This is a genomic window from Janthinobacterium fluminis (assembly GCF_028595325.1).
In the GTDB taxonomy this organism is placed as follows: domain Bacteria; phylum Pseudomonadota; class Gammaproteobacteria; order Burkholderiales; family Burkholderiaceae_D; genus Janthinobacterium; species Janthinobacterium fluminis.
Genome location: NZ_JAQQXR010000003.1, coordinates 115,344 through 171,270 on the forward strand (window position 1 = coordinate 115,344; position 55,927 = coordinate 171,270).

Annotated in this window: 53 protein-coding genes and 1 tRNA gene (2 of these 54 only partly in view); 18 read left to right on the forward strand and 36 right to left on the reverse strand. The window is 63.9% G+C overall.

What is annotated here, in order from left to right; translation table 11 throughout:
* Both argB and OIK44_RS09285 read left to right on the forward strand, forming a co-directional pair.
* Positions 1–548 carry the 3' portion of an acetylglutamate kinase gene (gene argB, locus OIK44_RS09280; protein WP_273670834.1) on the forward strand. The gene continues 346 nt to the left of window position 1, outside the view, so the window shows 548 of its 894 coding nt (coding positions 347–894); its start codon lies beyond the left edge, outside the window; the stop codon is at positions 546–548.
* A gap of 40 nt (positions 549–588) precedes the next feature.
* A tRNA-Thr gene (locus OIK44_RS09285) sits at positions 589–663 on the forward strand.
* A gap of 30 nt (positions 664–693) precedes the next feature.
* Here the strand turns inward: OIK44_RS09285 and OIK44_RS09290 are convergent.
* Positions 694–1,602 carry a TraB/GumN family protein gene (locus OIK44_RS09290; RefSeq protein WP_273670455.1) on the reverse strand — a complete coding sequence of 303 codons (909 nt, stop codon included), beginning with the start codon at positions 1,600–1,602 and terminating at the stop codon, positions 694–696.
* 54 nt (positions 1,603–1,656) lie between these two features.
* On the opposite strand from OIK44_RS09290, the gene OIK44_RS09295 reads away from it, so the two are divergent.
* From OIK44_RS09295 to pabB, 4 genes are read left to right on the forward strand one after another with little or no spacing between them, the layout of a single operon-like run.
* Positions 1,657–2,385 (forward strand): pyrimidine 5'-nucleotidase, encoded by a 729-nt coding sequence (locus tag OIK44_RS09295; protein ID WP_273670456.1) that lies wholly within the window; start codon positions 1,657–1,659, stop codon positions 2,383–2,385.
* A 30-nt stretch (positions 2,386–2,415) separates the two neighbouring features.
* Complete coding sequence (gene slmA, locus OIK44_RS09300) at positions 2,416–2,991, forward strand: nucleoid occlusion factor SlmA (protein WP_273670457.1); 576 nt, start codon at positions 2,416–2,418, stop codon at positions 2,989–2,991.
* Between the two features lies 1 nt (position 2,992).
* Positions 2,993–3,871 (forward strand): DMT family transporter, encoded by an 879-nt coding sequence (locus OIK44_RS09305; RefSeq protein WP_273670458.1) that lies wholly within the window; start codon positions 2,993–2,995, stop codon positions 3,869–3,871.
* Positions 3,868–5,688 (forward strand): aminodeoxychorismate synthase component I, encoded by a 1,821-nt coding sequence (gene pabB / locus OIK44_RS09310; protein WP_273670459.1) that lies wholly within the window; start codon positions 3,868–3,870, stop codon positions 5,686–5,688. The genes OIK44_RS09305 and pabB overlap by 4 nt, the downstream gene beginning before the upstream one ends.
* A gap of 4 nt (positions 5,689–5,692) precedes the next feature.
* Here the strand turns inward: pabB and OIK44_RS09315 are convergent, their stop codons facing one another.
* Both OIK44_RS09315 and OIK44_RS09320 read right to left on the reverse strand, forming a co-directional pair.
* On the reverse strand, positions 5,693–6,886 hold the full coding sequence (locus tag OIK44_RS09315) for an esterase/lipase family protein (protein WP_273670460.1): 1,194 nt from the start codon (positions 6,884–6,886) through the stop codon (positions 5,693–5,695).
* A 25-nt stretch (positions 6,887–6,911) separates the two neighbouring features.
* Complete coding sequence (locus OIK44_RS09320) at positions 6,912–7,475, reverse strand: glutathione peroxidase (protein WP_273670835.1); 564 nt, start codon at positions 7,473–7,475, stop codon at positions 6,912–6,914.
* A 282-nt stretch (positions 7,476–7,757) separates the two neighbouring features.
* Between OIK44_RS09320 and OIK44_RS09325 the strand changes: the two genes are divergently transcribed.
* The gene (locus OIK44_RS09325; protein WP_273670461.1) at positions 7,758–8,882 is read left to right on the forward strand and encodes an extracellular catalytic domain type 2 short-chain-length polyhydroxyalkanoate depolymerase; all 1,125 of its coding nucleotides are present in this window, start codon (positions 7,758–7,760) and stop codon (positions 8,880–8,882) included.
* On the opposite strand, the gene OIK44_RS09330 is transcribed toward OIK44_RS09325, so the two are convergent.
* The 5 genes from OIK44_RS09330 to OIK44_RS09350 all read right to left on the reverse strand — a co-directional run bounded on the left by OIK44_RS09330 (position 8,869) and on the right by OIK44_RS09350 (position 15,076).
* Positions 8,869–9,711, reverse strand: a complete 843-nt coding sequence (locus OIK44_RS09330; RefSeq protein WP_273670462.1) for a PPK2 family polyphosphate kinase — start codon at positions 9,709–9,711, stop codon at positions 8,869–8,871. The genes OIK44_RS09325 and OIK44_RS09330 overlap by 14 nt on opposite strands.
* 7 nt (positions 9,712–9,718) lie before the next feature.
* A complete protein-coding gene (locus tag OIK44_RS09335) occupies positions 9,719–10,135 on the reverse strand; it encodes a CoA-binding protein (RefSeq protein ID WP_273670463.1) in 417 nt (138 codons plus the stop codon).
* Positions 10,136–10,236: 101 nt separating this feature from the next.
* On the reverse strand, positions 10,237–11,451 hold the full coding sequence (locus tag OIK44_RS09340) for a maltoporin (protein ID WP_273670464.1): 1,215 nt from the start codon (positions 11,449–11,451) through the stop codon (positions 10,237–10,239).
* A gap of 500 nt (positions 11,452–11,951) precedes the next feature.
* Entirely contained in the window at positions 11,952–13,565 is a 1,614-nt protein-coding gene (locus tag OIK44_RS09345) for an NAD(P)-binding protein (protein WP_273670465.1), read from the reverse strand.
* On the reverse strand, positions 13,565–15,076 hold the full coding sequence (locus OIK44_RS09350; protein WP_273670466.1) for a polyamine aminopropyltransferase: 1,512 nt from the start codon (positions 15,074–15,076) through the stop codon (positions 13,565–13,567). Before OIK44_RS09350 ends, OIK44_RS09345 begins: the two co-directional genes overlap by 1 nt.
* Positions 15,077–15,142: 66 nt before the next feature.
* Here OIK44_RS09350 and OIK44_RS09355 point away from each other — a divergent pair, with 66 nt between their 5' ends.
* The 6 genes from OIK44_RS09355 (at position 15,143) to ggt (ending at position 20,461) form a co-directional block, all read left to right on the forward strand.
* Positions 15,143–15,529: a DUF350 domain-containing protein gene (locus OIK44_RS09355; RefSeq protein WP_273670467.1), complete on the forward strand. Its 387-nt coding sequence runs from the start codon at positions 15,143–15,145 to the stop codon at positions 15,527–15,529.
* 28 nt (positions 15,530–15,557) lie between these two features.
* Positions 15,558–16,577: an SPFH domain-containing protein gene (locus tag OIK44_RS09360; protein ID WP_273670468.1), complete on the forward strand. Its 1,020-nt coding sequence runs from the start codon at positions 15,558–15,560 to the stop codon at positions 16,575–16,577.
* Positions 16,578–16,587: 10 nt separating this feature from the next.
* Complete coding sequence (locus tag OIK44_RS09365; protein WP_273670469.1) at positions 16,588–18,060, forward strand: DUF4178 domain-containing protein; 1,473 nt, start codon at positions 16,588–16,590, stop codon at positions 18,058–18,060.
* Positions 18,053–18,226: a hypothetical protein gene (locus tag OIK44_RS09370; protein ID WP_273670470.1), complete on the forward strand. Its 174-nt coding sequence runs from the start codon at positions 18,053–18,055 to the stop codon at positions 18,224–18,226. The genes OIK44_RS09365 and OIK44_RS09370 overlap by 8 nt, the downstream gene beginning before the upstream one ends.
* Positions 18,223–18,606: an adenosylmethionine decarboxylase gene (speD, locus tag OIK44_RS09375; RefSeq protein ID WP_273670471.1), complete on the forward strand. Its 384-nt coding sequence runs from the start codon at positions 18,223–18,225 to the stop codon at positions 18,604–18,606. The genes OIK44_RS09370 and speD overlap by 4 nt, the downstream gene beginning before the upstream one ends.
* Positions 18,607–18,739: 133 nt before the next feature.
* On the forward strand, positions 18,740–20,461 hold the full coding sequence (ggt, locus tag OIK44_RS09380; protein WP_273670472.1) for a gamma-glutamyltransferase: 1,722 nt from the start codon (positions 18,740–18,742) through the stop codon (positions 20,459–20,461).
* Positions 20,462–20,525: 64 nt separating this feature from the next.
* Here ggt and OIK44_RS09385 read toward each other — a convergent pair whose 3' ends face one another.
* From OIK44_RS09385 to OIK44_RS09485, 21 genes are all read right to left on the reverse strand, one after another.
* Positions 20,526–20,948 carry a F0F1 ATP synthase subunit epsilon gene (locus OIK44_RS09385; RefSeq protein WP_273670473.1) on the reverse strand — a complete coding sequence of 141 codons (423 nt, stop codon included), beginning with the start codon at positions 20,946–20,948 and terminating at the stop codon, positions 20,526–20,528.
* 59 nt (positions 20,949–21,007) lie between these two features.
* Positions 21,008–22,408: a F0F1 ATP synthase subunit beta gene (gene atpD, locus OIK44_RS09390; RefSeq protein WP_273670474.1), complete on the reverse strand. Its 1,401-nt coding sequence runs from the start codon at positions 22,406–22,408 to the stop codon at positions 21,008–21,010.
* A 30-nt stretch (positions 22,409–22,438) separates the two neighbouring features.
* On the reverse strand, positions 22,439–23,314 hold the full coding sequence (gene atpG, locus OIK44_RS09395) for a F0F1 ATP synthase subunit gamma (RefSeq protein WP_273670475.1): 876 nt from the start codon (positions 23,312–23,314) through the stop codon (positions 22,439–22,441).
* 62 nt (positions 23,315–23,376) lie between these two features.
* On the reverse strand, positions 23,377–24,918 hold the full coding sequence (gene atpA / locus OIK44_RS09400; RefSeq protein ID WP_273670476.1) for a F0F1 ATP synthase subunit alpha: 1,542 nt from the start codon (positions 24,916–24,918) through the stop codon (positions 23,377–23,379).
* A gap of 75 nt (positions 24,919–24,993) precedes the next feature.
* Positions 24,994–25,539 (reverse strand): F0F1 ATP synthase subunit delta, encoded by a 546-nt coding sequence (locus tag OIK44_RS09405; RefSeq protein WP_273670477.1) that lies wholly within the window; start codon positions 25,537–25,539, stop codon positions 24,994–24,996.
* A gap of 2 nt (positions 25,540–25,541) precedes the next feature.
* Positions 25,542–26,012 carry a F0F1 ATP synthase subunit B gene (locus OIK44_RS09410; RefSeq protein ID WP_273670478.1) on the reverse strand — a complete coding sequence of 157 codons (471 nt, stop codon included), beginning with the start codon at positions 26,010–26,012 and terminating at the stop codon, positions 25,542–25,544.
* Between the two features lie 43 nt (positions 26,013–26,055).
* On the reverse strand, positions 26,056–26,337 hold the full coding sequence (gene atpE / locus OIK44_RS09415) for a F0F1 ATP synthase subunit C (RefSeq protein WP_273670479.1): 282 nt from the start codon (positions 26,335–26,337) through the stop codon (positions 26,056–26,058).
* A 58-nt stretch (positions 26,338–26,395) separates the two neighbouring features.
* Complete coding sequence (gene atpB / locus OIK44_RS09420; protein ID WP_273670480.1) at positions 26,396–27,202, reverse strand: F0F1 ATP synthase subunit A; 807 nt, start codon at positions 27,200–27,202, stop codon at positions 26,396–26,398.
* Positions 27,203–27,254: 52 nt separating this feature from the next.
* On the reverse strand, positions 27,255–27,623 hold the full coding sequence (locus OIK44_RS09425; protein WP_273670481.1) for an ATP synthase subunit I: 369 nt from the start codon (positions 27,621–27,623) through the stop codon (positions 27,255–27,257).
* Between the two features lie 248 nt (positions 27,624–27,871).
* Positions 27,872–28,759 carry a ParB/RepB/Spo0J family partition protein gene (locus tag OIK44_RS09430; RefSeq protein ID WP_273670482.1) on the reverse strand — a complete coding sequence of 296 codons (888 nt, stop codon included), beginning with the start codon at positions 28,757–28,759 and terminating at the stop codon, positions 27,872–27,874.
* Between the two features lie 43 nt (positions 28,760–28,802).
* Positions 28,803–29,573, reverse strand: a complete 771-nt coding sequence (locus tag OIK44_RS09435) for a ParA family protein (protein WP_273670483.1) — start codon at positions 29,571–29,573, stop codon at positions 28,803–28,805.
* Between the two features lie 111 nt (positions 29,574–29,684).
* Entirely contained in the window at positions 29,685–30,332 is a 648-nt protein-coding gene (rsmG, locus tag OIK44_RS09440; protein ID WP_273670484.1) for a 16S rRNA (guanine(527)-N(7))-methyltransferase RsmG, read from the reverse strand.
* On the reverse strand, positions 30,329–32,260 hold the full coding sequence (mnmG, locus tag OIK44_RS09445; RefSeq protein ID WP_273670485.1) for a tRNA uridine-5-carboxymethylaminomethyl(34) synthesis enzyme MnmG: 1,932 nt from the start codon (positions 32,258–32,260) through the stop codon (positions 30,329–30,331). Before mnmG ends, rsmG begins: the two co-directional genes overlap by 4 nt.
* Positions 32,261–32,521: 261 nt before the next feature.
* The gene (locus tag OIK44_RS09450; RefSeq protein ID WP_273670486.1) at positions 32,522–34,597 is read right to left on the reverse strand and encodes a 3-hydroxybutyrate oligomer hydrolase family protein; all 2,076 of its coding nucleotides are present in this window, start codon (positions 34,595–34,597) and stop codon (positions 32,522–32,524) included.
* 67 nt (positions 34,598–34,664) lie between these two features.
* Positions 34,665–35,645 carry a branched-chain amino acid ABC transporter permease gene (locus tag OIK44_RS09455; protein WP_273670487.1) on the reverse strand — a complete coding sequence of 327 codons (981 nt, stop codon included), beginning with the start codon at positions 35,643–35,645 and terminating at the stop codon, positions 34,665–34,667.
* 51 nt (positions 35,646–35,696) lie between these two features.
* On the reverse strand, positions 35,697–36,581 hold the full coding sequence (locus tag OIK44_RS09460; RefSeq protein ID WP_273670488.1) for a branched-chain amino acid ABC transporter permease: 885 nt from the start codon (positions 36,579–36,581) through the stop codon (positions 35,697–35,699).
* A gap of 160 nt (positions 36,582–36,741) precedes the next feature.
* On the reverse strand, positions 36,742–37,950 hold the full coding sequence (locus tag OIK44_RS09465; protein ID WP_273670489.1) for an ABC transporter substrate-binding protein: 1,209 nt from the start codon (positions 37,948–37,950) through the stop codon (positions 36,742–36,744).
* A gap of 45 nt (positions 37,951–37,995) precedes the next feature.
* Positions 37,996–38,703 (reverse strand): ABC transporter ATP-binding protein, encoded by a 708-nt coding sequence (locus OIK44_RS09470; protein WP_273670490.1) that lies wholly within the window; start codon positions 38,701–38,703, stop codon positions 37,996–37,998.
* Positions 38,703–39,473 carry an ABC transporter ATP-binding protein gene (locus OIK44_RS09475; RefSeq protein ID WP_273670491.1) on the reverse strand — a complete coding sequence of 257 codons (771 nt, stop codon included), beginning with the start codon at positions 39,471–39,473 and terminating at the stop codon, positions 38,703–38,705. Before OIK44_RS09475 ends, OIK44_RS09470 begins: the two co-directional genes overlap by 1 nt.
* Before the next feature lie 153 nt (positions 39,474–39,626).
* A complete protein-coding gene (locus tag OIK44_RS09480) occupies positions 39,627–41,252 on the reverse strand; it encodes a GMC family oxidoreductase (protein WP_273670492.1) in 1,626 nt (541 codons plus the stop codon).
* A gap of 50 nt (positions 41,253–41,302) precedes the next feature.
* On the reverse strand, positions 41,303–42,343 hold the full coding sequence (locus OIK44_RS09485; RefSeq protein ID WP_273670493.1) for an NAD(P)H-dependent flavin oxidoreductase: 1,041 nt from the start codon (positions 42,341–42,343) through the stop codon (positions 41,303–41,305).
* Positions 42,344–43,763: 1,420 nt separating this feature from the next.
* On the opposite strand from OIK44_RS09485, the gene OIK44_RS09490 reads away from it, so the two are divergent.
* A complete protein-coding gene (locus OIK44_RS09490) occupies positions 43,764–44,537 on the forward strand; it encodes a 5'-methylthioadenosine/adenosylhomocysteine nucleosidase (protein WP_273670494.1) in 774 nt (257 codons plus the stop codon).
* 106 nt (positions 44,538–44,643) lie between these two features.
* On the opposite strand, the gene putA is transcribed toward OIK44_RS09490, so the two are convergent.
* Positions 44,644–48,297 carry a trifunctional transcriptional regulator/proline dehydrogenase/L-glutamate gamma-semialdehyde dehydrogenase gene (gene putA, locus OIK44_RS09495; RefSeq protein WP_273670496.1) on the reverse strand — a complete coding sequence of 1,218 codons (3,654 nt, stop codon included), beginning with the start codon at positions 48,295–48,297 and terminating at the stop codon, positions 44,644–44,646.
* A gap of 213 nt (positions 48,298–48,510) precedes the next feature.
* Between putA and OIK44_RS09500 the strand changes: the two genes are divergently transcribed.
* Both OIK44_RS09500 and OIK44_RS09505 read left to right on the forward strand, forming a co-directional pair.
* On the forward strand, positions 48,511–48,966 hold the full coding sequence (locus OIK44_RS09500; protein ID WP_273670497.1) for an Lrp/AsnC ligand binding domain-containing protein: 456 nt from the start codon (positions 48,511–48,513) through the stop codon (positions 48,964–48,966).
* Positions 48,967–49,223: 257 nt separating this feature from the next.
* Positions 49,224–50,783 carry a methyl-accepting chemotaxis protein gene (locus OIK44_RS09505; protein WP_273670498.1) on the forward strand — a complete coding sequence of 520 codons (1,560 nt, stop codon included), beginning with the start codon at positions 49,224–49,226 and terminating at the stop codon, positions 50,781–50,783.
* 92 nt (positions 50,784–50,875) lie between these two features.
* On the opposite strand, the gene OIK44_RS09510 is transcribed toward OIK44_RS09505, so the two are convergent.
* Positions 50,876–51,856 (reverse strand): LysR family transcriptional regulator, encoded by a 981-nt coding sequence (locus tag OIK44_RS09510; protein WP_273670499.1) that lies wholly within the window; start codon positions 51,854–51,856, stop codon positions 50,876–50,878.
* A 187-nt stretch (positions 51,857–52,043) separates the two neighbouring features.
* Between OIK44_RS09510 and OIK44_RS09515 the strand changes: the two genes are divergently transcribed.
* Entirely contained in the window at positions 52,044–52,349 is a 306-nt protein-coding gene (locus tag OIK44_RS09515) for a hypothetical protein (protein WP_273670500.1), read from the forward strand.
* Between the two features lie 84 nt (positions 52,350–52,433).
* On the opposite strand, the gene OIK44_RS09520 is transcribed toward OIK44_RS09515, so the two are convergent.
* The 5 genes from OIK44_RS09520 to OIK44_RS09540 all read right to left on the reverse strand — a co-directional run bounded on the left by OIK44_RS09520 (position 52,434) and on the right by OIK44_RS09540 (position 55,620).
* On the reverse strand, positions 52,434–53,033 hold the full coding sequence (locus OIK44_RS09520) for a chalcone isomerase family protein (protein ID WP_273670501.1): 600 nt from the start codon (positions 53,031–53,033) through the stop codon (positions 52,434–52,436).
* Between the two features lie 126 nt (positions 53,034–53,159).
* Complete coding sequence (locus OIK44_RS09525) at positions 53,160–53,420, reverse strand: YfhL family 4Fe-4S dicluster ferredoxin (RefSeq protein ID WP_273670502.1); 261 nt, start codon at positions 53,418–53,420, stop codon at positions 53,160–53,162.
* A gap of 12 nt (positions 53,421–53,432) precedes the next feature.
* A complete protein-coding gene (coaD, locus tag OIK44_RS09530) occupies positions 53,433–53,930 on the reverse strand; it encodes a pantetheine-phosphate adenylyltransferase (RefSeq protein WP_273670503.1) in 498 nt (165 codons plus the stop codon).
* 65 nt (positions 53,931–53,995) lie between these two features.
* Positions 53,996–54,667, reverse strand: coding sequence for a 16S rRNA (guanine(966)-N(2))-methyltransferase RsmD (gene rsmD, locus OIK44_RS09535; protein ID WP_273670504.1), 672 nt, complete (start codon positions 54,665–54,667; stop codon positions 53,996–53,998).
* Positions 54,668–54,726: 59 nt separating this feature from the next.
* A complete protein-coding gene (locus OIK44_RS09540; protein ID WP_273670505.1) occupies positions 54,727–55,620 on the reverse strand; it encodes a DUF6279 family lipoprotein in 894 nt (297 codons plus the stop codon).
* 27 nt (positions 55,621–55,647) lie between these two features.
* Between OIK44_RS09540 and glmU the strand changes: the two genes are divergently transcribed.
* On the forward strand, positions 55,648–55,927 hold the 5' portion of the coding sequence (gene glmU, locus OIK44_RS09545) for a bifunctional UDP-N-acetylglucosamine diphosphorylase/glucosamine-1-phosphate N-acetyltransferase GlmU (protein ID WP_273670506.1). It continues 1,097 nt past the right edge of the window; the window shows 280 of its 1,377 coding nt (coding positions 1–280); it begins with the start codon at positions 55,648–55,650; its stop codon lies off the right edge, out of view.

The following is a 55,927-nucleotide window of genomic DNA, read 5'->3' on the forward strand; positions in this document are numbered from 1 at the left end:
TGCTGATTAACCATTACGGCGGCCAGGCCGTCGGCCTGACCGGCAAGGACGGCGGCTTGATCCGCGCGCGCCGCATGCAGATGCCCGACCGCGAAAAACCCGGCGAATTCCTCGACATCGGCTTCGTCGGCGAGATCGACGCGATCAATCCGGCCGTCGTCAAGGCGCTGCAGGACGACGCCTTCATTCCGATCATCTCGCCGATCGGCTTCGGCCAGGACGGCCAGGCTTACAACATCAACGCCGACGTCGTCGCCGGCAAGATCGCCGAAATCCTCAAGGCGGAAAAGCTGATCATGATGACCAACATCGCCGGCGTGCAGGACAAGCAGGGCAAGCTGGTGACCGACCTGTCGGCCCGCGAAATCGACGAGATGTTCGCCGACGGCACCATTTCGGGCGGCATGCTGCCTAAAATTTCATCGGCGCTGGACGCCGCCAAATCCGGCGTGAACACCGTGCACATCATCGACGGCCGCATCGAGCACTCATTATTGCTCGAAGTGTTGACCGAACAAGCATTTGGCACTATGATCCGTTCGCACTAAAGCAAACGCGGCGCACTTCACCAGGCGCCGCAGCAGCAGCGCCCTTGTAGCTCAGTGGTAGAGCACTCCCTTGGTAAGGGAGAGGCCACGTGTTCGATCCACGTCAAGGGCACCATCCGCAGTCCTCTGTTGTAAATCCACACACTCAGTACACTTGTTCGACCCGCAGGCCGCGCCGCTTCAGCAGGGCCGGGACGCTGTCCGCGCCCACCAGGTGCAGCACGCCGATGGCCGCCATGCTGTCGCGCTCGCGCGCCAGCAGCGCCGCGATGCCGTCGGCCAGCGCCGGGTTGCGCCCGTCGAGCAGCACCTTCTGCACGAATTGCCCGGCGAAGCTGGTGTCGGCGGCGGCCTGGCGCGCCAGCGCCGCGAAGGCGGCCGTGTCGGCCGTGCGCCAGGCCTGGGCGATCTGCCTGGCCTGGACGGCCTGCTCCTGGTCCTCGATGGCGGCGATGCCGTCTTCGAGGAAGCGGCCCTGTTCGGCCGCCGTCATGCGGTCGAACAGGGCCATCTGGCCGGCCATCGACTCCAGCTCCAGCACCGGGATCCGGCGCTCGCGCGCCTGGCGCGACAGGTAGGAGTCGACCGCCAGGCCGGCCTGGTAGCCCTGGGCGGCGAACTCGCTGACGGCCAGCACGCTGGCCAGCAGCCAGGGCTTCATCGGCGCCACCGACTCCGGCGCGATGCCGTACTGGCGCAGCAGCTTCGCCAGGCGCGGCCGGAAGGCCGGCGCGATGTCGGCCGCCGCCGGACCGGCGCCGGCCGCGTACAGGCCGTGGCGCCGCAGCGCCTGCGCGGCCGCGGCCGGGTCGCCGTTCGGGTCGACCTCCAGCGCCAGCACGCTGGCGCGCTCCAGCGCCGCCGTCACGCGCGGCTCCAGCGGATAGAAATCGGCGGCGCCGACGTGGATGGTGCCGAACAGGTACAGCGTGTGGCCGCCGCCCTCGACCTTGAACAGCGCGCCGCGGTTCGGCGCGCCCGCCGGGGCGGCGGCCTGGGCCGGCGCTTCGGCCCGGGCCGCCGGCGGCGCCGCCAGGAAGAAAAGACAGAACATCACTATAATCTGGCGTCGCATGTATTCCTTTGATCGTTTCGCGTAAAGACTCCCGTGCCAAATATTAACCGCTCCGCCCCGGTCTGGCTGTTCGACCTCGACAACACGCTGCACAACGCCTCGCATGCGATCTTCCCGGCGATCACGGCGAACATGAACGCCTACATCGCCCGGGTGCTGGGCGACGGCGGCACGCCGGCCAGCGACGCCGCCGTCAACGCCGCCCGCAGCGCCTACTGGCGGCGCTACGGCGCCACGCTGCTGGGCATGGTCAAGCACCACCAGGTTGCCGCCGCCGACTTCCTGCGGCAGACCCACGCGATGGACGACCTGGCCTCGATGATACGGGCCGAGCGCGGCCTGGCGCAGCTGCTGCGGCGCCTGCCGGGCCGCAAAATCCTGCTGACCAACGCGCCGCAGCGCTATTCGCGCGACGTCATGCGCCACCTCGGCCTGCAACGCCATTTCTCGCACCACGTCGCCATCGAGGCGATGCAGGTGCACCGCCAGCTGCGGCCGAAACCGTCCGGGCTGATGCTGCGGCGCCTGCTGCGCCGGCAGGGCCTGCGGGCCGGCCGCTGCATCCTCGTCGAAGACACGCTGGCCAATCTGCGCAGCGCCAAGGCGCTGGGCCTGCGCACGGTGTGGATCACGCAATACCTGCGCATGGCCGACCCGATCGGCATGGCCGGCCTGCCAAAAACGTTAAATCGCCCCGCTTATGTCGATGTCAAAGTAAAATCCGTCAGACATTTACCGGCCCGCATGCAGCGTCTGCGCTGAAGGCTTTCTTTTTAATCAAGACGAGATCACATGGCAAGCACACCGCCGGGCCAACGCAGGCTGCAAATTCTTCAGGCTCTGGCCGCAATGCTGGAACAACCGAAAGGCGAAAAAATCACCACCGCCGCGCTGGCCTCCCGGCTCGGCGTCTCGGAGGCGGCGCTGTACCGCCACTTCGCCAGCAAGGCCCAGATGTTCGAGGGCTTGATCGAATTCATCGAGGCCAGCGTGTTCGGCCTGATCAACCAGATCGCCGACAAACAGGCCGACGGCATCGCGCAGACCCGCGACATCCTCGGCATGCTGCTCAACTTCGCCGCCGGCAATCCGGGCATGACGCGGGTGCTGATCGGCGACGTGCTGGTCAACGAGGACGAGCGCCTGCAGCAGCGCATGAACCAGTTCCACGACCGCGTCGAACTGGCGCTGAAGCAGTCGCTGCGGCTGGCCGCCGCCGCAGGCCAGGCCCACGAAACGGAGGTGGCGGCGCGCGCCGCCATGCTGCTCAGCTTCATCATCGGGCGCTGGCACCGCTACGCCAAGAGCGGCTTCAAGCTCCACCCGGCGCAGGACGCCGCCCTGCAAATCGCCCTGCTGCTGAACTGAGATGCCGACCAAGCCCTTCCCCGTGCTGGCCTTCTGCGCGCTGCTGCTGGGCGGCGCCGCGATCGGCTTCGCCGGCATCATGATGCGCCTGTCCGACGTCAACCCGGTGGCCTCGGCGTTCTGGCGCATGGCGCTGGCGGCGCCGCTGCTGTGGGTATGGGCGCTGGCCAGCGCCGGCGGCGACCGCGCCGCCGGCCTGCGCACCGACTACAGCCGCGTGCTGCTGCTGGCCGGCTTCTTCTTCGCCGCCGACATGGGCGTCTGGCACGTCTCGCTGCACTTCACCAGCGTCGCCAACGCCACGCTGCTGCCGAACATGGCGCCGCTGTGCATCGCCGCCTGGCTGTGGTTCAAATACCAGGCCCGCTTCTCGCGCAGCTTCCTGCTCGGCATGGCGCTGGCGATGACGGGCGCCGTGCTGCTGGTCGGCCCCAGCGTCGGCCTGGGCGGCACGCGCCTGCTCGGCGACGGCCTGGGCCTGCTGGTGGCCGGCTTCTACGCCGCCTACCAATTGGCCGTCAAGGACGGCCGCGCCAGCTACTCGACGGCGCGCCTGATGGCCTGGAGCACCAGCATCACCGCCCTGTTCCTGCTGCCGTTCGCGCTGCTGATGCCGGGCGACTTCTGGCCGGCCGGCGCGGCCGGCTGGCTGCCGCTGCTGGGGCTGGCCCTGATCGCGCAGATCGGCGGCCAGACCGTCATCACCTACGCCTTCGCCCACCTGCCGTCCTCGCTGTCGTCGATCAGCCTGCTGATCCAGCCGCTGACGGCCGCCCTCGCCGCCTGGGCCATCTTCGGCGAGGCCATCGGCCCCGTGCAGATGGCCGGCGGCGCCGTCCTACTGCTCGGCATCTACCTGTCCAAACGCGGCACGGCATGAACAGCGAGTGCTTCGCCCTGCTCGACGACGCCGGCGCGGGCGATCCCGGCCGCGCCGGCTCGCGCCTCTACACCGGCCACCTCGCCACGCTGACGTGCGCGGACGGCGCCGGCTGGACGGCGCTGCTGGAACAGATGCAACAGGCGCTGCGCCAGGGCCGCCACGCCGTCGCCCTGTGCGCCTACGAACTGGGCGCCCATCTGATGGGCATGGCCGGGCGCGGCGCCGCCGCGCCGCTGGCCCAGGTGCTGGTCTTCGAACACTGCCGCCGCCTGTCGCAGCCCGAAGTGGCCGATTGGCTGGCGGCGCGCGCGCCGGCCGGCGCCGGCCCGGCGGGCATCGCCGCCGTCCGCGCCAGCGTCGACCGGCGGGCCTTCGACGCCGCGCTGGCGCGCATCCACGACTACATCGAGGCGGGCGACACCTACCAGGTCAACTACACCTACCGGCTGCGCTTCGACGCCTTCGGCTCGCCGCTGGCGCTGTATGCCAGGCTGCGGGCGCGCCAGCCGGTGCCCTACGGCGCGCTGGTGGCGCTGCCCGACGGCGGCGCCGTGCTGTCGCTGTCGCCGGAACTGTTCGTGCGCCACCAAGGCGGCCAGCTGACGGCGCGGCCGATGAAAGGCACCGCCCCGGCGGCCGCGCCGGATCGGCACGACGAAAACGCGCGCCGCGCCGCCGCGCTGGCGGCCGATCCGAAAAACCGCGCCGAGAACCTGATGATCGTCGACCTGCTGCGCAACGACATCGGCCGCGTCGCCGCCACCGGCACGGTCGCCGTGCCGGCCCTGTTCGAGGTGCGGCGCTACAGCGGCGTGCTGCAGATGACCTCGACCGTGCGCGCCACCCTGCGCGCCGGCGCCACGCTGGCCGACATCTTCCAGGCGCTCTACCCCTGCGGCTCGATCACCGGCGCGCCCAAGCGGCGCAGCATGGAAATCATCGACGAGCTGGAGGCGGACGCGCGCGGCCTCTACACCGGCGCCATCGGCTGGTTCGAGGCGCCGGCGGACGGCGCCGCCGTCGGCGACTTCTGCATGTCCGTGCCGATCCGCACGCTGGCCCTGCAAGCGCCGGCGCACGGCGTGCGCGCCGGCGAGCTGGGCGTCGGCGCCGGCATCGTCTACGACAGCGACAGCGCCGACGAATACGCCGAATGCCAGTTGAAGGCGCGCTTCCTGACCGGCCTGCCAAACGACTTCGAACTGTTTGAAACCCTGCACGCGACGCGCGACGGCTGCCGCCATATCGAGCGGCACCTGGCGCGGCTGGCCGCGTCGGCGCGCTACTTCGGATTCGACTGCGACCTGGCGCGGGCCGGCGCCGCGCTCGACGCGGCCTGCGCAAAGCTGGCGCCGGGCGCGCCGGCGCGCCTGCGCCTGGCGCTAGACGGCGGCGGCGCCTTCAGCGTGCAAAGCGGCGCGCTGGCGCCGCTGGCCGAACCGGTGCGCGTGCTGCTGGCCGGCGACGCGACGCGCGCCGACGAACTGTTCCTGCGCCACAAAACCAGCGTGCGCGCGCGCTACGACGCCGCCTGGCGCGAGGCCGAGGCGCAAGGCGCCTTCGACACACTGTTCTTCAACGAGCGCGGCGAACTGACCGAAGGCGGCCGCAGCAACGTCTTCGTCAAACTGGACGGACGCTGGCACACGCCGCCGCTGGCCTGCGGCGCCCTGCCCGGCGTCATGCGCGCCGTTCTGCTGGCCGATCCGGCGTGGGCCGCCAGCGAACGCGTCATCACCCGCGCGATGCTGCTGGCGGCGCAGGAAATCGTCGTCTGCAACGCCTTGCGCGGCCCGCTCAAAGCGCGCTTCTGACCCCCTACAACCAGGCCAGCAAGGCCCGGTACACGGCGGGCGAATCCAACAACCCCAAATGGCTGGTCCGGCGCACCACCAATTGCCGGGCGGGCGGGAAATCGAGCTGGCGGCGCGCCTCGGCGTGCCGCCCGAGCGCGCTCGCCAGCGGCACCAGACCGTCGCCGGCCAGGCGGTCGCCGAGGTCGCCCTCGGCCTTGCCCATCGTTGCGGCGACGGCGTAGCACTGCACGGCCGCCGGCAGGGGCAAGCCCTGCGGCAAGGGCGCGCCATGGGCGAAACGGTCCTTGCCGTTCCAATCCTCGTCGAGCACGCTACCGTGGCGCAAATCCGTGATGCCGGCGCTGCGGATCTTGCCCAGCCGTGAAAACGGCGCCGTGTACGGGCTCATATCGCTAATGACGTGGAACCAGTTGCCGCCCCGCTCCAACGGCGCGCCCTGGTGGGGCGAACCAAGAAAGACCATCTTGCTCAAATGCGCCAACCAACCGTGGCCGGCCTCGGCGCCATAGCGGCAGGCGCTGCGCGCCACCAGGCCGCCCATGCTGTGGCCGACGATCACCAATTCCCGCACCGGCACGGGCCAGTTATCGAGCAATTGCTGCAAGGCGGCCGCGAAAGCCCGGCCGTTGCTGGAAATATGCAAACCGCTGTTATAACGCAAATACACGGCCGTATAAGCGCGCTCGCGCTGCAGCGCCGCGCCGTGGTCGTGGCCGCCGCGCAACCACTGCGCATCATGCATGCACAAGCCATGCGCCAGCACCAGGATGCGCCCCGTGGCGGCGGGTATGGCCTGCTGCAGGGCGTCGCGCCGCAACACCAGCGTGGCGCCGCCGCGGCGGAACGCCATCGGCAACGCCAGCCCGTTGCCGGTCCTGGCCAGATAATCGCCGAGCACGCCATTCACGGCCGCCAGCAGCGCGTCGCGCCCGGCCCAGCCGCTGTGTTCGCCCAACCAGGGCTGCAGCCGCGCCAGCGCCGCGTCTATGCCGCCGCCGACGAGGCCGGTCACGCCGCGCACGCCGCGGTACACCAGCGACGTGGCCCGCGCCAGCGGCTTGGCCAGCGGCGTGCCGACCTGGCGCAACACGGTCAGATGCAGCGCCTCCGCCATCTCGGCCACGCCGGCGACGGCGCTGACGGTCAGGCGCGACAAGCCGAGCAAATCGGCCGCATACGACAGTTTTTTCGACATGCCACCCCCGCGTCGATGAAGACGACTACATCGCCAGCGCTTTTTCCACCGCGCCGACGAGCTTCTTATCGTCCGGCGTCACCTTGCTCGGGAAACTCTCCAGCACCTTGCCGTTGCGGTCGATCAAATACTTATGGAAATTCCAGGCCGGCGTCTTGCCGGTCGCCTTAATCAAATTCACATACAAGGGATTCGGCGTCGGCCCCGACACCACCGACTTGGCAAACATCGGGAACTTCACGCCATACGTGTTAAAGCAAAAATCGGCGATCTCCTTGCTGCTGCCCGGCTCCTGCTTGCCGAAATCGTTGGATGGAAAACCGAGCACGACCAAACCCTTGCCGGCGTACTTCGCATACAAAGCCTCCAGCCCCTCATACTGGCTCGTATAGCCGCAAAAACTGGCCGTATTCACCACCAGCACCACCTTACCGGCGTACTGGCACAAATCCTGCGGCGCCTCATCCTGCAGACGCTTAAACGACTGCTTCAAAATCGCCGGACAACTGGCCGACTCGGCGAAAGCCGGCGCCGCCGCCAGCAACGCCAGCGAGGACAAAACGAAAAACCGCGAAAAAGTCTTGGACATCATCATAGGCCGCGTGAAATAGTAAAAAATCATTCTAAGCCAAACACCGGCGACGCGTACGCCAATCGCGCTGCCGGGCGAGCCACAGAGCAACTTTGGGGTCAGGTCTAGACATGGCGGTTTTTGGCGCCGAAAACCGCCATGTCTAGACCTGACCCCAAAGTTGATGGAAATCATGCCGGACGGAAGCGGCGCCACGGCGGCCGCTTTCTTCGCTATGCTCATCGCTCCGGCCTGGCGCGCGGGCGCGCCCAGGGGTCGATTTTCCTTTTGGAGGTGGTCATGTTTATTGGACGACGCGCGGGTGGCAGGTCTGTTGTGCTGTTGGCGGCGGCGCTCGCCGCGGCCGGCTTGGTGCCGCTGCACGGCCAGGCCAAGGGGGCCGACGCTGTTGCCCTGCCCGCTTTTCAGGCGGATTTGCGGCAGACGTCGGTGTCGGGCTTGTCGTCCGGCGCGTTTATGGCCGGCCAGTTCGCCGTCGCTTTTTCCGGCACCGTCGCCGGCGCCGGTATTGTCGCCGGCGGACCTTATTATTGCTCCGGCTCGCCGGGCATGTTTCCGTACATTCCCTATCTGACGAATGCGATGAGCACTTGCATGAATCCGGCCCAGGCCGGGGTCGCGCCGCCCTCCGCCGCCACGCTGTGGAGCGCCGCCCAGGATTTCGCCCGCAACCGCGCCATCGACGACACGGCCAATGTGCAGCGCCAGCGCATTTATCTGTTCAGCGGCACCCAGGACAAGACGGTGACGCAGGCCGTCGTCGACCAGACGCAGTTGTTTTACCAGTTGGCCGGCGTGCCGGCAACGCAGTTGCGCTATGTGAACAATGTCGACGCCGGCCATGCCTTCATCACGGACAAGAATAGCGACCTGGCTTGCCCGACGACGGCCTCGCCGTATATCAACGATTGCGATCTCTTCCAGGCCAAAGATATTCTGCTCCACATGTATCCTGACTTGAAGCCGCCCGCGGCGCAGTTGAGCGGCACCTTCATCAAGTTCAACCAGCGCAGTTTTCTGCACAGCCCGTATTCGAGCATGAGCAACACGGCTTATGTCTATGTGCCGAAGTCGTGCAACACGCAGAGCTGCCGCGTGCACGTCGCCTTCCACGGCTGCCACCAGAGCGCCGCCAGCATAGGCGAGCGTTTTTACAAGGGCACCGGCTACAACGAGGTCGCCGACACCAACAATATCATCGTGCTCTATCCGCAGGTCGACGCCAGCCCGGTCTACCCTTACAACCCGAACGGCTGCTGGGATTTCTGGGGCTATACGAGCGTGAATCCCTTCATGCCGGATTTTTACAGGAAATCGGCCATGCAGATGGCGGCCGTCAAGGCCATGCTCGACCGCCTGGCCGCGCCGCGCAGCGCCGTGCACAGCGCCGCTAGACGACGCTGAGGGCCGTCAGTTTCGGGTCCGGCGGCGGGAAGGCCAGTTGCATGTCCTGCATCGTCTCCAGCAGCAGCGAGGCGACCACCAGGTTGCGCTGCGTCTTCGAGTCGGCCGGCACCACGTACCAGGGCGCATGGCCGCAGTCCGTTTCCTGTATCGCCAGCTCGTAGGCGCGCTGGTAGTCGTCCCATAATTTGCGCTGGGCCAGGTCGTTCGGGTCGAACTTCCACTGCCGGTCCGGGTCGTCGAGGCGTTCCTGCAGGCGCTCGCGCTGCTCTTCCTTGGAGATGTGCAGGAAGACCTTGACGATCACGGTGCCGGTTTCGGCCAGCATGCGCTCGAAGTCGCGGATCTGCGCGTAGCGGCGCTGGCTTTCCTTCTCGTCTATCCATTTCTGCACGCGGGTGATCAGCACGTCTTCGTAATGGCTGCGGTTGAAGATGGCGATCTCGCCGCGCGCCGGCACCTGCTGGTGCACGCGCCACAGGTAGTCGTGCGCCAGCTCGATGTCGCTCGGTCCCTTGAAGGCGACGGCGCGTATGCCCATCGGATTGATGTTGCTGAACATCGCCTGCACGGTGCCGTCCTTGCCGGAGGTGTCCATGCCCTGCAGCACCAGCAAGACTTTTTGCCGGCGCTGCGCGTACAGCATGCTCTGGAGTTCGGCGATCTGCGCCGTCAGCGCCAGCGTTTCCTCGCGGTCCAGCGCCTTGCACTCGGCCTTGCTGAGTTTTTCATTGCCGGACCGGGACGCGGCGCCCAGCAGCTTGAGGCCGGCGCCCGCGTCGCCGAGCTTCTGGTTCTTGTCGGCGCGGAATTGCTCGCGTGCTTTCATGGTGTCCTCAGCGGCTCAGCAAGGGCAGTTCAATTTTCGGGCAGCGGTCCATGACCACGTCCAGGCCGGCGGCGCGCGCCAGTTCGGCCGCCTCCTCGTTGACGATGTCAAGCTGCGTCCACAGGCAGCCGGCGCCGACGGCGATGGCGTCGCGGGCGATCGGCACGATGTCCTCGGCTTTGCGGAAGCAGTCGACGATGTCGATGCGCGCCGGCGCCACGGCGGCGGCGGCCTCGGCCAGCGTGGCGTGGCAGTGCTCGCCGAGCAGTTGCTGGCCGGCGCAGGCTGGATTGACGGGCAGGACGCGGTAGCCGTGCGCCTGCATATAGTCGGCGACCTGGTAACTGGCGCGCTGGGGGTTCGGTGACAGGCCGACCACGGCAATGGTGCGGCTGTTGTTGAGGATGCGGGCGATATCAGGCATGGGCATGGCTGTAGAGTGAAATCACTGCGACAGCGTAGCAGATTCCCGCCGGGTTCGGAAAACCGGCGGAAAACCGGCGGGGCGCACCCCGCCCGCCCGGCTTAGAACCAGGATTCGACTTGCAGGCCGTAGGACATGCCGTTGGTCTTGCCGCCGAACACGCCGGTGGACGACAGCGCACTGCCAGGCGTGGCCGCCCGTTGCGCCGCGTCGTTCCACTTGGCGTAGGTCACGAAGGCGCGCAGTTCGGGACGGGCCCAGAAACCCTTGCCTTGCGACAGGGCCGGCGCGAAGGTGATCTTGTTCAACTTCTGCTCGGCGCCGCCATTGGCGGGCTTGACGTTGTCGTGGCCGAAGTCGACGATCAGCTTGACGTTTTCATTGAGCGCGTAGACGGGACGCACGCCAACCGAGGTCCAGGTGGTCGTGCCGGCGTTGGCCTTGTCGCGCTGCCACAGGCCGACCAGCGAGCCGCTGAATTCCGGCGTGAATTGCCAGATCATATTGTCGAACACGCGCGTGCGCTTGATGTCGGACGTCGCGCCCGTGTCGGTGCCGCCCATTTTGATGCCGGAGCCGCTGCCGTACTGGACAGCCAGCGTGTTGTCGCCGCCCAGCAGCTTGTCTTGCTTGTGCACGACGGAGAACGACCAGCCGTTCGCCACTTTATCCGCCGCCTTGTCTTGCTGGTCGCCGCGGATCACGGTCGCGTCCAGTTTCAGGGTGCCGCCTGCGCTGACGGGAATGCCGTCGTAGATGAAGCTGTGGCGGGTCGCCGCGACGCGCTCGTTGATGTCGTTGCGGAACAGCGCGTAGCTGAACTTGCCCGGACCGGCCGCGATGCCGGCGATACCGCCGCCGACGCCGTCGCCGTGCAGGTATTTGAAGTCCAGCACGTGGATGTCCGGACGGTCGTAGAAGCGCTTGCCGATCCAGGCCGTGGCGCCGTTCAGGAAGGGCAGGTTTTTCGCCTCAACCATCATTTGCGCCAGCCGCAGCTTGTCTTTCTCGCCGACGTCGGACATCGGGCTGTAGATCGAGGCCATCACGGTGCCGACGAAGCTGGCGCCATTGCTCGATTTCGCCAGTTCTTTGGTGTAGGAAAACTCGCCGTACAGGTCGCACTCATTGCCGAAACGGTACTTCGGCACGCCTTCCAGGCCGTAGCAAGCCTGGCTGCCGCCCTTGTCGTTGCTGCCGACACCGGCCCGGAAGTAGCCGTGGAATTCGCCCTCGGCATCGCTGGCGTGGACCGTCGTGGCGCAGCAAGCCAGTGCGGCGGCCAGGGCTAAGGTTTTTTTGAAGAATTGTTGCATGTAGGGCTCCTGCGAATCTAAGTTGTAAAGTCCTGTGGACTGTTGTTAGTGACGGTCTTGCCAGCTGCCGCCACGGCAGCGCAGCGGCGGGCCGGGCCGCAGGTCTGCTGCGGCCAAGCCGGTCGATGGATGCCGTGCCGCCGGTCGGGAATACGGCGGGCTGGGCGCTGCTTGGCGCCGCTTAGGCGTTGCCGCAACAAGGCGCGGAAATCCTGCCCGTGGGTGCCCGGCGCCGGGCCGGGATCGGTGCAAAATTTCCCGCGTTCATTGTAAGCGAATTGATAAGACCACTTGCGCTTTGCACGCCATTGCGGCGCGCTGTCTGTTGCAATTACAACACATTGGCATGACTGTCCATTTTTTGCCAAACGGCGGGCTTGACACAGTGTCCTGGCCTGCGCGGGCGGCGCCGGCGCCGGCCGGCCGGGCCATCGGCGGGCGGCGCGGCCGCTTGCATACCAATTCCGCGGCGCGCGGCGGCCGGGGACGGCCCCTTGCGGCTAGCCCTTCAGCGCCAGTTGCGCCGCGCGGTAGCCCCACCACGCCGCCTCCTCGAAGACGGAAAAGCCGGACAGGTCGGCGTGCGCGAACAGGATCGCGCCGTCCGCCTCGCGCAGCGCCTTCAGCCCGGCGTTGCCGCGGAAGCCGGGCAGCGGCGCCGCCATCGCGTGGCCGCGCAGCGTGATGTCGACCCGCTCGACGCAGGCGGCGAAGTTGGCGCCGTATGCCGCCTTCAAGTCGACGCTGGCCAGCGCCAGCAATTCCTCGCCGCTGGCGCCGTTCATCCATTTGCGCGCCGCCTCCGGCGTGCGGTCCGACAGCGCCACATAGGCGCTGAACACGGTCCGCTCCGGCGGGCGCACGCGGATGTCCTGGTGCGTCGACACCACATAACCGAGCCCCGGCTCCTGGTACACCACGTTGTCCCACGCCAGCGGCGCGTGCGGCAGCTCGTCGGGAAAGCGCTTGAGCAGGAAGTTGGCGACCATCCAGGGCGCGTAGGCCGGCATGTGGCGCGCCGGATCGAAGCCATACGCGCCGATCGACTCCACCACGCGCGCCGCCACGTACAGCGGCATCGCGCAGATCGCCTTGCGCGCCCGCACCAGGTAGCTGTGCGGCCGGCCGTCGACCAGGCGGAAGCACAGCGCCTCGACACCGCCCGCCGTCCGCTTCAGCGACACCACCGTGCCGTCGCGGCGCCGCACGCCGGAGGCGCGCTCCATCGCCGTCGCCACCGGCTGCATGCCGCCCGGCCAGGTCAGCCAGGCGCCGTTGCCGGCGTTCGCCGCCTGCCCCCAGCGGCTGCAGTAATAGTGCAGGCCGGCCCAGGCCGACACCTTGTCGTAGCGCGTCCCGTAGTCGTCGCGGCAGCAGTAGTTCAAGTACCAGTGCAGCGTCGGCGAGCGGTAGCCGCCCTGCTCCAGCCAGGTCTTCAGCGTGATGCGGTCGAGCGCCAGCCACTCCGGGTCGTCCGACGACTCCACCGTCGGGAAGACGAACACGCGCTTGCCGTCGCGCCCGCGCAGCCCGCGCAGGCGCTGCACTTCGGCGAAAAAGCGCCGGTGCTCGGCCAGTTCCTCCTCCGCCACGCCCTCGGTGGGGATGAAGCCGTCCTGCCAGACGCCGTTGAACAGCAGCCGCTCCTCCGGGCCGTGCAGGACGAAGCGCTCGTCGTAGTAGGGCCGTTCGGCCATGGCGTCGCGCTGGATGACGCCGATGTCGGCGAGGATTTCGCGCACGTGGAACGATTCCGGCGACGGCAGCGGCAGGTAGTGGCCGCCGGTCGGAAAGGCCAGGTCGCCGAACTGGCCGCCGGCCGCGTTGCCATACGGCTGCGGGCCGTCGACCATCAGGAAGTCGCTATGCCCGTCCTTCTTCATTTTCCACGCCGCCGTCAGGCCGGCGATGCCGGAGCCGAGGATGGCGACATCGGTTTCGACGATCTCCGCCGGCGCCGGCAAGGCACGCCGCTCGCGCAGGAAGTGGCCCTCGTCGCGGCCCGGATAGCGCAGCGCCGGCGTGATTTCCTGCCAGCGGCGCAAGCCCAGCACGCCGCCGGCCGCCGTCGCGCCGCTGGCGCCCGCCCACAGCAGAAAGGAGCGGCGCCGCATCAACGGATCACCCGGCGCCAGTCCTGCTCGAACTCGTGCACCAGCGACTGCGTGTTGAGGCGGTTCGGCGCCATCGGCAGCGCCTTCATGTCGGGCGGGAAGCTGAACATCTCGCGCGTCGTGTCGGCGTTCAGGTAGCGCATCGGCAGCCGGTAGGCGGTCGGCGGCTGGTAGTTCAGCTGCGGCGAGGCGAGGATGAAGCCCCACTCGCCGAACGAGGGCACGTAGGCGTGGTAGGGCCAGGTGCGCAGGCCCACTTCGCGCAGCGTGGCGTCGATGGTCCAGTAGGCGTGCGGCGCGAAGAACGGCGACGTCGACTGCACCACCATCAGGCCGTTCGCCGCCAGGTGCTTCTGCACCAGGCCGTAGAACGGCACCGAATACAGCTTGCCCAGCGCGAAGCTGGACGGATCGGGGAAGTCGATGATGGCGGCGTCGAACATGTCCCGGTTGTTCTGCAGCCAGACCGCGGCGTCGGCGTTGACGACCTTCACGCGCTTGTCCTTGAAGGCGCCGCCGTTCAGCTTCGCCAGCTCGTCGCGCGTCGTGAAGGCGGCCGTCATGGCCGGGTCGAGGTCGACCAGCGTGACTTGCTCGATGTTCGGGTAGCGCAGGATTTCGCGCAGCGCCAGGCCGTCGCCGCCGCCCAGCACCAGCACGCGCCGCGCCCACGGCAGCGCCTGCAGCGCCGGATGCACCAGCGCCTCGTGGTAGCGGTATTCGTCGCGCGAGGAGAACTGCAGATTGCCGTTGATATAGAGGCGCATGTCGTCCTTCCAGCGCGTGATGACCAGGCGCTGGTACGGCGTCGTCGTCGAGAACACGATCTCGTCGCCGAACAGGCCGTGCTCGCCCCAGTAGACCATGCGGTCCGAGGCGGCGAAGCCGCACACCAGCAGCAGCATCACGGCGCAGGCGCGCAGCAGCCGCCCCGTCAGGTTTTCCAGCTCGCGGCGGAAGACGTGGATGGTCCACAGCGCGACGCCGACGTTGAGCATGCCGAACAGGAAGCCGGTGCGCACCAGCCCCAGGTGCGGCGCCAGCACCAGCGGGAACAGCAGCGACACGGCCAGCGCGCCCAGGTAGTCGAAGGTCAGGACCCGGCTCACCAGCTCGTTGAAGGCGGTGTCGCGGTCGTTCAACGCCCGCATCACCAGCGGCACCTCCATGCCCACCAGGGCGCCGATGAGGAAAACCATCACATACAATAGCGTGCGGAACGGCGCCGCCATCCACGCAAAGGTCAGGAACAGCACGGCCGCCGAGACGCCGCCGATCAGGCCGACGGCCAGTTCGATGTCGACGAAGCGCGACAGCACGTCCTCGTCCTTGACGTACTTCGACAGGTGGGCGCCGACGCCCATCGCGAACAGGTAGCAGCCGATGATGGTGGAGAACTGCAGGATCGAGTCGCCCAGCAGATAACTCGACAGGGCGCCGGCGATCAGCTCGTAGGCCAGACCGCAGGATGCGACGACGAATACGGAGAGGATAAGAATTTTTTTGGTCATCTGCGCGCTTTTGAACTAAGATACTTTTGTGTTGTTATCAATCTAGCCTCCCCTACAAGGAACGCCGTGCCCGCCATCCTAAACTATCTGCTCCACCTTTTACTGTCCGCCGTGCTGCTGATGGCGTTTTTCGTCGTCTACACGCGCCTGACGCCGTTCAAAGAGGTCGTGCTGATACGCCAGGGTAACCGCGCGGCCGCGCTGTCGCTGGGCGGCGCGCTGCTGGGCTTTTCGGCCACCATCGCCTCCTGCCTCGTGCACACGGCCGACTACCGCGAATTCCTCGCCTGGTCCGCCGGCGCGCTGGTGGTGCAACTGCTGGCCTACGCCATCACCACCTCGCTGCTGCGCATGTCGAAGGACCAGATCGAGGCCGACAACAGCGCCTTCGGCGGCCTGCTCGGGGCGATTTCCCTGTCCATCGGCCTGATCAACGCGGCCTGCATTTCCTGAACCTCAACACCCGACAAGGAAGAACACCATGAGCATCGGCAGCTTTATCAAGAAGCAGTTTATCGACGTACTGCAGTGGAACGAAGAAACCGAGGGCGTGCTGGCCTGGCGCTACCCGATGCAGGACGAGGAGATCCAGAACGGCGCCGTGCTCACGGTGCGCGAGTCGCAGGTGGCCGTGTTCGTCAACGAGGGCCAGATCGCCGACGTCTTCGGCCCCGGCGCCCACACGCTGAACACGCGCACGCTGCCGCTGCTGACCAACCTGAAAAACTGGGACAAGCTGTTCGATTCGCCGTTCAAGTCGGATGTGTATTTTTTCAGCACCCGGGTGCAGACGGGGCGCAAATGGGGCACGCCGCAGCCGATCACCATCCGCGACAAGGACTTCGACATGGTGCGCGTGCGCGCCTTCGGCATGTACTCCTACCGCGTCAGCGACGCGCGCGCCTTCTTCACCGAGGTGAGCGGCACGCGTGAAATGTACACCCGCGACGAGGTCGAGGACCAGTTGCGCGGCATCCTGATGTCGAGCATGGCCAGCTCGCTGGGCAGCGCCAACGTCGCCTTCCTCGACATGGCGGCGAACCAGTCGCTGATGGCGCAGCAGGTCAAGGGCGACCTGGCGGCCGCCTTCGCCCGCTACGGCGTCGGCCTGGACGAGTTCAACGTCGCCAGCGTCAGCCTGCCGGAGGAACTCCAGGCCGCGCTCGACGAACGCATCTCGGCCGGCATGAAGGGCGGCCTGAACGCCGACAAGATCGGCGGTTACACCAAGTTCCAGGTCGCCAGCGCGATTCCGCTGGCGGCGCAGAACGAGGGCGGCATGGCCGGCATCGGCGCCGGCCTGGGCGCCGGCGTGGCCATCGGCCAGAGCATGGCGCAAAGCCTGGCCGGGACGCTGGCCGCGCCGGCGGCGCCGGCGGCGGCCGACGACGGCATCGAGGCGCGCCTCGGCAAGCTGAAAGCCTTGCTCGACAAGGGCTTGATCTCGGCCGCCGACTACGACGCCGGCAAGACCGAACTCCTCAAAAAACTGATAGGCTAAGCCGGCATCCATGCAAACAGTATCCTGTCCAAGCTGCGGCGCGGAAGTCCACTTCCGCTCGCACGCGTCGGTCATGGCCGTCTGCGAGTACTGCAAGAGCACCGTATTGAAGGACGCCGACGCGGTCAAGGACCTCGGCAAGATGTCGTCCGTGCTGGAAGATTACTCGCCGATCCAGATCGGCACGGCCGGCACGCACGGCGGCAAGAAATTCACCGTGATCGGCCGCATCCAGCTGCGCTACGCGGCCGGCATGTGGAACGAATGGTATGTGCTGTTCGACGACGGCAGCGCGTCCTGGCTGGGCGACTCCTCCGGCCTGTACACCATGACCACCCAGCGCAAGGTGGGCGATGCCCTGCCGCAGTGGAGCGAGCTGGCGCCGGGCCAGTCCTGCACGGTGGCCAACGAGCGCTACACGGTGGCCGAGGTGCGCAACGCCGAGTGCGTGGCCGGCCAGGGCGAACTGCCGTTCCGCGTCGGCGCCGGCTACCGCATCCAGGTGGCCGACCTGCGCAACCGCGCCGCCTTCGTCACGCTCGACTACTCCGACGGCGCCGTGCCGGTGGTGTTTACCGGCACCGCCGTCACGCTGGGCGCCCTGAAATGCCAGCTGCTGCGCGACGACGAGGAGATCAAGCGCGGCGCCGGCAAGTACCGCGGCAAGCTCGACACGCTCGACTGCCCGTCCTGCGGCGGCGCCATCGCCTACCTGCCCGGCGTCACGCCGCACCTGATCTGCCCGGCCTGCCAGACGCAGATCGACGCGGCCGGCCCGCAGGCCCAGGTGCTGGCGGCCGGCGCGCGCGTCGAGGCCATCCCCACCAGCCTGACACTGGGGGCGCGGGCGAAGGTCAACGGCCAGGACTTCCAGGTCAGCGGCTACATGCGCCGCGCCGACGAGGAGGGCAGCGCCTGGACCGAATACCTGCTGTTCAACAGCCGCGCCGGCTTCTTCTGGCTGGTCGAAACGGAGTCGGGCTGGTTCCGCGCCAACGTCATGCCGGAATGGCCGATCTGGCGGGCTGCCGACACCGCCACGGTGACGCTGGATAACGTCAGTTACGCCAAGCGCTACGAGTACAACTCGACGGTGCTGGCGGCGGCGGGCGCCTTCAACTGGCGCGTCAGCGCCGGCGACGCCACCCGCGTCTACGAATTCTTCAAGGGTAAAACCCAGCTGGCGGCGGAAGTCGGCGGCGGCGAAATGACATGGTCGCGTTCCACCCCGGTCGCCTACGACCAGATGAAAACCTGGTTCGGCAGCCAGTTCGGCGGCGCCGGCGAGGCCCCCGCCCTGCCGGCCGAAACAGCCAAGGCCGGCAAGTACGGCGGCGTCGCCTCGACCTTCATCTGGATCATCATCACGCTCAACATCGTGCCGCTGTTCGTCAATTTTTTCAGCACGGCGGGCTTCAGCCTGCTGGCCATCCTGGCGATCTACCTGCCAGCCACTTTTCTCGACTCAAACACCGATGAATAAATTTTTCGCCTACGCCGTGGTGATCGCCCTCGTGGCCACGGTCAGCAACTGGGCCCGCATGTTCGACGGCAGCGGCGGCAGCGGTTCCGGCAGCAGCTGGAGTTCGCGCACCGGCGGCGGCGGCGGCAGCTACGGCGGCGGCTCCGGCGGCGGGGGCCACAAGTGAGGCCACACCCGCACCAGCCGAGCGGCACGCATTTGCTGGCCGACCTGAGCGGCATCGCGGCGGAGAAGCTGAACCGCAGCGGCGACATCGAAAGCCTGCTGCGCGGCGCCGCCCGGGCGGCCGGCGCGCAGGTGCTGCACAGCCATTTCCACAGCTTCGGCGAGGGCCAGGGCGTGACCGGCGTCGTGCTGCTGGCCGAATCGCACATCTCGATCCACACCTGGCCGGAGTTCGGCTTCGCCGCCGCCGACGTGTTCATGTGCGGCGCCGCGCAACCGCAACTGGCGCTCGACATCATCGACGCGGCGCTGCAGCCGCAAACGCGCCGGCTGCACGCGGTGCAGCGCGCCGCCGCCGAAGAGGCGCCGGCGCGGCGCTAAAAAGCCGCCGCGGACAGGTTTGTGGCATGCTCGATGCCAGGCCCGCCCAGGGCCCCGTAGCAGATTTTCCCGCGGACGCCGGCCCGGCGTCCGTCATAAGCAAGGCGCCACCCAACCGAGGAGCACACAGCATATGAAAATCCACGCAATCGGCCATCCCCTCGCCGCCGCCGCCGTCGCCATCTGTTGCAGCACGCAGGCCGCCTCGCAGGCGCCGGTGGCGGCGCAGAACGGCATGGTCGTCACGGCCCAGCGCCTGGCCTCGCAAGTCGGCGTCGACGTCCTGAAAAAAGGCGGCAACGCCATCGACGCCGCCGTCGCCGTCGGCTACGCGCTGGCGGTGGTCTACCCGGCCGCCGGCAACCTCGGCGGCGGCGGCTTCATGACGATCCAGCTGGCCGACGGCCGCAAGACCTTCCTCGATTTCCGCGAAAAAGCGCCGCTGGAGGCGAACGCGCTGATGTACCAGGACAACGGCGGCAACGTCATCGAGGGCCTCAGCTCCTATGGCCACCTGGCCGTCGGCGTGCCGGGCACGGTCGCGGGGATGCAGTATGCGCTGGAAAAATACGGCACGATGCCGCGCGCCACCCTGCTGGCGCCGGCGATCGCGCTGGCGCAGCGCGGCTTCACGCTGGACGAGGGCGACGTCGACCTGCTGCTGACGGCCACCGCCGACTTCCGCAAGGACGCGCCGACGGCGGCGATCTTCCTCAACCGCGGCGAGCCCTACGCGCCGGGCCAGACGCTGGTGCAGCGCGACCTGGCGAACACGCTGCGCCAGATCAGCCGGCACGGCGCCGCCGGCTTCTACAAGGGGCCGGTCGGCGCCGCCCTGGTGGCCTCCAGCGCGGCCGGCAAGGGCATCCTGAAGCAGGCCGACCTCGACCAGTACAAGGTGCGCGAACTGGCGCCGCTCGAATGCGACTACCGCGGCTACCACGTGGTGTCGGCGCCGCCGCCCAGCTCGGGCGGCGTGGTCATCTGCGAAATCCTCAACATCGTCGAAGCCTACCCCTTGAAGGAGATGGGCTTTCGCGCCGCGCAGGCCGTGCACCTGCAGATCGAGGCGATGCGCCACGCCTATGTCGACCGCAACAACTACCTGGGCGACCCCGATTTCGTCAAGAATCCGCTGGAGCGCCTGCTCGACAAGGGCTACGCGGCCAAGGTGCGCGCCGCCATCGATCCGGCCAAGGCCGGCGTGTCGCAAGACATCCAGCCGGGCGTGGCGCCTCACGAGGGCAGCAACACCACCCACTACTCCATCATCGACAAGGCCGGCAACGCCGTTTCCGTCACCTACACGCTCAACGACTGGTTCGGCGCCAAGGTGACGGCGGCGCGCACCGGCGTGCTGCTCAACAACGAGATGGACGACTTCACCGCCAAGCCCGGCGTGCCGAATATGTACGGCCTGGTGCAGGGCGAGGCCAACGCGATCGCGCCGGGCAAGCGGCCGCTCAGCTCGATGAGCCCGACCATCGTCACGCGCGACGGCAAGCCGGTGCTGATCGTCGGCACGCCGGGCGGCAGCCGCATCATCACGGCCGTCGTCCACACCCTGCTCAACGTCATCGACTACGGCATGAATATCCAGGAAGCCGTCGACGCGCCGCGCTTCCACCAGCAATGGCTGCCGGACCTCACCAACGTCGAAGCCTTCGGCCTGAGCCCGGACACGGCCGCCATCCTCGCCGGCATGGGGCACAAGCTGGGGCCGGCGCAGGCGCCCAACCACATGGCCGCCATCCTCGTCGGCGCGCCGGCGCTGGGCGGCCAGCCGCGCGGCGCCATGCGCTACTACGGCGCCAACGACCCGCGCCGCAACAGCGGCCTGGCGCTGGGTTACTGAGGCGCGCCGCACGGACGAAAAAAAAGGCAGCCCAGGCTGCCTTTCTCATGTGCGCCCGCGTCGCTTAGTGCTTCGCGCGCAGTTTGGCGATCGCGGCCAGTTGGCCGATCGCCGCCGCCAGTTCGGCTTGCGCCTTGGCGTAGTCGATACCCGAATCCTTGTTCAGCATCATCTCTTCCGCCAGTTTCTTGGCGGCGCTCGCTTTTGCTTCGTCCAGGTCGTGACCGCGGATCGCGGTGTCGGCCAGAACGGTCACGGCATTCGGTTGCACTTCCAGCAGGCCGCCGGCGACGAAGACGAACTCTTCTTCAGCCTGGCCGACTACCTTGATGCGCACCGCGCCCGGACGGATGCGGGTGATCAAAGGCGTGTGCTTGGGATAGATCCCCAGCTCGCCCGCTTCGCCCGGCAACGCGACGAATTCCGCTTCGCCTGAAAAAATCAGTTCTTCGGCGGAAACCACGTCAACGTGAATTGTGTGTGCCATGTGTATCCTATCGGGTTGAAGAACCCCGCCCGGAGGCGGGGTTAGGCCCAAACTTAATGTTAGTTAAGTTTCTTGGCTTTTTCGATTGCTTCTTCGATCGTGCCGACCATGTAGAACGCTTGCTCCGGCAGGTGATCGAGTTCGCCCGACGCGATCATTTTGAAGCCCTTGATCGTGTCTTTCAGCGAAACGTATTTACCTGGGGAACCGGTAAACACTTCAGCGACGTGGAAAGGCTGCGACAGGAAACGCTGCATCTTACGTGCGCGCGCGACCAGCAGCTTGTCTTCCGGCGCCAGCTCGTCCATACCCAGAATCGCGATAATGTCGCGCAATTCCTTGTAGCGTTGCAGCGTGCCTTGAACGGCGCGGGCCGTGTCGTAGTGGTCCTGGCCGACGACCAGCGGGTCCAGCTGGCGCGAGGTCGAGTCGAGCGGGTCGACGGCGGGGTAGATACCCAGCGAGGCGATGTCACGCGACAGAACGACGGTCGAATCCAAGTGGGCGAAGGTGGTGGCAGGCGACGGGTCGGTCAAGTCATCGGCTGGAACGTAGACGGCCTGGATCGAGGTGATCGAACCGGTTTTCGTCGACGTGATGCGCTCTTGCAGACGGCCCATTTCCTCGGCCAGCGTAGGCTGGTAACCGACGGCCGACGGCATACGGCCCAGCAGCGCCGACACTTCCGTACCGGCCAGCGTGAAGCGGTAGATGTTGTCCACGAAGAACAGCACGTCTTTGCCTTCGTCGCGGAACGATTCGGCGATCGTCAGGCCGGTCAGCGCCACGCGCAGACGGTTGCCCGGCGGTTCATTCATCTGGCCGTAGACCATCGCCACTTTGGAGTTTTCCGGATTTTCCAGATCGACCACTTTCGCGTCGGCCATTTCGTGGTAGAAGTCGTTACCTTCGCGGGTACGCTCGCCCACGCCGGCGAACACGGACAAGCCGCTGTGCGCCTTGGCGATGTTGTTGATCAGTTCCATCATGTTGACGGTCTTGCCGACGCCGGCGCCGCCGAACAGGCCGACTTTACCGCCCTTGGCGAACGGGCACACCAAGTCAATCACCTTGATGCCGGTTTCCAGCAAGTCTTGCGACGGCGACAGTTCGTCGTACGCAGGCGGCTTGCGGTGGATCGAGGCGGTGCGCTCTTGCGAGACGGGGCCGCATTCGTCGATCGGGTTGCCCAGCACGTCCATAATGCGACCCAGGGTCGCTTTACCGACCGGCACCATGATAGGCTTGCCGGTGTTTTGGATCATCATGCCGCGACGCAGACCGTCCGAGGTACCCAGCGCAATGGTACGGACAATGCCGTCGCCCAATTGCTGTTGTACTTCCAGGGTCAGTTCCGAGCCTGCCATCTTCAAGGCGTCAAATACCTTAGGCATCGCATTGCGTGGAAACTCAACGTCCACCACAGCGCCGATACACTGAACGATTTTGCCATCAGCCATGTTCGTTCCTTCAAATATAGTTAAATTCGTTTAAACCGCAGCCGCACCGGCGACGATTTCGGAGAGTTCTTTGGTAATCGCTGCCTGGCGGGTCTTGTTGTAGATCAACTTCAACTCGCCGATCACGCTACCGGCGTTGTCGCTCGCCGACTTCATCGCAACCATACGCGCCGACTGCTCGGACGCCAGGTTTTCCGCCACCGACTGGTACACCAGCGCTTCAACATAGCGCTCCAGCAATTCGTCAATCACGCTTTGCGCATCGGGCTCGTAAATGTAATCCCAGGTGTGATTACCTTTGTCGCCCTGCATTTTTTCAGCGGCCAATGGCAGCAACTGCTCCATCATCGGCTCTTGCTTCATCGTGTTGATGAATTTGGTGTAGCACAGGTACACCGCGTCCAGCTTGCCGGCCTGGTACTCCTCCAGCATGGCTTTGACCGGTCCGATCAGCTTGTCCAGATGCGGCGTGTCGCCGATCTGCGTCGCCTGCGCGATCACCTTGACGCCAATACGGTTCAGGAAACCCAAACCTTTGTTGCCGATGGCTACAGCTTCAACCTTGTTGCCAGCCGCTTCCAGCTCGCGCGACTTGTTCGTCACCAGACGCAGCACGTTGGTGTTCAAGCCACCGCACAGACCCTTGTCGGTCGTGACGATGATGAAGCCGACGGCTTTCGCGTCCGTGCCCTTGGCCAGGGCCAGGAAGGGGTGCGTATATTCCGGATTCGCGCCTGCCAGGTTAGCGGCGATATTGCGAATCTTGTCACTGTAGGGACGGGCGGCCCGCATCCGGTCTTGCGCTTTGCGCATTTTGGACGCGGCGACCATTTCCATCGCCTTGGTGATCTTCTTCGTATTCTCTACGCTCTTGATCTTGCCACGTATCTCTTTGCCTACTGCCATGAGTCCTTACTCCTTGTGCGCGTTGGGCGGCGTCCCCAGCGAAGGGGGCGCCGCCTGGTCGCTTAATATGCGCCGGATTTTTTGAAATCAGCAACAGCGGCCGACAAGGCAGCTTCGCCTTCTTTGTCGAGTTGCTTGGTTTCTTCGATCTTGGCCAGGAGAGCAGCTTGCTTGGTCTTCATGTAAGCGTGAACGCCGGCTTCGAAAGCCAACACTTGCTTGACAGGCACGTCGTCCAGGTAGCCCTTGTTCACGGAGAACAGCGACACGGCCATCAGCGAGATCGGCAGTGGCGAGTACTGGGCTTGCTTGAGCAATTCCGTCACGCGCGCGCCGCGGTCGAGCTGCTTGCGGGTCGATTCGTCCAGGTCGGAAGCGAACTGCGCGAACGCAGCCAGTTCACGGTACTGCGCCAAGTCGGTACGGATACCGCCGGACAGGTTTTTGATGACCTTGGTCTGGGCGGCGCCACCGACGCGCGACACGGAAATACCGGCGTTAATCGCAGGACGGATGCCGGAGTTGAACAGCGACGTTTCCAGGAAGATTTGGCCGTCGGTGATCGAAATCACGTTGGTCGGCACGAAGGCCGACACGTCGCCCGCTTGCGTTTCAATGATAGGCAGGGCGGTCAGCGAACCGGTCTTGCCCTTGACGGCGCCGGCGGTGAACGCTTCGACGTAGTCGGGGTTGACGCGGGCCGCGCGTTCCAGCAGGCGGCTGTGCAGGTAGAACACGTCGCCAGGGTAGGCTTCGCGGCCTGGCGGACGGCGCAGCAGCAGCGAGATCTGACGGTAGGCAACCGCTTGCTTGGACAGATCGTCGTAGACGATCAGCGCGTCTTCGCCGCGGTCGCGGAAGTATTCGCCCATGGCGCAACCGGAGTACGGCGAGATGTATTGCATGGCGGCCGATTCGGCGGCCGATGCGGCGACGACGATGGTGTATTCCATCGCGCCATGCAGTTCCAGCGAGCGCACGATGTTCTTGATCGACGAGGCCTTTTGGCCGATCGCGACGTAGATACACTTCATGTTCTGGCCTTTTTGATTGATGATCGCATCAATCGCCACGGCCGACTTACCGGTTTGACGGTCGCCGATGATCAGCTCGCGCTGGCCGCGGCCGATAGGCACCATCGCATCGATGGATTTCAGGCCGGTCTGCATCGGTTCCGACACGGACTGGCGGGCAATCACGCCCGGCGCGATCTTTTCGATCGGCGCCGACATTTTCGCCTCGATCGGGCCTTTGCCGTCGATCGGCTGACCCAGGGCGTTGACCACGCGGCCAAGCAGCTCGGGACCGGTCGGCACTTCCAGAATGCGGCCGGTGCACTTGACCGTGTCGCCTTCGGAGATGTGCTCGTAGTCACCCAGAATGACGGAACCGACGGAGTCGCGCTCCAGGTTCATCGCCAGACCGAAGGTGTTGCCCGGGAATTCCAGCATCTCGCCTTGCATCACGTCGGACAAACCGTGGATGCGGCAGATACCGTCGGCTACGGAAATAACCGTGCCTTGGTTACGCACTTCAGCGCCGCCGTCAAGACCTTGGATCCGGCTCTTGATCAACTCGCTGATTTCAGATGGGTTGAGTTGCATACTAACTCCTAAAAGTGTTTCTCTCAGCTTGCGCGAGGGGTAAGGTTCTGTCTACGCTGGTCGGTAAGCCGTCGTTTACGACACCAGTGCAACATGCATTTGTTGCAACTTGGCGCGTACCGAGGTGTCGAGCACTTCATCGCCGACAACCACGCGCACGCCGCCGATCAGCGAGGCATCCACTGTCACGGCGGGGTTGAGCTTACGTTTGAATTTCTTTTCCAGCGTGGCGACCAGATCGGCCACCTGGGCGGCGCTCAGCTCGAATGCGCTCGAGATGTCGGCGTCAGCCGCACCTTCCACGCTGTTTTTCAACAGCTGGAATTGCGCGCCGATTTCCGGCAGCAGGCTGATGCGGCCGTTTTCCACGAGCATCGCCAGGAAGTTTGTCGCTTCCTGATTCAGCGGCGACTTCACCAGGGACGAAATGGCGGCGGCCACGTCGCTCTCCGAAGCTTTCGGATTGCGGGCAAACGCCTGCACCTCGGGGTGGTTGCCGATCTGTGCCAGTTCTGACACCAGCTCGGACCACGCCGCGAGGCTGGTCGATTCCTTACCAGCTTGGGCTACGCGGAACAAAGCTTCCGCGTAGGGACGGGCGACGGTTGCGAGTTCTGCCATGATTACAGCTCGACAGCGAGGCGCGCCAACAGATCGGCGTGGGCCGATGCCGTCACTTCGCGCTTCAGGATTTGCTCGGCGCCCTTGACAGCCAGGTCAGCCACCTGAGCGCGCAATTGTTCGCGTGCTTTCGACAGTTGCTGATCAGCGTCTGCTTTAGCTTGCGCAATAATGCGGTCCGCTTCGGCTTGTGCGTTGGCTTTGATCTCTTCCGCTACCAGTTGGGCGCGCTTTTCAGCGTCCGCAACCCGCGATTGAGCCTCTTCGCGCGCATTTGCCAATTCGGCTTGAGCGCGCTTCTCAGCGACTGCCATCGAAGCCTGACCCTGATCGGCCGCAGCCAATCCATCCGCGATTCTCTTGGCACGCTCATCCAGCGCCGTGTTCAGCGCTGGAAATACGAACTTCATCGAGAACCAGACCAACACCGCGAAGGTGATCATCTGGCCGATGAGCGACATATTGATGTCCATACCTTGCTCCTAACTAAAAGTTTCTCCTAGGGTTGGAGCAGAATTACTTACCAGCAGCAGCGATAACGGCGGTCAGGAACGGGTTGCTGAAGGTGTACAGCAGAGCAACACCAACGCCGATCATCGAAATCGCATCCAGCAGACCAGCGATAACGAACAGTTTGGTTTGCAGTTGTGGCATCAGTTCTGGTTGACGTGCGGACGCTTCCAGGAATTTGCCGCCCAAGATAGCAAAACCGAGTGCGGTGCCGATTGCGGCCAGGCCGATGATGATTGCTGCTGCCAGAACGGTCATGCTTTGTACTTGTGCGATCAGAGCTTGCATAAAATTCTCCTAAATTTAAAAACGAAAGATACTAAAAAACAAAATATAAAGTTGATGGTTAGTGCTTCTCAACCGCGAGGCTGAGGTACACCACTGTCAACGCCATAAACACAAAAGCTTGCAAAGTTACAATCAAGATATGGAAAATTGCCCATGGACCACCCAGCATCCACTGTGCCCACCAAGGCAACAACGCGATCAAGATGAAAATCAGTTCGCCGGCGTACATATTGCCGAACAGTCGCAAGGACAAGGAGATCAGTTTCGCGACCAGCTCGACCATTTGCAACAGGAAGTTGACGGGCGCCAGGAACACGACGGCGATGCCGTGGGCGTGGAAAGGCGCGGTGAACAATTCTTTGATCCAGCCGCCCAGGCCCTTGGCCTTGATCGAGAAGGCGATCACGCACAGCACGACCGAGAACGACATGGCGAAGGTGTGGTTGACGTCGGCGGTCGGGACGACGCGCAGATTGTGCACGCCGACATAGGTCAGCAGCTTGGGCAACAGGTCGACGGGCAGGAAGTCCATCGCGTTGAGCAGCCAGACCCAGACGAAAATCGTGATGGCCAGCGGCGCGATGACGGCGCTTTTCGCGTGGAAAGCACCCTTGATCGTGTCATTGACGATTTCCATGACCATTTCGACAAAGTTTTGCAGGCGGCCAGGCACGCCGGCCGTCGCTTTGCGCGAAGCCATGTAGAAAATACCCAAAAACACCAGGCCCAGAATGGCCGAAATCCAGAACGTGTCCAGATTGATGGTGCCTGCCTCATTGTGCAAATGGGTCAGATGGTGGGCAATGTATTCGGTCGAGTTTGCCGGGGCAGCATGGCCCGCTTCAACAGCGTGTTCTATGGTCATAATGAATTTAGATTTGTCGTTTCAAGACACAAACATGCCCTGAAACCAATGATTAAACAGCGAGCAATGAAAACCAGTAAGCCAAGGTTGCCACCGCGAAACCCAAGATCAGCCATAACCAGGCGGCCGACGGAAACAACACCAGTGCCAAAACAAACAGCACCACTGTGATAAATATTTTTACTAGTTCGGCCCGCAAATGCGCCCGAAATGCTTTATTGGCGTCGGCGGAGCCGCTGGCAACGAGCATCGCGTACATCAAACTGCCGATGACCGCGATCGCCCCGCCATAGGCGGCCGACCAAGCCCTGTGCGCATCAGCCAGCACGCTCACCAGGGTTGCAAAACAGACAGCAATTGCTAGCTGGAGGGCAACTACTTTATAGACTGGTTTGGCAATATTTTGCTTTGAATCGCTCACTTACCAAGTTCCCAGAAGAATCCATACACGCAAAGACACGGGATTATAGTTGGCTTTGATGTTACGAGTCAAACGTTGCTGCGCCGCAGCAGGGCGAATGCTGCGCGAAACAGACGCTTTGGGGGCGGTTTTGCGGCGCCTGGCGGTGGGCGCGCGACAATGCGCGCCCGGCGGGGGTGCTGCCACCAAAAGTAACAAACTGGGGCCGCCCGACATTATACGGGCGGCCCCGGGCGTTCATCCCGTCCTCAGCCGCCGCGCAGGCGGACCAGCAAACCGTCGAGCACGTCGAGGTCGGCGAAGTCGATGACCATCTGGCCGCGGCCCTTGCTGCCCATCTTGAAGACGACCGGCGTGGCCAGCGCGTCGGACAGCTCCTCCTCCAGACGGGTGATGTCGCCGGATTTTTCCTTCACGCGCGGCTCGGCCGGATTGGTCTGCTGCTCGAGGGTCTGGTTAACCAGCTTTTCCGTCTCGCGCACCGAGAGCCGCTTGGCGACGACCTGGTTGGCCAGCGTGATCTGCGTGGCGCCGTCGACGGCCAACAGGGCGCGGGCATGGCCCATGTCGATATCGCCGGCCATCAGCATCGTCTGCACGGGAGCGGCCAGGTTCATCAGCCGCAACAGGTTCGACACGGCGCTGCGCGAACGGCCGACCGCGTTGGCCGCCTGCTCGTGGGTGAAGCTGAAATCGGTGATCAGGCGGTTGATGCCCTGCGCCTCTTCCAGCGGGTTCAAGTCCTCGCGCTGGATGTTCTCGATCAGGGCCATCGCGGCGGCGGCCATGTCGTCGACGTCGCGCACCAGCACCGGCACCTCGTCCAGGCCGGCCAGCTGGGCCGCGCGGAAACGCCGCTCGCCGGCGATGATTTCATATTTAACAAGACCGCTCAGCGTGTCCTGGCCTATGGGGCGCACCAGAATCGGCTGCATCAGCCCCTGGGCCTTGATCGAGGCGGCCAGTTCGTTCAGGGCGCCCTCGTCCATCCGGGTACGCGGCTGATATTTGCCGGCTTGCATTTGCTTGACGGCGAGCGTGGAAGGCGCGCCCAGCTCGGGATTGCTGAAATCGCCGCCGCCGCCGAGCAGCGCGTCGAGGCCGCGTCCCAGCCCTTTGAGTTTTTTAGTTGCCATGCTGTCCTAATAGTGTGACGGTTGCCGCGCGCAGGCGCGGCGTTTACATATGTTTGATGCGTTCGACCATTTCGGCGCCGAAGGCGATGTAGGCCTGCGCGCCCTTGGAACTGGGATCGAAGGTCACGCCCGGCAAACCGTAGGACGGCGCTTCGGCCAGCCGCACGTTGCGCGGAATGATGGTCTGGAAAACCTTGTCGCCGAAGTGCTGCTCCAGCTGGGCCGACACCTGTTGCGACAATGTCATGCGCGGATCGAACATCACGCGCAGCAGGCCGATGATCTTCAAGTCCGGGTTCAGGTTGGCGTGCACCTTCTTGATCGTGTTGACCAGATCGGACAAGCCTTCCAGCGCGTAGTACTCGCACTGCATCGGGATGATGACGCCGTGGGCGGCGCACAGGCCGTTCAGGGTCAGCATCGACAGCGCCGGCGGGCAATCGACCAGGATGAAGTCGTAGTCGGCGTCGACCTCGGCCAGCGCATCCTTCAGGCGGCGCTCGCGGTTCTCCAGCGCCACCATCTCGACCTCGGCGCCGGCCAGCTCGCGGTTCGACGGCAGCACGTCGAAGCGGCCCGCCTCGGAACGCTGGCAAGCCGCCTTGACGTCGCACTCGCCCAGCATCACCTCATAGGTCGAGGCGGTCAAGCCCGCCTTGTTGATGCCCGCCCCCATCGTGGCATTGCCCTGGGGGTCCAGGTCGACCAGCAATACGCGCTGGTTCAGTTTGGCCAGCCCGGCGGAGAGGTTGACGCTGGTGGTGGTCTTGCCCACCCCGCCCTTTTGATTTGCAACGCAAAATATTTTGGCCATGTATGTTCTTGTTTTAAATGTATATATCGTTTATATGGTTTATTCCGTATAAATCGTTTATATCATTTATACGGTTTATATGATTTATACCGTATAAATGATTTATCACGTTTACTGCGATCTTGCAATAAATACCAGATGACGCTCCGCGTTCAGCCCTGGCACCTGTAAAGGCCGTAATTCCGTCACTTTCCACTGCTCCGGCAGTCGCTCGCGCTCGTCCGGCGGCGCCACCCCCTTCAAAGCGATGAATTGGCCGCCCTCGGCCAGCAAATGCCCCGACCAGTTGACGAAATCGGACAGGTCGGCGAAGGCCCGCGAGGTGATGACGTCGAAAGCCTGCTTGACCTGCAGCTGCTCGACCCGCATCGTGTAGACGCTGACGTTGGCCAGGCCCAGCTCCGCCTTGACCTGGGTCAGGAAGGCGGTTTTCTTGTGGACGGTGTCGATCAGCGACACTTTCATGTCCGGCCGCGCGATGGCCAGCACCATGCCCGGCAGGCCGCCCCCCGCCCCGACGTCGAGCACATTGGCGGCGCCGGCGAAGGCCGGCACGGCGGCCAGCGAATCGAGCACGTGCTGGGTCACCATCTGCAGCGGATCGCGCACCGACGTCAGGTTATAGACGGCATTCCACTTCGACAGCAGCGCCAGATAGTCCAGCAACTGCGTGATCTGCGCCTCGCTCAAATCGAGCTGCAGCTCGCTGACACCCTTGCTTAAAATCTGCGCCAGCGCGGCGCGGTCAAACTGCTTCATTGCACAACCTCGTCCTTCAAAGTAACAAATCCCCCGAAACCGCGCTTCTTCAAATGCACCAGCAGCAGCGAAATCGCCGCCGGCGTCACGCCGGAAATGCGCGAGGCCTGGCCCAGCGTTTCCGGGCGCTGCGTGTTGAGCTTTTGCCGCACCTCGATCGACAACGCGGTGATGTCCAGGTAGTTGAAACCTTCGGGCAATTTCAGGTTTTCATAGTGCTCGTGGCGCTCGATTTCCTTGCTCTGGCGCTCGATGTAGCCGGCGTATTTGAGCTGGATTTCCACCTGCTCGCGCACGGCGACATCGTCGACGCCGGGGCCGGCCAGCGCCTGGCCGTCCACGCCCGTCATGCTCATCAGCGTGTCGTATTCGACGTTCGGGCGGCGCAGCAGGTCGGCCAGCGAGTACTCGCGCTCGATCGCCTGGCCGACGATGCGCGCCGATTCGGCCGCCGCCAGGATGCGCGGATTGACCCAGGTGGAGCGCAAACGCTCCAGTTCCACGGCCACCGCCTCGCGTTTCGCCTCGAACGCCGCCCACTGGGCGTCGCCGACGCAGCCGAGCCGGCGGCCGATTTCCGTCAGGCGCATGTCGGCATTGTCCTCGCGCAGGCTGAGGCGGTACTCGGCGCGGCTGGTGAACATGCGGTAGGGCTCCTGCACGCCCTGAGTGATCAAGTCGTCGACCAGCACGCCCAGATAAGCCTCGGAACGGCCCGGCACCCAGGCGTCGCGGCCCTGGGTCAGCAGAGCGGCGTTCAAGCCGGCCAGCATGCCCTGCGCCGCCGCCTCTTCGTAGCCGGTGGTGCCGTTGATCTGGCCGGCGAAGAACAGGCCGGATACCTGCTTGGTTTCCAGCGAGGCCTTCAAGCCCCGCGGGTCGAAATAATCGTATTCGATCGCATAGCCGGGGCGCAGGATATGGGCGTTTTCCATGCCCTTCATCGACTGCACCAGGGCGATTTGCACGTCGAACGGCAAGCTCGTTGAGATGCCGTTCGGATAGAATTCATGCGTCGTCAAGCCTTCCGGCTCAAGGAAAATCTGGTGCGATTCCTTGCCGGCGAAGCGGTGGATCTTGTCCTCGATGGACGGGCAATAGCGCGGGCCGACGCCTTCGATGACGCCGGTGTACATGGGGCTGCGGTCGAGGCCGGCGCGGATGATGTCGTGCGTCTGCGCGTTGGTGTGCGTGACCCAGCACGGCAGCTGGCGCGGATGCATGGCGGCCTTGCCCATGACGGAAAACACCGGCACGGGATCGAGGTCGCCCGGCTGCTCCTGCATCACGGAAAAATCGATGCTGCGGCCGTCGATGCGCGGCGGCGTGCCCGTCTTCAGGCGGCCCTGCGGCAGCTGCAATTCCTTCAGGCGGGCCGACAGGGAAATGGCGGGCGGATCGCCGGCGCGGCCGGCCGAGTAATTGTTCAAGCCGACGTGGATCTTACCGTCGAGGAAAGTGCCGGCCGTCAGCACAACGGCGCGGGCGAGGAACTTGATGCCGATCTGCGTGACGGCGCCGACGACGCGGTCGCCCTCCACGATCAGATCGTCGACGGCTTGCTGGAACAGCCACAGGTTCGGCTGGTTCTCCAGCCGCGTGCGGATCGCCGCCTTGTACAGGATACGGTCGGCCTGGGCGCGGGTGGCGCGCACGGCCGGCCCCTTCGAGGAATTCAGGATGCGGAACTGAATGCCGGCTTCGTCGGTGGCGATCGCCATCGCGCCGCCCATGGCGTCGACCTCCTTGACGAGGTGGCCCTTGCCGATGCCGCCTATCGAGGGGTTGCACGACATCTGGCCCAGGGTCTCAATGTTATGCGTAAGCAAAAGAGTCTTCTGGCCCATGCGGGCGGAAGCGAGGGCCGCCTCGGTGCCGGCGTGACCGCCGCCGACAACGATAACGTCGAATTCAGTAGGAAATAACATGATGGAATTGGTAAAGGCGAGGAGATGGGTCAGATTATAGAGTCTTTTTACTGACGAGGCCCGTTGCTGCCCATATTTTCATCGATGCGCGGTCCTGTTCCACGTGGAACAGTGCGCCGGAGCGGCGGCCCGCGCCGCCATTTTGTTCCACGTGAAACAGCAACAACATTGGGGTCAGGTCTAGACATGGCGGTTTACGGCGATGCCATCGGCAAAAACCGCCATGTCTAGACCTGACCCCAATGTTGGATTTGCTCACGATTAGTTCGGCACGTCGACCGTCGTTTCCGTCACGCGGATGAGGTCGCCGGCCGCCGGCGCCGCCGCGATCGGCGGGACGTTGGCGCCGGTGATCGGCGTCGTCGCGTCGGCCCGCGTGGTGGTGCGCACCACTTGGGACGGCGGCAGCGTCTGCTTGCTTTTCAGGTTAGCATACAGGGCGTCCAGCGCGCGGAACAGGTAGACGTGCAGCGGCACGATGAGCGTCGGCATGGAGTTGGTGTAGGCGTCGAAGTGGTTGGCGTTCGTCACTTCGATATAGCGCAGATTGCTTCTGCCGCTCTCGGCGACGGCGTTCAGGCCGACGTAGGCCCGCGAGGCGTGGTTGACGGGGATCAGGGTGTCGGCGCGGCCGTGCACGATGATGGCGGGTTTGCCGCGCAGGTGGCCAACCGCCTGCAGTTCGGCGATGCCGGCCCGCACGCGCGCGCTTTGCGCCGCCAGTTCCGGCGCCAGCGGGCCGCCGCTGACGGGGTCGAGGCCCGTCGCCAGCGCGCGCAGGCACAGGAAGCCGTCCAGCGACTGGTCGGCAAGGCCGCTCGACGGCGACACGCCGAGCGTGTAGGCTTTGGCGCCGCCCAGCGATTTTTCATACACGACGGCGCCCGGATAGCCGCTGTTGAACCCGGCGTAGCTGGTGGCTTTCTGCTCCGCGCTCAAGGCGCTCGGGTTGCCGCCGGGGTCGGTGCCGGCAAAGCTGAAGCCGCATACATTGTCGGTGACGGAGAATTTGCCGTAGGCGTTCGCGTAGGTGGCGGCGACGAGGATGTTGCTGGCCGCGTGCGATGCCTGCAACAGGTCGGAGTCGGGTAGCCAGCCGTAGGCGTGCATGCGGGCGCGCGCGTCGGCTTGCTGCGCCGCCAGCGTGGCGCCGCTCAGCAAGCCCTTGCCGACCAGCGCCGTGCAGCGTCCCGGATTGGCGGAGCTGCTGGCGATGCAGGGTTGGTAGAGCGCGGCGTAGCTGCCGTAGTCGAACAGCGGCTTGCCTTGCGCGGCTACGGCCACCCCGCCCTGCCGCACCGTATAGCCGAGCGCCGTTCTCGGCTGCACTTGCGGTTCGCTGACGGCGACGCCGTTGATCAAGTCTTTGCTGTCCTGCTCGGCGGCGCGCAAAGCCGAGCCGCCGCCGTTCGAGATGCTCGACGCGATCGTGATGGTGTTCTGCCGGGTCAGGCGAATCTGATGGTATTTGCCGTCGCTGGCCAGCGCGCCGTATCGTTCATTGAGCACGTAGTAGGCAAACTCTATCGCCTGCAAGGTCACCTTGCCCCAGTCCTTTTCCGGATTTTGCTGCGAGTGCGCGGACTTGTAGGCGAGCCGGTTCGGGAAGCCGGCGGCGAAGGCGGCGCGCTCGGCGTCGCTCAAGCCCGGCGTGAAGTGGGCGTTCTTGCCGGCGGCGGCGCGGGTGGCGCGCACGCCGTTCTGCAGGTTGACGCTGTCGTCATCGAAGGTGTACAGGCCGATGCCGCTGCCCTTGTCGGCATAGGCGACGGCGCAGCCGTTTTTCAAGCCCCATTCGCCGGAGCTGCCGATGGCGCCGTAGATGCCGCGCGAGCCGCTCGACGTGGCGGTGACGATGCAGGCTTTGGCCGGATCGAAGCTGGCCGGCAGTTGCACCATCAGCGTGACGTTCTGCGCGCCGCTGCCGTCGTCGGCGTAGGCCAGGTATTCGCTGCCGGCGATCTTGCCCTCGCCGCCGGTGACGTTGCCGGCGGCGTCGACGTTGGGGCCGTACAGGGTGCCGTAGCCGCTGTTGGCGTTGATGTCGAGCACGGCCCGGTAGTTGGCGTGGATGGCGTTGCGGCGCAGTTCGGCGGCGCTGGGCCGGCTGGCGTCGGCGTAGCCGGGCGCGGCGGCGGCCAGGCCGCTCTTGCCCAGGCCGGCGGTCAGCAGGTCGTTCGAGACGCCGTCGTAATCGGTCCTGGTGACCGGCCCCAGATAGTGGGGCGCCAGGTTCAGGTTATCCGGCTCGGCCGGCGGCGTGCTGCCGCAGGCGGCCAGCGTGGCGACAGCGGCGGCCATGCCGCCGCCGCACAATATGCGCTTGATGTTTTTCATGTCATCCTTTCAAAGAACGATGCTCCAATGAAAAACGCCGGACTTTCGGTCCGGCGTCGCTTGTGAATCAGGCAGATTTTTTTTGCCCCCCGGGGGAGAACCTGGCGATCACCTCGCCCACTATGCCGCGCCGGAACAGCAGCACGCAGACGACGAAGATGAGGCCGATGGTCATGCCCACCGATTCGCCGAGTTTGCCGAACCATTCGATGCCGCTGTGGGCGACCAGGAAGTTGCCGATGTCGCCGAGCTTGTTCTCCAGCACGATGACGATGAAGGCGCCGAGGATGGGGCCGGCCAGGGTGCCCATGCCGCCGACCAGGGTCATCAGGATCACCAGGCCCGACATGGCCCAGTGCACGTCGGTCAGCGTTTCGAAGCCGAGCACCAGGGTCTTGGTGGCGCCGGCCAGGGCGGCCAGGGCGGCCGACAGCACGAAGGCGAGCAGCTTGTACTTGTCGACGTCGTAGCCGAGCGAGATGGCGCGCGGTTCGTTTTCCTTGATCGCCTTCAGGACTTGGCCGAACGGCGAATGGACGATGCGCATGATCAGGGCGAAGCCGCCGGCGAAGATGGCCAGCACGACGAAGTACAGCGTGGTGTCGTTGCCGAGGTCGAGGAAGCCGAACAGTTTTCCACGCGGCACGCCCTGCAAGCCGTCTTCGCCGCCCGTGAAGGGCATGCGCAGCGCCAGGAAGTAGACCATCTGGGCCAGCGCCAGCGTAATCATGGAGAAGTAAATGCCCTGGCGGCGTATCGCCAGCGCCCCCATCACCAGGCCGATCAGCGCGCCGGCGCCGACGCCCAGCAGCAGGCTCAGCTCGACCGGCAGGCCAAGCACCTTGAGCGCGTGGCCGGCGACATAGCCGGCGCCGCCGAAGAAGGCGGCGTGGCCGAAGGACAGCAGGCCGGTGAAGCCGATCAACAGATTGAAGGCGCAGGCGAACAGCGCGAAGCACAGCAACTTCATCAGGAAGATCGGGTAGCCGAATTGCGGCGCGGCCAGGGCCAGCGCCAGCGCGATTGCATAGCCGATGTTTTTATTCATCTTGATTGCTCCAATACTCAGTGTGGTCCGGGACCTGCCCCGGCTTGGCGTTCATTTCTCTTTGCCGAACAGGCCGGCCGGGCGCAGCAGCAGCACGATGACCATGACGACGAAGACGACGGTGGCCGAGCCTTCCGGGTAGTAGACGCGCGTCAAGCCTTCGATGACGCCCAGCCCGAGGCCCGTCAGGATCGAGCCCATGATGGAACCCATGCCGCCGATGACGACGACGGCGAACACGACGATGATCAGGTCCGAGCCCATCAGCGGCGACACCTGGATGATGGGCGCCGCCAGCACGCCGGCGAAGCCGGCCAGCGCCACGCCGAAGCCGTAGGTCAGCGTGACCATCAGCGGCACGTTGATGCCGAAGGCTTCCACCAGTTTCGGGTTTTCCGTGCCGGCGCGCAGGTAGGAGCCGAGCTTGGTTTTTTCGATCACGTACCAGGTCGCCAGGCAGATCGCCAGCGAGGCCACGACGACCCAGGCGCGGTAGTTCGGCAAGATCATGAAGCCCAGATCGGTCGCGCCCGCCAGCAATTCCGGCACCTGGTAGGGCTGGCCGGAGACGCCGTAGAAGGAGCGGAACACGCCCTCGGTGATCAGGGTGATGCCGAAGGTCAGCAGCAGACCGTACAGGTGGTCCAGCTTGTAGAGCCAGCGCAGCATGGTTTTTTCAATCAGGATGCCGAGCGCACCCACCAGCAGCGGCGCGACGATCAGCATCACCCAGTAGTTGATGTTGTAATAGCTCATCCCCATCCAGGCCAGGAAGGCACCCATCATGTACATGGCGCCGTGGGAGAAGTTAATCACGTTGAGCAAGCCGAAAATCACGGCCAGGCCCAGGGACAGCATCGCGTAGAACGAACCGTTGACGAGGCCCAGCAGCAGCTGGCTCATCATCGCTTGTAATGGAACGCCGAAAATTTCCATGGCAGCACAGTATAAAAGTCGCCGGAACGGCCGGCGAGGGATCAGAGGGAAAGACGCGGCGGCGGGAACGGCGCCCGGCCGCGCAGGGCCTTACGGCGGCGCGCCGCGATGGCCGCGCCGACAGCGGCCCGCCCGCAATCAGGCGGGCGGTCCGGCTAGATTATTTCCACAGCGCGCACTTGGTTTCGGCCTTGGTCACATACGCCTGCGCGCCCGGCACCGTCGCCACCACCTTGTAGTAGTCCCAAGGATATTTCGACTCCGCCGGCGTTTTCACTTCCATCAAGTACATATCGTGGACCATGCGGCCGTCCGGGCGGATCTCGCCGTTTTTCGTGAACATGTCATTGATCTTGGTCGATTTCAGGTGCGCCATGACCTTGTCGGCATCGTCGTTGCCCAGCGCCTTGACGGCCTTCAGATAGGTCGCCGCCGCCGAGTAGTCGGCCGCCTGCAGCATCGAGGGTTCCTTCTTCATCTTGTCGAAATAGCGCTTGGCCCAGGCGCGGGTTTCCGGATTCAAGTCCCAATACCAGCCGTCGGTCAGGTACATGCCCTGGGTGGTTTTCAGGCCCAGCGAATGGATGTCGTTGATGAACATCAGCAGGCCGGCCAGCTTCATGTTCTTCGTCAGGCCGAACTCGTTGGCCGCCTTGATGCTGTTGATGGCGTCGCCGCCGGCGTTGGCCAGGCCGAGGATCTGCGCCTTCGACGACTGCGCCTGCAGCAGGAAGGACGAGAAGTCCGAGGCCGACAGCGGATGCTTGACGGCGCCCAGCACCTTGCCGCCGGCCGCCTTGACGACGTCGGCCGTGTCCTTTTCCAGCGAGGCGCCGAAGGCGTAGTCGGCGGTCAGGAAGTACCAGCTCTTGCCGCCCTGCTTGACGATGGTGCCGCCGGTGCCGCGCGCCAGCGCCACGGTGTCGTAGGCGTAATGCACAGTGTAGGGCGTGCATTCCTCATTGGTCAGGCGCGAGGAGCCGGCGCCGATCGACACGAAGACTTTTTTCTTTTCCGCGGCCACCTTCGCCATCGCCAGGTTGGCGCCGGAGTTGGTGCCGCCTATCAGCAGGTCGACGCCCTGCTGGTCGAACCATTCGCGCGCTTTCGAGGCGGCGATGTCGGCCTTGTTCTGGTGGTCGGCGGAGATGAATTCCACTTTTTTCCCGGCCAGCACCACGCCGGCGTCGGCAATCGCCATCTTGATCGCTTCCGCCCCGCCCTGCCCGTCGACGTCGGAATAGACGCCGGACATGTCGGTGATGAAACCGATTTTGATGGTGTCACCAGAAACCTGGGCCTGTGCGGCAAATGAACAACCCATTGCGCAGACGGCAGTGGCGGCGGTGGCGATTGCTTTCAGTTTCATGTTGTCTCCGTTTGATCGATTTGTAGTTGTAAACATGTGGCTAAACTAAACACCCAGAAGCTCGGTCAGCACCGGCATCTTCGCTTGCAATGCGGACGCAGCAAAAGTCTCGACAATCTGACCATGCTCCATCACGTAAAACCGGTCCGCCAGCGGCGCGGCAAACCGGAAATTCTGTTCGACCATGACGATCGTGTAACCCTTCGCCTTGAGCGTCGTGATCATGCGCGCCAGGCCCTGCACGATGACGGGGGCGAGGCCCTCGGAAATTTCATCGAGCAACAGCAGACGCGCGCCCGTGCGCAGGATGCGCGCCACGGCCAGCATCTGCTGCTCGCCGCCCGACAGGCGCGTGCCCTGGCTGTGCTTGCGCTCCTCCAGGTTCGGGAACATCGCATAGATTTCCGCGACCGACATGCCGGCCTGGCCGGTGCTCAGGGTCGGCGGCAGCAACAGGTTTTCCTCCGTCGACAGCGAGGAGAAAATGCCGCGCTCCTCCGGACAGTAGCCGACGCCGAGGTGGGCGATCTTGTGCGTCGGCAAACCGATCGCTTCGACGCCGTTGATTTCGATCGAACCCTTGCGCGCGCCCGTCAGCCCCATGATCGCGCGCATCGTCGTGGTGCGGCCGGCGCCGTTGCGGCCCAGCAAAGTGACGACTTCGCCCTGCTGCACCGACAGGCTGACGTCGTGCAAAATATGCGACTCGCCGTACCAGGTGTGCAGATTGGATATCTTCAATGCCGTCGTCATCAATGCGCTCCTTCCAGCTCGGCGTGGGTGGTGCCCATATAGGCTTCCATCACCTGCGGATTACGCGACACGTCGGCGTAACTGCCCTCGGCCAGCATGGCGCCGCGCTGCAGCACGGAGATCTTGTCGCAGATGCCGGAGACGACGCTCATATTGTGTTCCACCATCAAAATGGTGCGCCCGCTCGACACTTTTTTAATCAGCTCGGTGACGCGGTGTACATCCTCGTGGCCCATGCCCTGGGTCGGCTCGTCGAGCAGCATCATTTCCGGCTCCATCGCCAGCGTCGTGGCAATTTCCAGCGCGCGTTTGCGTCCGTAGGGCATGTCGACGGTGATGGTGTCGGCGAATTCGCTCAGGTCGACTTCGGCCAGCAAGGCCATCGCCCTTTCGTTCAGCTTCGACAGCGAGCGTTCGCTCTGCCAGAAATTGAAGGAGGTGCCGAGCTGGCGCTGCAGTCCGATGCGGACGTTTTGCAGCACGGATAAATGGGGAAACACGGCGGAAATCTGGAAAGAGCGGATGACGCCCATGCGCGCGATTTGCGCCGGCCGGGCCGCCGTGATGTCATTGCCGTTGAAGAGGATTTGCCCTGAGGTGGGCACGAGAAATTTGGTTAACAGATTGAAGCAAGTGGTTTTACCGGCCCCGTTGGGACCGATCAAGGCATGGATGTGGCCGCGCTCGACTTTCAAGTTCACATCGTTAACGGCCGTGAAACCCTTGAATTCCTTAGTCAAATTCCTTGTTTCCAAGATGACGTTTGACATCGTGTCTCCTCATTGTTTTTTTTGTACTACTTCATTTTTTAGATAATACACATATTAATTTTGACAAACAATACAGTATAACTACCATAAAGAGATCAATGCCGACTATCAGACTAGCGTCAAACTTTGTCGAAAAATCGACATCGCCTATGTCTATTTCCAGCTTGCAGCAATCATTTGCGCCGCCTTTTCCGCGATCATCAGGGTCGGCGCATTCGTGTTGCCGGAGGTGATGAACGGCATAACGGAGGCGTCGACGACGCGCAAACCGGCCACGCCGAGCACCCGCAAAGCGCTGTCGAGCACGGCAAGCGGATCGCCGGCCCGGCCCATCTTGCAGGTGCCTACCGGGTGGAAAATCGTCGTGCCGATGGCGCCGGCCGCCTGCGCCAATTCCTCCTCGCTGCGGTACTGCGGTCCCGGCAGAAACTCCTCGGGCGCGAAACGGCCCAGCGCCGGCGCGGCGACGATGGTGCGCGTCAGCGCCAGCGCGGCCGCCGCCGTTTTGCGGTCCTCCGGCGTGCTCAGATAATTGGGGATGATTTTCGGCGCCGCGTAGCAATCGCCGGAAGCGATGCGGACATGCCCGCGCGCGCCCGGGCGCAGATTGCACACGCTGGCGGTGAAGGCGGGGAAACTGTGCAGGGGCTGGCCGAATTTTTCCAGCGACAGCGGCTGCACATGGTACTGCAGGTCCGGCGTGGCCTGGGCCGGATGGGATTTGGCGAAAGCGCCCAGTTGCGACGGCGCCATCGACATCGGGCCGCTCTGCCGCAGCGCGTATTCGAGGCCGATTTTCAGCTTGCCGTACCAGTTCGCCGCCAGCGTGTTGAGGGTTTTCGCGCCGCGCACTTTAAAGACCATGCGCAGCTGCAAATGGTCCTGCAGATTGGCGCCGACGCCGGGGACGTCGGCCACGGGCGCGATGCCATGCTCTTGCAGCAACGCGCCCGGCCCGATGCCGGACAATTGCAAAATCTGCGGCGAACCGACCGCGCCGGCCGTCAGCAAGACCTCGCGCCGCGCCGCCGCGCTCCAGGTCGTGCCGCCGCCGGTGAACTTCACGCCGCGGCAGACCGGGCCGGCGTCGCCCCGCTCGATCAGCAGGCGCTCGACGTGGCACCCCGTCATGATGGTCAGGTTCGGCCGGGTGGCGGCCGGCTTCAAAAACGCCTTCGCGGTGTTCCAGCGGATGCCGCGCTTTTGATTGACGTCGAAATAGCCGCAGCCGGTATTGTCGCCGCCGTTGAAATCGGCGCTGTTGGGAATGCCGACCTGCTGCGCCGCATCGCGGAAGGCATCCAGAATATCCCAGGACAGGCGCTGTTTCTCGACCCGCCATTCGCCGCCGGCGCCGTGGTTTTCGGAAGCGCCGCCGTAATAATCCTCGCTTTGCCTGAACAGGGGCAGCACCTTGTCCCAGCGCCACGAGGCGTCGCCGGTGACCTCGGCCCAACGATCGTAATCGCCGGACTGGCCGCGCATATAAATCATGCCATTGATCGAGGAGCTGCCGCCGAGTACTTTGCCGCGCGGATAAATGAGGCTGCGGCCGTTCAGGCCGGCGTCCGCCTCGGTGTGATACATCCAGTCCGTGCGCGGATTGCCGATGCAATGCAGATATCCGACCGGAATGTGAATCCACACATAATCATCCTTACCGCCCGCCTCTATCAATAACACCGTCGCATTCTGATCGCGCGTCAAACGGTTCGCCAATACGCAACCGGCAGTGCCGCCGCCAACAATAATGTAGTCGTATTCTCCTGCCGATTCCAATGACTGCTCCTTCAAGGTAAGCGATAGAGCGGTCACGCGGCGCGCGCCTGTTAGGTCGCCGCTTTCATTTCCTCTACCAGAGTCTGAACCAACTGCGCCACGGGCATGGCGCGAGCAAGATTAACACTTGCACCAGCCCAGAGCGACATAAATTCCGTCTCGCCCGCCTTGGCGGCGGCCGCGCGTATGCTGCCGGTCAGCGCGTTTTGTACGGGATAAAGGGGCAGCAATTTTTCCACAGGCTGCATGAGGTCCATGAAGCGGTTCTCCAGGCCACGCGCATAGCGGCCGGAAAAGGCGCGGGTCAAGCGGGTTGGCTGCTGGCCGGCGTTCAGCAGGCGTTGTTTATATGCTGGATGAATGCCGGACTCGTCGCTGACCAGGAAGGCGGTTCCCATCTGCACGGCGGAGGCGCCCAGCGCCAGCAATTCGGCAATGCCGGCGCCATGCATGATGCCGCCGGCAGAAATGATGGGGATATCCAGCGTGCCAACCATCTGCCGCAGCAAGTCGGCGGTGCCCAGCGTGGCGTCGGTCTGTGGGCCGAGAAATGTGCCCCGATGTCCGCCCGACTCCACGCCGGAAGCGACAACAGCATCGGCGCCAACGGCCTGCCAGGCCAAGCCTTCGGCCACGGTGGTCACGGTGCCGATGACAAAGATGCCGGCGGCGTGCAGGCGCGCCACCTGCGCAACATTCAAGATATCAAAGGTAAAGCTGGCCACGGCGGGCGCGGCGGCGACCAGGGCATCGAACTGGGCATTAAAATCCTCGCACCACTTGGCCGGCGTCGGTAATTCCTGCCAGCCTAGCGCGGACCAGATAGGTTTCAGCAACTGCGCGGCTTGCGCCACCTCGTCGGCACTCGGTTGTGGCGTCCGCTGAACAAACAAATTGACCGCAAACGGACGCTGCGTCAGCGCCCTGATCTGCCCAATTTGCTCCAGCATCGCTTCGGACGTCAGTAAGGAAGCAGCAAAAGAGCCCAAAACGCCGGCGTTCGAGGCAGCGGCGACCAGGGTTGGCGTGGAGGGACCACCGGCCATCGGCCCCTGGATGATGGGATATTGAAAAAGTTCGTGCAAGTTCATCTGCCGCCTCCCGGATCAAGAGCAGCCAGATTACCAGATCGCCAAGAAGGCGTAGCTAAATACGCTCTTTGTAGTCTGTTCGCCATGTGGATAAGTCTATGGATATCCACAAGAACCGTTTGTGAGTAAACAAAAAATTTTTTTAGCTCATTTTTTTTGTCCAGAAACAGTTCCTCGCTCATACAAGGCATACACAGCACTTATGAAACCGCCAAGCGCTTGATTTCAAGGATAAATCAGTACTTATCCACAGCGAAGTGGCTACGTTAACAACTACTACTATCCTTATATACAAACCTTTTAGAGTAAACCGACGCCCGCGCCTTCCAAAAAAATTGCCGCCCTTCTTACAAAGGCCACAAATCTTGCACAAGGCTAAAGAGAAGCATCAACGACGCACGAAGAAGCGTTCACCGCCCTGATCGCCAACCCGACGAACCGGCAGCCGAACACCAAACCAGGAAGCCCAAACCACGATCCTGCTCGACGGATCTGACAACGATTTGCTGTTCCTGGCATCTGACAGCTCGATTGAAGTCCCGGCCAACTCCCAGATCGTTAGCGGCAAGGCATCTACAAGCGCTCTGTAAGCAAAAAAAAACGTTTACTGCCCTTGCTAAGCCCCGAAAACGGGGAAATCAGGCTATCTGGGGATGGGGGATGTGGATAAGTGGATGGATATCCACAGGATGGCTTGTGAGTAAACACAAAGTTGTCCAACGGAGGCAATTTTATACAGATTTGCTCCTGAAGAGATACAGCAATTATGCAGGCTTTATTTTTGAGCTAAATTCCTGATTTCAAAGCAAAATAGTGACTTATCCACAGAAGTTCGGGCGTTTACTACTACTACTATTTTTATATAAACCCTTTGTAAACAACTAAAACGCACAGCCGCAGGTGAGCCCACCTCCCTCTTCAAAAAAAAAAAAAAGCAAAAAACCAAAGCCAAAAAACCAGTTCTGAAAACCGTCTTCAGAAATCCGAGGACAAGGACACGGATCGACAGAAACGAAACCGTCGACTTCGTCGCGTGAGCTACTTGGATGACTGGGTACTGAAGTTGACCCTGGGAAGTCAAAAAATTGCTGGTTTTGCATTGAAAAACCGCATTTTTTCAAGCGACTGTGGATAAGTGCTTGCATATCCACAGGATCGGATGTGGGAAAAGTCGCTCTTTGTCCACAAGACTTTTTTTATCCAAAACTCATCCTGTCTGGATACAATGCTTATGCAAGCCGTTTTGTGGACGGTAAGTTGATGATTTTTATCGCGTTAACCGACTTATCCACAAAAAATAGGCCGTTTACTATCACTACTATTTTTTTATATATACCTTATATAAAAGAGCTATACAGCGCAGTGCGGTGGATACCTGCCCCACAACAGCCAAAAATCCTAAAAAATAGAGCCAGAAACCATGAATTCGAGCAAAAAACTGCGTCTAGGAGTGATCAGTGCCCTTGTTGAAGAGCAAGAAGGGCTGGTAGAAGCCATGAAAGGCCCCCAGAAGCTCTCGCACGGCATGCGTGACTACACCGTGGGTAGTCTGTGGGGAATCGACGCTGTGTGCGTTCTGTCGCGTATTGGCAAGGCCGCGGCGGCCATGACGGCCGCTATCCTTGTGGAAAAGTTCGAAGTTACCCACATTGTTTTCACGGGAGTCGCCGGAAGTGGCGATATTTGCGTCAATGTTGGCGATATTGTTGTCGCGGAATCACTGGTTCAGCACGATATGGACGCCCGTCCCCTGTTTCCGCGCTTTGAGGTGCCGTTGACCGGCTTGTCGCACTTCCCGTCGGATCTGACCTTGAGCGAGCGCGTGGTCGGTTCCGCGCAAGATTTCCTCGCGGATGATCTGAAAAGCGTCTTCAGCGTTGCCGAGGCGAAGGAATTCGGCCTGGACGGACCGCGTGTGCATCGCGGCTTGATTGGCAGTGGCGACCAGTTTATCCACAGCCGGACGCAATTGGGTCAGCTCAAGGAGGCTTTACCGGAGCTGCTGGCGGTGGAAATGGAAGGCGCCGCGGTGGCGCAAGTGTGTTTTGAGCTTGGCATTCCATATGCGGTGATACGGACGATCTCGGATAACGCCAATGAAGAGGCGGCGGTGGACTTTATGCGTTTTGTGCAGACCGTGGCGTCGCGTTATGCGTTTCATGTCGTAAAACGCTTGTGCCAGCGGCTGGCGTAAACCATTCAAGGTGCTGCGGACGTAAAAAAACCAACGGTGGCGAGCCAGACCCAGAGCAAAAAAGCTTGAGGCCGGCTCTCCAGCGTTGGTTGTTAGCTTGGAGCGCTTACGCGTCCAGGGTCATCAGGCTGGCATTGCCGCCCGCCGCCGTCGTGTTGACGCACAGCGCGCGCTCCGCGACCAGGCGCCACAATGGGATGGCAACCCCTGCCGTTGTCTCTATCATGCCCACCAGCGCCCCTTTGCGGGCCGCCAGCACTGGTTTCAAGTCGTTTGCCAGCGCCGGCTCGACCATGACGATCTGGAAATCTTCTCCACAGGCATCCAAACCGCTGACCAACTGGACGCGATCCTTGACTGCCGCCGGCAAGTCGGCCGGAATCAGGGCGGACGAACTCGATAGCACCAATGCCTTGTTGCCGGTCGCCAAAGCTGCCGCCAGTTGGTTCAGCAGCACGCCGACGCTCGACGCGGCGCAGACGACCGTGCCGCGGGCGACAAAGCTGAGGGTGTTGCGCTCGCCCGTAGGGCCAGGCAATACCGTCGTGTGGCCATGCAAGGTGCTGCGGGCATATTCGCCGGCCAGATTCGCGACATCCTGGTGGCCGTGGGTTTTGGCCCAGACCGTGAGGGCGTCCAGCGCCGGCGTGGCCTGGCGTTGATGTTGCGCCGGCGCCGGCGCGTTGCGTTGCAGGCGCTTCAGGTACAGCGGGCCGCCCGCTTTAGGGCCGGTGCCGGATTTGCCTTCGCCGCCAAACGGTTGCACGCCGACCACTGCGCCGACGATGTTGCGGTTGACATAGATATTGCCGACGTGGGCGCGGCTGGAGATGAACTCGATCGTTTCGTCGATGCGCGAGTGGATGCCCAGGGTCAAGCCATAGCCGCTGGCATTGATTTCGTCTATCAATTTCGGCAAATCGGCGCGCTTATAGCGAATCACGTGCAGAACCGGACCGAACACTTCATGCGTCAGTTCCGACAGCGACTTGATTTCCAGCACGGTCGGCGCGATGAAGGTGCCGTTCGCCGGCGCCACGTCGAGCGAGAAGTGGCTGATCGCCGTGGTCTTCATTTTGTTGATGTGGGCCAGCAGATTGCCTTGCGCCTCGGTGTCGATGACGGGGCCGATGTCGGTCGCCAGGCGGTCCGGATTGCCGACGCGCAGTTCCTGCATGGCGCCTTTGAGCATCTTGATGGTTTTATCGGCGATATCGGCTTGCAGGAAGAGCACGCGCAGCGCCGAGCAGCGCTGGCCGGCGCTGTCGAAGGCCGAGGAAATCGCGTCTTGCACCACTTGTTCCGGCAGCGCCGACGAGTCGACGATCAGGGCGTTCTGGCCGCCCGTTTCGGCGATCAGCGGAATGTCGCAGGATTCGGCGACCGAGCGCTTGGCCAGCGTGCGGTTGATCAGTTGCGCCACTTCCGTCGAGCCGGTGAAGATGACGCCCTTGACGCGGGCGTCGTTGCACAGGCCGGCGCCGACCACTTCGCCGCGGCCGGGCACGAATTGCAGCGCGCCGCGCGGCACGCCCGCTTCGTGCAGCAGCTCGACGGCGCGGTGGGCGATCAGCGGGGTTTGCTCGGCCGGCTTGGCCAGCACGACGTTGCCGGCGGCCAGGGCGGCGCCGATCTGGCCGGTGAAAATGGCCAGCGGGAAGTTCCACGGGCTGATGCAGGTGACCGGACCCAGGGCCAGTGTATTCGGCAGGCTGTCCACCTGCGCCGCGTAATAGCGCAGGAAGTCGACGGCCTCGCGCACTTCGGCGATGGCGTTCGGCAGCGATTTGCCCGCTTCGCGTATCGCCAGCGCCATCAATTCCAGGCGGTGGGTTTCAAACAAATCGGCGGCGCGGTTCAGCGCGTCGGCGCGCAGCGACGGTTCCGTCGTCTGCCAGTCCATCGCAAAGGCGCTGGCGCCGGCCAGGGCATTTTCCACGTCGCTGGCGTTGGCTTCGACGATGGTGCCGACGATATCGTCGCGGCGGGCCGGATTGCTGATTTGCTGGGCGGCGACATCGCTGCTCAGCGGGCCGTCGATCAGCGGCGCGGCGTTCCAGCTGCGCGGCGCGGCCAGCGCGGCGGACACTTCGCGCAGCACGTCTTCATTGGCCAGGTCGATGCCGGAGGAGTTCTTGCGCTCCGTGCCGAACATATCGAGCGGCAAGACGATGCCGGGATGCGGCACGCCGCCCTGCTGGCGGGCCGCCTCGAAGGGATCGGTGATCAGCGATTCGATGGCGATCTTTTCGTCGACGATCTGGTTGACGAAGGACGAGTTGGCGCCGTTTTCCAGCAGGCGGCGCACCAGGTAGGCCAGCAGCGTTTCGTGCGAGCCGACCGGGGCGTAGATGCGGCAAGGCTTGTCCAGGTTGGCGGCGCCGACGACTTGATCGTACAGGGTTTCGCCCATGCCGTGCAGGCACTGGAATTCATAGTCGCTGATGCCGTCTTGCTTCGCCCAGGTGTAGATGACGGACAGGGTTTGCGCGTTGTGGGTGGCGAATTGCGGATAGATCAGGCCGTTGGCGCCCAGCAGCTTTTTCGCGCAGACCAGGTAGGACACGTCGGTGTACACCTTGCGCGTGTAGACCGGGTAGCCGCTCATGCCGTCGACCTGGGCGCGCTTGATTTCGGAATCCCAATACGCGCCCTTGACCAGGCGCACCATGAACTTGCGGCCGCTGCGCTTGGCCAGGTCGATCAGGTAGTCGATGGCGAACGGGCAACGCTTCTGGTAAGCCTGGACGACGAAGCCGATGCCGTCGAAGCCGGCCAGCTCGGGGTCGAAAGCCATCGCCTCCATCAGGTCGAGCGACAATTCCAGGCGGTCCGCTTCCTCGGCGTCGATATTCAAGCCGATGTTGTATTTCTTGGCCAGCAAGACCAGGGTTTTCACGCGCGGCAGCAGCTCTTCCAGCACGCGGGCGCGCTGGGCCCGGCTGTAGCGGGCGTGCAATGCCGACAATTTCACGGAAATGCCCGGCCCCTGCTTGATGCCGCGGCCGTTCGAGGCTTGGCCGATGGCGTGGATGGCGCGCTCATACGAGGCGTAGTAATTGGCGGCGTCTTCCTCCGTCAGGGCGGCCTCGCCCAGCATGTCGTAGGAATAGCGGTAGCCGCGCGCTTCGTTGTCGCGGCTGTTCTTGATCGCTTCCTCGATGGTCTGGCCGGTGACGAACTGGTTGCCGAGCATGCGCATGGCCATGTCGACGCCCTTGCGTATCAGCGGCTCGCCGCCCTTGGTGATGAGTTTCGACAAGGCCGAGCTGAGGCGGTTTTCGCTGCTGGTGCTGACCAGCTTGCCCGTAATCAGCAAGCCCCAGGTGGCGGCGTTGACGAACAGCGAGGGCGATTCGCCCAGATGCTTGCGCCAGTCGCCCTTGCTGATCTTGTCGGCGATCAGGCGGTCGGCCGTCTGGCTGTCGGGAATGCGCAACAACGCTTCGGCCAGGCACATCAGCGCCACGCCCTCTTCCGACGACAGCGAGAACTCATGCATCAAGGCGTCGACGCCGGACGAGCGGGTGCGCTTTTCGCGCACCGCGCTCACCAGCTTGTGGGCCAGGGCCTGCGCTTCGGTCTTGCTGGCGGCGCTGTCTTGTTTGAGTTGGCTGAGCAACCACTGGACGGCGCTGATTTCATCGCGGCGGTAGGCGGCCGTCACGGCCGAGCGCAGCGGCGACGGGTCGCGCAGGATTTCCGCCTGGAGCGCGGCGAACGGGGAAAGGGACGGGGCCGGGGTGGCTGCAGAGTGCATGAGAGGGCTCTTTTAGTAAATATAAATAATGGTGAAACACGCAACAAAGCACGCTGGTCAACGGTGAAGGAGAGGCGTTTTTGGCTGACTGGAAGATGATTCGATTGTAAGGGGGATTCCTATGGATTAATTCTGGTAATACACAGTACTAGCCATAGATTGTTTTTAGTGAGACAATTTAACCAAATAATATTTATTTGGGGACTGTGGCATATGTTGGACAAAATCAGTAAGAAAATTCTGATGGAATTGCAGAGCGACGGCCGCATCAGCAACGTCGAGTTGGCGGCGCGGGTCAACCTGTCGCCGGCGGCCTGCCTGGAGCGCGTGCGCAAACTGCATGAATCCGGTTACATCATGGGCTACACGGCCCAACTCAACCCGCAATTGCTGGACGTGTCGCTGCTGGTCTTCATCGAGGTGGTGCTGGACCGCACGACGCCGGAAGTATTCGATGCCTTCAAGCATAGCGTACAAATCATCCCGGAAGTGTTGGAATGTCATATGGTGGCCGGCGGTTTCGACTATCTGGTCAAGGCGCGTGTCAAGGATATGGCTGCCTACCGCGAATTCCTGGGCAAAACCCTGCTGCAGAAAGGTGTGCGCGAAACCCACACCTACGCGGTGATGGAAGAAGTCAAGAATACCAGCAAGCTGCCTATTAAGTAAGCATTGCCGCCGCGGCGTGCTGAAAACCAACGGCACCAGGCCGGTGGCGGGCCTATCCCAAGGTCGAGCGCGAGCATCCGGGCCGTCCGCCGGATGGATGCTCGCGCCTTTATCTTAGCGATTGAGCAAAAGAGATAAGTGTTGTAGTGTGGGGGCAATTGCGGGTTTAGTTGCTGGCCGGAATGATGACACGGCTGGAGCCGGGCAATTGCCAGCCGCCGGTCCGGGCGGCCGGCCACCATGGGGCGGGGGGATAGATGAGGCTTTTGCGGCACGAGACGGTACGCTTGGTTTTGCTTTTCCTGATAGCCGCGGCGGCGGCGGCCGGCGCCGTGTGGCTGCTGCGGCTGGCGCTGGGCGGCGCCGATTCCTGGTGGCAGACGGCGCTGGCGGCGCTGATCGGCGCCGCCGTGATGCGGCTGGCCGGGCGCGGCGCCGACGACGGCGGCCTGCCGCGCTTCGCCGACACGGTCGGCCAGGCCATCGACGCCATCATGATAGGCGCGGCGGAAACCTCGTACTTCGTCGACTCGGTCAAGAAAAAGGTCGAACAAGACGTCAAGATTGCCGGCGAGATCGCCGGCAGCTCCGAGCAGAACGCCCGCGCGACGCAGAAAATTGCCGCCCACGCCGAGCGGGCCGCCGCCGTGGCGGCCCAGGTGCGGGCCGAAAGCGTGGCGGCGCGGGCCGAAGTCGACCAGGGCTTGCAGCGCATCGGCAGCGCGAAGAGCGCGGCCCAGACGGCCTCGGCGGTGATGGCCGGCCTGCAAGACAAATCGCGGCGCATCGCCGGCTTCACCGAAGCCATCAGCGACATCTCCGCGCGCACCAACCTGCTGGCGCTGAACGCCGCCATCGAGGCGGCGCGGGCCGGCGAACACGGCCGCGGCTTCGCCGTCGTCGCCGGCGAAGTGCGGCAACTGGCGCTGCGCACGAAAGAGGCCAGCGACGAAATCAGCCTGATGGTGCGGGAAATCAACGAACAAGCGGAAAAAGCGTCGCAGGGCATGAACTCGCTGGCCGAGGTCGTCACGGCGGCCGCGCAAAACGTCGAAAGCGTGCACGGCTCGCTGAGCCAGATCGAACAATCGTCGGGCGCTTCGGAAGAGGAAATCGGCCTGATCGCGCGGGCCTCGCGGCGCCACGTCGACACGACGCAGGGCATCGCCGACGCCGTCGCGCAGATCCGCGACAGCATGCTGACGACCGACGCCGAATTGCCGCGGGCGACGGGCTCGGCGATGGCGCTGGCGGAGCGGGCCGAGGCGATCGCCGGCGCGCTGGGCGAATCGAGCGTCGCCACGCCGCACGACGCGATACGCCGGGCGGCCCAGGACGCCGCGCGGGAAGTCGGGCGCCTGTTCGACGCCGCCATCTCCGCCGGCAAGATCAGCCGCGAAGCGCTGTTTGACCGGCGCTACCGGCCGATACCGAATACCGACCCGCAGAAGCACCACAGCCAATTCGACGGCTTCACCGACCGCGTGCTGCCCGAGCTGCAGGAAGGCTTGCTGGCGGCCATGCCGCAACTGGCCTACGCGGGGGCGGTCGACAACAACGGTTACTTCCCCACCCACAACAAAAAATTCAGCCAGGCGCTGACGGGCGACTACGCCGTCGACATCCTGCACAACCGCACCAAGCGCATCTTCAACGACCGCACGGGCGCGCGCTGCGGCGCCAACACCCGCAGCTTCCTGCTACAAACCTACCAACGCGACACGGGCGAAGTCATGCACGACCTATCGGCGCCGATCTACGTTGGCGGCCGACACTGGGGCGGCTTCCGCATCGGCTACCGCTCCAGCGGCCGCTAAAAACTTGCAAAACCCCCTGGGGTCAGGTCTAGACATGACGGTTTTCACACAAGAAACCGCCATGTCTAGACCTGACCCCATGGGGGGAGCAACTATTCGCTGTCGCTTTTGGGGGCGATGCCGCCGCCCGCCGCCGTCGCGCTGCGTAAGGTGACGGTGTTCATGCCTTCGAGGTGGGCGCGCAGCCATTTGTGCGCCGGGCTGCGGGCGTCGCGCTCGTGCCATAGCATGTCGAGGTGGACGGCCGGCAGGGGGAACGGCAGTTCTTTGTAGATCAGCGCGTCGGTCATGCCGGTCGAGGCGATCAGGTGGCGCGGCAGTACCGTCAGCAGGTCGGAGTTGGCCACGACCCGCCCCGCCGTGAAGAATTGGTTGACGGTCAGCAGGATGCGCCGCTCGCGGTGGATTTGCGCCAGCGCTTCGTCGACCAGGCCGTGCGCCCGCCCCGAGAAGCTGACCAGCAGGTGGTTGGCCGCGCAGTAGTTGTCCAGCGTCAGGTCGGCCTTGGCCAGCGGGTGGGTGCGCCGCATGACGCAGACGTATTGTCCCGAGTACAGGCGCTCGTGGCGGATCGGCGAGCCCGTTTCGCTCGACAGTTGCGCGGCGACGCCAGGGAAGAAGCCGACGGCCAGGTCGATGTCGCCGCGCAGCAGCATCGGCCGCGGTTCGCGCGTCGTCAGCGGCACCATGCGCACGTTGACGCCCGGCGCCTCGCTTTCGATGGAGCGCATCAGCGAGGGCAGCCAGAATGCCGCCGTCGCATCGGCCATGGCCATGCGGAAGGTGGCGTGCGCTTTCGAGACGTCGAAGGTTTCCGGCGTCACCGCCGCTTCCAGGCTGGCCAGCGCCGAGCGCACCGCCGGCCACAGCGATTCGGCGCGCGGCGTCGGTTTGACGCCGTAGGCCGTGCGTATCAGCAGTTCGTCGCCCAGGCTTTCGCGCAGGCGTTTGATGGCGTTCGATACCGCCGGCTGTGTCATCGCCAGGTGGCCAGCGGCGCGCGTCAGGTTTTGCTCTGTCATCACGGCGTCGAAGACGCGCAATAAGTTCAAATCCAGCGTCAGAAAGCTCATGGTGGCCTAGTGTGTTTTCAGAAATATTGGTGAAATGGTAGCGAGATATTCATATTGCGGCGCCAGTGCTCAAAATATCACAGGATTCATTCATGATCCATATACTTGGTATCAGGAAACGAAATTGGATGTATATGTTGCACTGCACTATAGTAACGTCATTGATTCTATAATGCACTGGAACATCATGTCTACCGTACTCTCCGCCGCCCAAATCGCCCTCGCCGCCGTGCTGGATATCTCCCTGTTGAGCGCCGTGCAAATCGCCTTGGGCGTGGTGCTGCTGGCCGCCTTGCTGGTGTTGTTCAAGCCTTTGTTGCTTGGCGTGGCGCGCGCGGCGATGTTGGTGGTGCGGCCGAAGATGAGCAAGGAGCAGCGTCTGGCCGAGCGGCAGATGCGCGATGCGATGATGCTCAACCGCATGCTCAGCGGGCTGGACCGTTCGGCCCCCAGCCACGCCGCCGAGTTGCGCGCGCTGGCTTCGCGCGCTTAAGTTCCCTTTGCCGCGCCGCGGGCGCGGCGCTACCGGAGGCCAGGCAGGCTCCGGCCGGGGCTTGCGCCCCTTGTCCCTGCAGTATCAGCCGGATTCGCCGAGCAGCTTCGGCTTCAGCGAGTTATCCACAGGCTTGTCGCCTATCCAGATTTTCAGCACCGCATTGTAAAAAGCCTGGTCCGGCATCACTTCGCCGATCTTTTTGCCGTTCAACTGGCATTGCGTACCCACGCCCGGCAGCCAGTCCAGCGCCAGCATGTCGCCCTTTTTCAAACCCGGCAGCAGGGCGAACATTTGCCCGAACTGCATGGTCTGGTTGAGGATCTTGGCCTTGTCGGCTTTGTCGGAGTTGTTGTTCAGGCCGGTCATGAAGGCGAGCCCGAAATCTTCCGAGCTGACGTCGCGCAGCATCACCATGGCGACGCGGCGCGGGCCCGATAGCGCCAGGATCTCGGCCACGTTGCTGCGCTTTTCCGGCAGGTAGAGGCCGGCCGCGTAAACCTTGAAGATGGCCTTGTAGCGCACGCCGGCGCCGTTGAGCTTTAATTCCTTGCCGGCGACGAGCGCGGTGTCGTCCAGCTTGACGCCGCCCACCTCGACCGCCAGCGCGCCGGGGCTGAGGACGGCGGCCAGGCAGGCGGCGGCGAGCAGGCGCCTGGCGCCATTGATGTGTTGCTTAGTCATGCTGTCTCCACGGGAAATCGGGTTGGCTTGCGGGACGCGACAGGACCAGTGTAAGACACTTCCGGGGACAGACCACGATTTTCAAGAAATCATTTCTTGAAAATCGTGGTCTGTCCCCGGCTGTACTCAGGCTTGTTTCTGGGCCGCCTGCAGGCGGTCGTACTTGGCGCGCAGCTCGGCTTCGCTTTCGCGCCAGGCCGGGTTGAAGGGGATGCAGCTGACCGGGCACACCTGCTGGCATTGCGGCTCGTTGAAGTGGCCGACGCATTCGGTGCATTTGTCCGGGTCGATTTCGTATATTTCGGCGCCCATGTAGATGGCTTCGTTCGGGCACTCAGGCTCGCATACGTCGCAGTTGATACAGTCGTCGGTGATCAGTAATGCCATGGCTGGACTCGCTTATTCGGCGTCCGCCGCGGTCGCCGCAATCTTCTTTTGCAGCCAGCGGTCCACCGATGGGAAAACAAACTTGGAGACGTCGCCGCCCAGCACCGCGATCTCGCGCACGATGGTGCCGGAGATGAACTGGTATTGGTCGGACGGCGTCAGGAACATGGTTTCGACATCCGGCAGCAGGTAGCGGTTCATGCCGGCCATCTGGAACTCGTATTCGAAGTCGGAGACGGCGCGCAGGCCGCGCACGATGACGCGGGCGTCGTGTTTGCGCACGAAGTCCTTCAACAGGCCGGAAAAGCTTTCCACCTGCACGTTCGGATAGTGGCCCAGCACCTCGTTGGCGATCGTCAGGCGCTCGTCCAGCGAGAAGAACGGCTTCTTGTTTTTGCTGTCGGCAACGCCGACGATCAGCTTGTCGAACAGCCCGGATGCGCGGCGCACCAAATCTTCATGGCCACGCGTGAGCGGATCGAACGTTCCCGGATATACGGCTACAACCATTGCGGCTCCCTAGAGATGCACCAATATAGAACGCGCATTATGCCTGAAAATCAGGCGCGGTCGCCCTATTCGGCGGCGCCGGCGGCCTCCGGCGGCGCTTTTCTATAGCTGAGCAAATGGAAGAAGACGGTGCCGGCCTTGTCGGCGCGGATGACTTCCCAGGGCGCCATCCAGTCCGGCCGGGCCGGGCCGGCCGGGTCGTCGAAGGTCAGCGGCAGGCCCGATTCGGCGTAGACCAGGCCGCCCTCCTGGAGCAGCGCCGCGCACAGCGGCAGCGCGCGCGCCAGGAAATCCTGCTGGTAGGGCGGGTCGAGGAAGATCAGGTCGAAGCGCTGGCCGCGCGCGGCCATGCCCTGGGCCGTCAGCATGGCGTCGCCGCGCAGCAGTTGCACTTGCTCGGCGCGCAGCTTGGTCTTGATGTCGTCGAGCTGGCGGATCACCGGCGTGTGGGCGTCGACCATCTTCACGGACTGGGCGCCGCGGCTGGCCGCCTCGAAGCCGAGCGCGCCGCTGCCGGCGAACAGGTCGAGGCAGCGGGCGCTGGCCCAGTCGCCGTCGCGCAGGTGGTGGATCCAGTTGAACAGGGTTTCGCGCACCCGGTCCGGCGTCGGGCGCAGGCCCTGCGCCTCCAGCACCGGCAGCGCCGTGCGTTTCCAGCTGCCGCCGATGATGCGGACCTGGTTCGAATGTGGCGGGCGGTGGACCGGGACTTTGGCGGGTTTTTTCGGCTTTTGCATGGGACGGCGGGATGAATTCAGTGTCGGCCACTATAGCATATGGGGGGCGGCGGCCAGGTTCAGCGGGCCTCGGCCGCCAGCGCGTTGAAGTCGTCGATCCAGCCTTGCAGGCGCTTGGCGGCGTGGTTTTTCTGCGCCGGCGTGGCCGTTTTGATTACCGTCAGCACCATTTGCGCCGTCGCCTCGTTGTGGGCGTCGAAGAAGGCTTTGTGCTCGGGCTGCTCGATGCGCTCGAAGGTATCTTTAATGAGTTTGTTGATAAGCGCCATCGTCGCCTCCTTGTCCAGTTTGTCGCGCTGGACTTTTTGCACGAGGTTGACGATGTTGCGCTGGCGCCGCTGCCGCTCTTCCAGCCAGCGTTCGTTGTCGAGGGGGCGGGCGTCGGAGGCCCTGCGTATCAACTCCTCCTGCTCGCGGCCGAAGCCGCCGAACACGAGCTCGAATTGCTCCATCGCCTTCTTGAAGCGAATTTTCTGCCGCTTTGCCGTGTCGCCGCGCAGGTATTTCTTGCGGTAGTCCTCATTGTTGGAGGCGAATTTCTTTTCCAGGTGGGCGATCTGCTCGGGGCGCAGGGCGCGCGCCAGGTCGGCCAGCTCCGGTTGCGCCTTCAGCAGCAGTTGCTGGCTGCGGCTGCGCACGTCGGCGTAGTCGGCCAGCAGCTCGGCCTGCGTGACGTTGCCCTGCAATTGGCGCTGGGCCTGCGCCAGCACTTGCGCATATTCCTTCAACTGGGTCTGGCGATGCCACTGGAACAGGGTGTCGATGTCTTTTTTGACCCAGCCCTTCTGGTCGGCGTCCAGGTCGACATAGGCGTTCAACCACCAGTAGAGCAGGGTTTCGCCGTGGTTGTAGCTGAGTTTGAGGGAGCTGCAGCCGGCCAGCAGCGCCAGCAGGCCGATCAGGCAGAGCTGGCGAAAGCGGTTTTTGCACACGGCCGTGTTAAACTTTTTCATATCCTTAACTTAATAAAAGTACGTCCTATGAATGTTGTCATCCTCGCCGCCGGCATGGGAAAGCGTATGCAATCGGCGCTGCCCAAAGTGTTGCATCCCCTGGCTGGCAAGCCGCTGCTGTCGCATGTGATCGACACGGCGCGGCGCCTGGCCCCTTCCCGATTATGCGTGATTTACGGGCACGGCGGCGCGGCCGTGTTGAAGTTGCTTGAAAAACAAAACGAGGGGCAGGCGGCGCCGATCGCCGCCGCCCTGCAGGAGCAGCAACTGGGCACCGGCCACGCCGTCATGCAGGCCGTGCCGGTGC

What these genes read in the sequence shown, in the direction of transcription:
- OIK44_RS09360 (WP_273670468.1), top strand. Translation starts at nt 15,558, where the DNA reads ATGAGCATCGGCAGCTTTATCAAGAAGCAGTTTATCGACGTACTGCAG.
- atpD (WP_273670474.1), bottom strand. Translation starts at nt 22,408, where the DNA reads ATGGCTGATGGCAAAATCGTTCAGTGTATCGGCGCTGTGGTGGACGTT.
- OIK44_RS09520 (WP_273670501.1), bottom strand. Translation starts at nt 53,033, where the DNA reads ATGACTAAGCAACACATCAATGGCGCCAGGCGCCTGCTCGCCGCCGCC.
- OIK44_RS09450 (WP_273670486.1), bottom strand. Translation starts at nt 34,597, where the DNA reads ATGAAAAACATCAAGCGCATATTGTGCGGCGGCGGCATGGCCGCCGCT.
- OIK44_RS09345 (WP_273670465.1), bottom strand. Translation starts at nt 13,565, where the DNA reads ATGCGGCGCCGCTCCTTTCTGCTGTGGGCGGGCGCCAGCGGCGCGACG.
- slmA (WP_273670457.1), top strand. Translation starts at nt 2,416, where the DNA reads ATGGCAAGCACACCGCCGGGCCAACGCAGGCTGCAAATTCTTCAGGCT.
- OIK44_RS09525 (WP_273670502.1), bottom strand. Translation starts at nt 53,420, where the DNA reads ATGGCATTACTGATCACCGACGACTGTATCAACTGCGACGTATGCGAG.
- OIK44_RS09315 (WP_273670460.1), bottom strand. Translation starts at nt 6,886, where the DNA reads ATGTCGAAAAAACTGTCGTATGCGGCCGATTTGCTCGGCTTGTCGCGC.
- OIK44_RS09430 (WP_273670482.1), bottom strand. Translation starts at nt 28,759, where the DNA reads ATGGCAACTAAAAAACTCAAAGGGCTGGGACGCGGCCTCGACGCGCTG.
- OIK44_RS09290 (WP_273670455.1), bottom strand. Translation starts at nt 1,602, where the DNA reads ATGTTCTGTCTTTTCTTCCTGGCGGCGCCGCCGGCGGCCCGGGCCGAA.
- OIK44_RS09455 (WP_273670487.1), bottom strand. Translation starts at nt 35,645, where the DNA reads ATGAATAAAAACATCGGCTATGCAATCGCGCTGGCGCTGGCCCTGGCC.
- OIK44_RS09500 (WP_273670497.1), top strand. Translation starts at nt 48,511, where the DNA reads ATGTTGGACAAAATCAGTAAGAAAATTCTGATGGAATTGCAGAGCGAC.
- ggt (WP_273670472.1), top strand. Translation starts at nt 18,740, where the DNA reads ATGAAAATCCACGCAATCGGCCATCCCCTCGCCGCCGCCGCCGTCGCC.
- OIK44_RS09465 (WP_273670489.1), bottom strand. Translation starts at nt 37,950, where the DNA reads ATGAAACTGAAAGCAATCGCCACCGCCGCCACTGCCGTCTGCGCAATG.
- rsmG (WP_273670484.1), bottom strand. Translation starts at nt 30,332, where the DNA reads ATGAAGCAGTTTGACCGCGCCGCGCTGGCGCAGATTTTAAGCAAGGGT.
- coaD (WP_273670503.1), bottom strand. Translation starts at nt 53,930, where the DNA reads ATGGTTGTAGCCGTATATCCGGGAACGTTCGATCCGCTCACGCGTGGC.
- OIK44_RS09365 (WP_273670469.1), top strand. Translation starts at nt 16,588, where the DNA reads ATGCAAACAGTATCCTGTCCAAGCTGCGGCGCGGAAGTCCACTTCCGC.
- rsmD (WP_273670504.1), bottom strand. Translation starts at nt 54,667, where the DNA reads ATGCAAAAGCCGAAAAAACCCGCCAAAGTCCCGGTCCACCGCCCGCCA.
- OIK44_RS09385 (WP_273670473.1), bottom strand. Translation starts at nt 20,948, where the DNA reads ATGGCACACACAATTCACGTTGACGTGGTTTCCGCCGAAGAACTGATT.
- OIK44_RS09510 (WP_273670499.1), bottom strand. Translation starts at nt 51,856, where the DNA reads ATGAGCTTTCTGACGCTGGATTTGAACTTATTGCGCGTCTTCGACGCC.
- atpA (WP_273670476.1), bottom strand. Translation starts at nt 24,918, where the DNA reads ATGCAACTCAACCCATCTGAAATCAGCGAGTTGATCAAGAGCCGGATC.
- OIK44_RS09505 (WP_273670498.1), top strand. Translation starts at nt 49,224, where the DNA reads ATGAGGCTTTTGCGGCACGAGACGGTACGCTTGGTTTTGCTTTTCCTG.
- OIK44_RS09460 (WP_273670488.1), bottom strand. Translation starts at nt 36,581, where the DNA reads ATGGAAATTTTCGGCGTTCCATTACAAGCGATGATGAGCCAGCTGCTG.
- OIK44_RS09540 (WP_273670505.1), bottom strand. Translation starts at nt 55,620, where the DNA reads ATGAAAAAGTTTAACACGGCCGTGTGCAAAAACCGCTTTCGCCAGCTC.
- OIK44_RS09490 (WP_273670494.1), top strand. Translation starts at nt 43,764, where the DNA reads ATGAATTCGAGCAAAAAACTGCGTCTAGGAGTGATCAGTGCCCTTGTT.
- atpG (WP_273670475.1), bottom strand. Translation starts at nt 23,314, where the DNA reads ATGGCAGTAGGCAAAGAGATACGTGGCAAGATCAAGAGCGTAGAGAAT.
- OIK44_RS09405 (WP_273670477.1), bottom strand. Translation starts at nt 25,539, where the DNA reads ATGGCAGAACTCGCAACCGTCGCCCGTCCCTACGCGGAAGCTTTGTTC.
- pabB (WP_273670459.1), top strand. Translation starts at nt 3,868, where the DNA reads ATGAACAGCGAGTGCTTCGCCCTGCTCGACGACGCCGGCGCGGGCGAT.
- OIK44_RS09320 (WP_273670835.1), bottom strand. Translation starts at nt 7,475, where the DNA reads ATGTCCAAGACTTTTTCGCGGTTTTTCGTTTTGTCCTCGCTGGCGTTG.
- OIK44_RS09350 (WP_273670466.1), bottom strand. Translation starts at nt 15,076, where the DNA reads ATGACCAAAAAAATTCTTATCCTCTCCGTATTCGTCGTCGCATCCTGC.
- OIK44_RS09470 (WP_273670490.1), bottom strand. Translation starts at nt 38,703, where the DNA reads ATGACGACGGCATTGAAGATATCCAATCTGCACACCTGGTACGGCGAG.
- atpE (WP_273670479.1), bottom strand. Translation starts at nt 26,337, where the DNA reads ATGCAAGCTCTGATCGCACAAGTACAAAGCATGACCGTTCTGGCAGCA.
- OIK44_RS09410 (WP_273670478.1), bottom strand. Translation starts at nt 26,012, where the DNA reads ATGGACATCAATATGTCGCTCATCGGCCAGATGATCACCTTCGCGGTG.
- OIK44_RS09515 (WP_273670500.1), top strand. Translation starts at nt 52,044, where the DNA reads ATGTCTACCGTACTCTCCGCCGCCCAAATCGCCCTCGCCGCCGTGCTG.
- atpB (WP_273670480.1), bottom strand. Translation starts at nt 27,202, where the DNA reads ATGACCATAGAACACGCTGTTGAAGCGGGCCATGCTGCCCCGGCAAAC.
- mnmG (WP_273670485.1), bottom strand. Translation starts at nt 32,260, where the DNA reads ATGTTATTTCCTACTGAATTCGACGTTATCGTTGTCGGCGGCGGTCAC.
- OIK44_RS09475 (WP_273670491.1), bottom strand. Translation starts at nt 39,473, where the DNA reads ATGTCAAACGTCATCTTGGAAACAAGGAATTTGACTAAGGAATTCAAG.
- putA (WP_273670496.1), bottom strand. Translation starts at nt 48,297, where the DNA reads ATGCACTCTGCAGCCACCCCGGCCCCGTCCCTTTCCCCGTTCGCCGCG.
- OIK44_RS09330 (WP_273670462.1), bottom strand. Translation starts at nt 9,711, where the DNA reads ATGAAAGCACGCGAGCAATTCCGCGCCGACAAGAACCAGAAGCTCGGC.
- OIK44_RS09435 (WP_273670483.1), bottom strand. Translation starts at nt 29,573, where the DNA reads ATGGCCAAAATATTTTGCGTTGCAAATCAAAAGGGCGGGGTGGGCAAG.
- OIK44_RS09335 (WP_273670463.1), bottom strand. Translation starts at nt 10,135, where the DNA reads ATGCCTGATATCGCCCGCATCCTCAACAACAGCCGCACCATTGCCGTG.
- OIK44_RS09305 (WP_273670458.1), top strand. Translation starts at nt 2,993, where the DNA reads ATGCCGACCAAGCCCTTCCCCGTGCTGGCCTTCTGCGCGCTGCTGCTG.
- OIK44_RS09485 (WP_273670493.1), bottom strand. Translation starts at nt 42,343, where the DNA reads ATGAACTTGCACGAACTTTTTCAATATCCCATCATCCAGGGGCCGATG.
- OIK44_RS09325 (WP_273670461.1), top strand. Translation starts at nt 7,758, where the DNA reads ATGTTTATTGGACGACGCGCGGGTGGCAGGTCTGTTGTGCTGTTGGCG.
- OIK44_RS09370 (WP_273670470.1), top strand. Translation starts at nt 18,053, where the DNA reads ATGAATAAATTTTTCGCCTACGCCGTGGTGATCGCCCTCGTGGCCACG.
- OIK44_RS09340 (WP_273670464.1), bottom strand. Translation starts at nt 11,451, where the DNA reads ATGCAACAATTCTTCAAAAAAACCTTAGCCCTGGCCGCCGCACTGGCT.